The sequence below is a fragment of the Arcicella gelida genome (assembly GCF_034931025.1).
Lineage (GTDB): Bacteria > Bacteroidota > Bacteroidia > Cytophagales > Spirosomataceae > Arcicella > Arcicella gelida.
On sequence record NZ_JAYGIL010000005.1, the window covers coordinates 57,672 to 115,342 of the forward strand.

Genomic DNA, 57,671 nt, shown 5'->3' on the forward strand with positions numbered 1-57,671 from the left:
TAAAGGACTTAAAGACTAAAGGATTTTGGGTTTTGGAAAATTTACTCCTCACTCCGCACTCAAAGCTCCCAACTCAAAAATCATTCTGTTCTTAAACTTTTTACGGGATTTGCCAAGGATGCACGAACCGAACGGTAACCTACCGTAATGCTGGCAATGAGTATCGTTGTAGCAATAGAAAGTAAGAAAATCCCTGCCCCAATGCTGATTCTGTACTCGTAATTCTGTAACCAAGCGTTCATAATCCACCAAGCAGCAGGTGCAGCAATCACAAAAGCAATGATGATAAGTTGGGCAAACTCTTTCCCGAACATCATTAAAATATTGCCAATACTTGCTCCTAATACTTTTCTGATACCGATTTCTTTGGTTTTTTGTGCTGCCATAAACGACACCAAACCGTAAAGTCCCAAACAACCAATCAGAATGGCAACTAATGCAAAGAAGTTGATCAGCTTGCCCATCGTTTCTTCTTCTTGATAGGCTTGTTGAATGGCTTCATCCACAAATTGGTGGTTGAAATAACTTTCAGGATATACTTGATTGAAGCTTTTTTCTAAAGATTTAATTACTTTTTGAAAATTAGCCGAACGTAATTTAACATTCACATAATAATAATTGGTAGCTAAGGTTGTCATGTATAAAGGTTCAATCGTTTGGGCGAGTGACTGCTGGTGAAAGTCTTTTACTACGCCTACGATTTCTACATTTCTGCCTCTTGCTTCCATTTTCTTACCAATAATTTTTGCGGGATCTTTGAAGTTAAGTTTTTGGGCAAAAGCTTCATTGACAACTACTTCTCTGATAGAATCAGAAGGGAAAAGGTTTCTGCCTGCTACCAATTTGATACCATATAAATCTAAATAATTAGCGTCAATGCTTTTGATATGAGTACTCCATTTTTCGTCTTCTCCACGATTATCAAATCTTAAACTTGTGCTATTTACCCAACCAGATTGTGGTGGACCAGACATTGAAAAACTGATTTTTTCTACATCAGGAACAGCCGAAGCCAAATTCTTGAATGTATTCATTTTTACAACATCTTGCTTCGGCATAAAAGGAAGACTAATGGTTAGGATAGATTCTTTTTTGAATCCTAAATCTTTATTTTGAAAATACGATAATTGGCTTGTTACTACCGCCATGCCAATAATCAGCATTTGTGAAATGGCAAACTGAACTACAACCAAACTTCTTCTTACAGAAAAACCGCCTACTTGTTGTGTTGAAATTTTGCCTTTCAGTGCCATTACAGGCTGAAAACCTGCCAAAACCAAAGCTGGGTACGCTCCAGAAAGTACGATAACGGCAAGAATAATAAGCGTAACATAAAAGATAACAGAGGCATCGAAATAGAAAGTAAATTGGAACGCTCCGTTCAAGTACTCACGTGCGATTTTCTCTCCGAATTGGAATAATACAATTGAAATCAACAAAGAGGCAATCGTAATCATGGCTGTTTCTGCCATAAATTGCCAGAATAATTGAGCTTTAGAACTTCCCAAAACCTTGCGAACACCTACTTCTTTAGAACGTTTCAAAGCCTGAGCCGTTGCTAAATTGACGAAGTTGATACTGGCAGTGATAATCAAGAAAATACCAATGGCAAAGAGTGATAAAATTAGGTTTTTGTTGATGCCGCCGTAGTCTTCTGAAAAGTGAATTTCTTTCAATGGCTGCATCACATAGTGAATATATTTTGCTTCTTGTGGACGATATTTTTTTACAAAAGCAGGCATTAGTTTGTCCCAATTAGCTTTGGTAAATTTATCATTTAATGAAACTACACAACGAGTACTGCTATTCGTGCTTCCGAAATTATCGTTGATAGTACCATAATATTCTTTCAAACTGGCATAAGAAGGCATTACTTCGTAGGCAAAGTCGGTATTGTCTTTATAATCTTTGAAAACGCCAACAACTTTAAGGTTCAAGCGACCATCGTGTTTGATGATTTTTCCGATAACATCAGTAGAACCGAAGTATTTCAACGCATTTTTTTCGCTGATAACAACTGTATTAGGATTTTTTAACTCTTCAAAACCACCTTGAATCCATTCGTAGTCAAAGATTTTAAAGAATGAAGGCTCTACAAAAGCACCTTCGCCTGTTTCTTTAAATTTTTTGTCTTCTCCATTTTTAGAAAGAATTGCCTCAAAATAATTTTCTGCCAATTCAGTCATCGAGAGGTTTTCAATATTAGGATAATCCGTCAAAACGGCTTTTCCCAAAGGATAAGGAACACCCGGAGAATGAAAATTTTCACCACCTTCTCTCGAAACAAACTCACTTACGATTCTGTAAGTATTTTCATATTTACTGTGATGTTTATCAATATTAAAATGGTAGCGAACTAAAGCAAAAATCAACATGGCGCAGGTAAGCCCTAAAGACAAACCTGCTATGTTGATAAAAGCGTAACTTTTGTTCCTCAAAAGGTTACGAAAAGCTATTTTTATGTAATTGATTAGCATAGTTTTAAAGGTTTTAATGGTTGTTTAGCTGTGAGCTATGAGCTATCAGCCTTGAGATTTTAGCTTTTGCTGAAATTGAATTGTTCTTGGGCTAAATCAAAAAAAGCTCATAGCTTACCGCTCACAGCTAAAAGATTTTATCCCAAAATATTCTCCATCACCACTTTTCCATCCAATAAACGAATGATTCTGTGGGCGAAGCGTGCGTCGTGTTCAGAGTGTGTTACCATGATTACTGTCGTTCCTGCTTCATTCAATTCTGTCAATAACTGCATTACTTCGTTACCATTTGTAGAATCCAAATTACCTGTTGGCTCATCGGCTAAGATTAATTTTGGCGTGTTTACTACGGCACGAGCTACCGCACAACGTTGTTGTTGACCACCCGATAATTGTTGTGGAAAGTGGTTTCTACGGTGCATGATTTGTACTTTTTCTAAAACTGCTTCTACTCTTTGTTTGCGTTCGGTGGCATCTACGCCCAAGTACAATAATGGCAATTCTACATTTTCATACACCGTTAGTTCGTCAATCAAGTTGAAAGATTGGAACACAAAACCAATATTACGTTTGCGGAGGTCGGCACGGCGACGTTCATTGAAGTGGATAATCTCTTCACCATTGAACATAAAGCTACCTTTTTCGGCATCGTCCAACATTCCGATAATGTTCAATAAAGTAGATTTACCACAACCAGAAGGTCCCATGATGGCTACAAATTCACCTTTCTTTACTTCTAAAGAAAGTTTATTTAAAGCAACCGTTTCGATGTCTTCGGTACGGTAAATTTTTTCTAAGTCTGTTATTTTAAGCATGTTAAATACCCTAACCTCCGAGGAGAACGCAAGGGATGCGTTTGTTTATGAGTGAATATCTTTAGTTTAGATTTTAAAATATAGTTCTCCAATTTTCATCAATAGGGATGGACTTAAGTCCATCCCTATTGATGAAAATTGGATTTAGGGTGTTTTCTTAATCACCAACTCCTGCATATCTCCATAATTTTCATAGCTTGAAGTCACTACTTTATCGCCTGGTTTTAAGCCTTCTAATACTTCATAAAACTCAGGATTTTGGCGACCTAACTGAATGTCAACTTTATACGCCTTTTGTCCGTTTTCACCTACTTTGAAAATCCAGTTGCCGCCAGTTTGTTGATAAAAACCACCTTTTGCCAATAAAACCGCTTGTGTTTGGTCGCTTAATGAAAGACGAACTTGAAGTGTTTGTCCACGACGAATATCACTTGGTGGTGTTCCTACAAATTCCATATCTACTTGGAAGCGTCCGTTTGTTACTTGTGAGTAAACCTTTTTAACACGCAGTTTGTAAGTCTTATCCGAAATAGTAAATTCACCCATTAAGCCAATGAATACTCTGGCGATATAATGTTCATCAATATCAGCACGCACTTTAAAACCGCTGAGAACATCAATTTGTCCTAATCTTACGCCACGTACTTTGTTTTCACCGATTTCAGCATTTCTTGAAGTAAGCTGACCCGCCACTGGAGCTTTCACTACTAAATCAGAAGCCTTTTTACGCATCAATTTCAAGGTTTCTTGTGTGCGTGCAACGGTTTCTTTCATTTGTGTTAATTGTGTTGCCGTTGTGATTGAATCTTGTTTCAAGGTTTTTTCAATCAGCGATTTACGTCTAACGTTATAGTTATATAGGTTTAGAGATGATTTATAGTCTTGTTCAGAGATTACTTTTTCTTTATGCAAACGGTTATTTAATTCATAAACTCTTTTGGCTTCAACCAAAGCATTATCAATATCCGCTAAACTAGCTTGTTGACGAATGGTGTTTTCACGAGCCAAATTTTGCGTGTATTGCATTTGCGTAATCAACTGAAAAACAGAAGTTTCACGGTTTGCTAAGTCCAATTCAAGGTCGGTATTCGATAGTTTTAATAGCGGTTGTTCTTTCTTTACAATAGCACCATCTTCTACATATAATTCTTCAACTCTTCCGCCTTCAAGGGCATCTAAGTAAATGGTTTGGATAGGCATCACAATTCCGTTTACTGGAATAAATTCCTGAAAGCTTCCTTTGCTTACTTCCGAAATCATAATTTTATCTTCCTCCACATTCAGTTTGCTATTGCCTGTGGTATTGAAATAACTTGCTGCAATCAGTCCAATTACTGCTACGCCACCAACCCAAGGAAGAATGCGTTTCACTGACCATTTCTTTTTTTCGATTACTCTATCCATTGTATTGAAATTAATTTAATAAGATTAGATGTGTTTCATCAATTATCCATTCTGTTTTGCATGATTTATTAACAAGATAATGCCAAAAAGTTAAGTTGTTGATAATTAGATATTTGATTGAATTTTTCTTAAAGAAGTGTTCGGAAACGATACACTTTTTGTTCGGAAATGAACAAAGAATAATTGGTGTTTTTGGAAGAGATAGTAATGCAAAGGAAATGACAGGGAATAGATTAATCAATTGTATGGCAGCCCAACCCAATAGAAGCCTGATTATTGAAAGAGTGTTTTATTTCACTAATCGAATAATCTTAGTTAAAACCGCAATTTCCCGCAAAAAACAAGCATAATTGTCACTTGAAACAGGAACGTTGATACTTTGAAAAGCAAAATTGCCACCTAAAACCGCAATTATCCGAAGTTGAATAGAGAGTTTGTTACTTAATACCGCAATTTCCCGCAAAAAAGAAGGAATGTTGATACTTTAAGTACCAATTTTCTCAAAAAAAGGATAAAATTTTCCTCTTTTTACCCCAACTTTCCTAAAAAAGGAGGAAGATTTTATCCTTTTAATGCCTCGCTTAATTATTGAAAAATCATCCAAGATTAACTCTCTATCAAGATTCCTTCCTTTATTTCCATGCGGAGCTATGTTTAATATAAAATTTCTCTAAATTAGTGCAATTATCGTCAAACTAACATTCACTGATTTCAATGAAATATTCTAAAGCCATTGCCTCGCTTGCTTTCACTATTGCTTTATGTTATGCACTTAATAGAGGTTGGGGAACAGCTCCTGCCTTTGGGCGTTTTCTGAGTCCTTTTACTGGTTTTTGGGTTAATGCCGAAAAACCTTTGAGCGATAAACCTGTTCAGGGTTCTTTACAATTAGCAGGTTTGCAAGATGAAGTAACGATTGAATACGATGAACTAGGCATTCCGCATATTTTTGCCAATAACGACCATGATTTATACTTGGCTCAAGGATATGTTACGGCGAAAGACAGACTTTGGCAAATGGAATTTCAAACACATTATGCCGCAGGTAGATTGACGGAAATTGTGGGTGAAAAAGCCTTAGAATCTGACAAGTATAACCGAAGAATGGGGGCAGTATATGGTGCGGAGAAATCTTTGGCAGGCATGATGGAAGACCCGCAGTCGAAAGTAGCTTTAGAGGCTTATTCAGAAGGAGTGAATGCTTATATCGACCAGCTAAAAGTAAGGACATTACCCGTAGAATATAAATTGTTGGGTTATCAGCCAGAGCGTTGGACGCCTATTAAAAGTGCTTTGTTTCTGAAAAATATGTCTTTCGTATTAGCTTCTGGCACAGACGATTTACGCATGACGAATATCTTGAGAAAATATGGCAGAGAAGTAGCCGAAGAACTTTTTCCGAATTATCCTTTTGAAGAAAGCCCGATTATTCCAACTGGAACACCACAAGATTTTACGCCACTACCTATACCAAAAGCACCTGCTGACTTTGTAGGAATTGGAAGTATGAAAGCTAGTACCGAACGTGACAAAGGCATTGGTTCAAACAACTGGGCAGTTAGTGGAAGTAAATCTGCTTCGGGTTTACCACTTTTAGCAAACGACCCACATCTTACTTTAAGTCTTCCTTCTATTTGGTATCAAATGCAATTGGTTGGTCCAAATGTGAATGTTTATGGTGCTACCATGCCGGGTACTCCGAATGTAATTAGTGGTTTTAATAAGGACATCGCATGGGGAGTAACCAATGTTGGGGCGGATATTGTTGACTGGTATGAAGTAAAGTTTAAAGATGCCAAAATGAATGAGTATTGGCACGACGGACAATGGAAAAAGATTACTAAGCGTCCTGAAAGATATATTATGAAGAATGGAGATGTTGTGTTAGATACTGTTTTGTTTACGCATCATGGACCAATTGTATATTTAGATAATGAAAAACCATTCAAGAAAAATATTCCGACGGGTCATGCACTTAGATGGATTGCACATGATAAATCTCAAGAATTAACGACTTTCTATCAGCTAAATCGTGCTAAAAATTATGATGATTATGTAAAAGCTTTGAGCTTCTACGCTGCTCCAGCACAGAATTTTGTCTTTGCGAGTAATCAAGACGATATTGCACTTTGGGTAAATGGTAAATTCCCTTTGAAAGCGAAATTACAAGGAAAATACATTTTAGATGGCACTGATAAAATGGCAGATTGGCAAGGATTTATTCCTCATGCACAGAATCCGCATGTGAAAAATCCAGCGAGAGGTTTTGTGAGTTCAGCCAATCAGTCATCTACCGACCCAAGTTATCCATATTATATCAATTGGGAATTTGCGGCATCAGAACGTGGCAGACGCATCAATCAGCGTTTAGAAGGCATGAGTAAAATTACGGTTGATAGTTTAAGAGCTTTGCAAAATGATAATTATAACCTTAAAGCGGCTGGTATTTTAGATAAATTAATCAGCTTGATAAAAGCACCAACAGCCAAACAAGCCAAAGCCATAAAAGTGTTACAAACTTGGAACAAGCAAAATGATGTAGCCGAAATAGCACCAACGATTTTTGAAACATGGTCGAATTTATTGTATGAATCTATCTGGAAAGATGAATTTGCTTACGATGAAAATATTCCCATGAAGTATCCATCTTTGGATAAAACCATTCAATTAATCAAGCAAGAACCAACTGCAAAATGGTTTGATAATGTAAATACAAAAAACAAAGTAGAAACATTGGAAGAATTAGCGAGTACTTCCTTAATCGCTACTTTGGATAGTTTAACAAAATGGCAAAAAGCCGATATGGGCGATACTTGGGCTTGGGCAAATTATAAATCTACCGACATCAAACATTTAATTCCTGGTTTGGATGCTTTCAGTAAAATGAACGTGAACATTGGCGGAGGAACAGGGATTGTCAATGCTACAACCGAACGCACAGGACCATCTTGGAGAATGATTATACAATTAGGGAAAAATAATGCTGTGAAAGGGTACGGAGTAATTCCCGGCGGGCAATCGGGAAATCCGGGCAGTCCGCATTATGATGATATGGTTGAAACTTGGCGACAAGGAAAACTCAATGAGTTATTGTTCCTACAAAATAAAAACGAGAAGTCGGCAAGAATCAAAAAGACAATCAAGCTAACGAAGTAAGGACATAATTTTAAATTCAAATCAGACATCAAAATGACAAATAATATATCAACAACAAATAAAGAAAGTACTTTTTTAGGAAAATTAGTTTCAGCATTTTTTAGTCCACTTACCTCAATTATTATCATGTTGGCTTTCGTGAGCCAATACTTTTTCGATTGGTGGGTAATTGCATTAGCGTCTTTTACAGCCTGTTATTTACAGGCAAAATCTAGCGGAGAAGCCTTCCGAAAAGGAGCAGGAGGCATTGCAATGCTTTGGCTTTTGGTAACTTTATATTATCATATTGCTACAGATGGAATACTTTCTACCAAAATTGCAAGTATTTTACCTTTGAATGGAAACGCTGGTCTTTTAATCGTTATTACCGTATTGATTGGCGGTTTAGTAGGTGGTTTTGCAGGCATGAGTGGTTACTTAGTGAGAAGTTCACTCAATAAATAATTGGCACGAAGGCTTTGAAAATGAATGAAAGCACTTAAATTGTAACTTCTTAACAATTAAATAACTTATTGTTATAGGTACTTTTTGGTATTAACTATTTGATTTTCAGTATGATGTTCTGCTGAATACTTCATTTTCAAATTGCCACAAATTTAGTATATTTGTTAAATTTTTATCTTCTAAATACCCCAACCGAAGACAAACATAATTCAAAAATTATCCCTTGGGGCAGGGGCTTTAACTGAAATGAAAAAATTATCCCTAATCTTGTGCAGTGGCTTATTAGCAATTGGATGTTTCTCGTGTGATAAATCTGCCAACAAGGAAACCGCTGCTGCTAGTTCTTCAACATCAGCTGCTAGTGGCGAAAAGAAAACAGTTTATGTCAATACAGATTCATTATTGGCAAACTATCAATTTTATAAGGATGCTCAAAAAGAATTTGAAAATAAGGGCTACCGTTTACAAGTAGATTTAGGTCAACGTGAAAGAGGCTTACAAAGTGAATTACAAGCAATTCAACAAAGAGCTCAAACAATGACGCAAGCAGATTTACAAGCTGCTGACATGATGTTGAAGAAAAAAGGTTCTGAATTACAGCAGTACAGCCAACAAAAACAAGCAGCTTTAGCCGAAGAACAAGGCAAAAAAATGCAAGAATTGTATGCTAACATTCGTGAATACATCAAAAAGCATAATGCTGAAAACAAGTTTGAATTCGTTTTAGGTTATACTTTGAGTGGCGGTGGAATTCTTTTTGCTGACGATAGTGCTGACAGAACAAAAGAAATCATTGAAGGCTTAAACAAAGAATATGCTGAGAAAAAAGGACCTGAAAAGAAATAATTAGAATTATTCTTCAAAGTTTTTATAATTTTGTCAAAGAAAAAGCCGTACAGATTTACTGTATGGCTTTTTTTAGCAAGAATTCTCCCTACAATTTTCAAAAACAGCTTAAACTATATCAAGATGGCAAAGGAAAGTATTGAAAAAAATATAGAAATTAAAAACAGAAGGGCATCGTTCGAGTACTTTTTTATTGAAAAATTCTCGGCAGGAGTAATGTTGATGGGAACAGAAATTAAGTCGATTCGTCAAGGAAAAGTAAATTTGACGGATGCTTATTGCTTGTTCTTAAATGAGGAATTGTACATCCGACAAATGAATATTTCTAAGTACAACGAAGGAACACATTATAACCACGAGCCACTCAGAGACCGCAAATTATTATTGACCAAAAAAGAGATTAAGAAATTACAGAATAAATTGAAAGACCAAGGTTTAACCATTGTTCCAACAAGAATGTATATTTCTGATAGAGGTTTTGCGAAGATAGATATTGCTTTGGCAAAAGGTAAAAAACTATACGATAAGCGTGATTCTATCAAAGAAAAAGATGTAAAAAGAAGTATGGAACGTGAATAAAATCAGTGATTTAATACGTTCCATATTAAATCACTGATTCAATTTTTTATTCTAGTTCAATAGATTCTTTTTCACCTACTTGTTGTCTCCACATCGCATAATACAAACCTTTGTTGTCGAGTAGTTCAGTATGCGAGCCATTCTCTACAATTCTACCTTTCTCTAATACAAAAATCTTATCGGCGTGCATAATCGTTGAAAGCCTGTGGGCAATCACGATGGTAAGATGTGTATGTCCTTCTGATACTTCACGGATAGTTTCTGAAATTTCTTCTTCCGTTAAAGAATCCAAAGATGAAGTAGCTTCATCAAATACCAATAAATTTGGGTTACGCAATAAAGCTCTGGCGATACTTAAACGTTGTTTTTCACCACCTGATACTTTTACGCCACCTTCTCCAATAACACTGTCGAGTCCTTTGTCGGCACGTTCTAATAGCGTATTGCAAGCCGCTTTTTTTAGTACGTCCAAACATTGTTCATCCGTTGCTGATGGATTCACGAATAATAAATTCTCACGAATTGTTCCTGAAAACAGTTGAGTATCTTGCGTTACAAACCCAATACGTTCACGTAATTGGTCGAAATCAATTTCATTATAGTTATGTCCATTAAAAAGTATTTTACCTTCTTTCGGACTATATAAACCTACTAATAACTTCACTAAAGTAGATTTGCCTGAACCTGATGGACCAACAAAAGCAATGGTTTCACCTTTTTTAGCTTCAAAAGAAATCTTGCGAAGAGCATCTTTATTTGCAGATTGATGACGGAATTTAACGTCTTCAAATGCCAAAGAGTCAATGCTGATAACGGGATATGGATTTGTTGGTTTTACTTCTACAGGAATTTTAAAAATATCTTCAAAATTCTGTAATGAAACTTCTGCTTCACGATAAGTATTTACTACGTTTCCAATTTCTTGTAAAGGTCCAAAAAGGAAGAAAGAGTAAATATTTAATGAATAAAATTCACCGATGGTGATTTTGTTTTCGTAAATCAAATAGATTAGCACCAACACCATCAAAGCACGAATGAAGTTTACACAAGTGCCTTGCACAAAAGACATCGAACGAACATAACGTACTTTTTTGAGTTCGAGTGCTAAGATTTTTTGCGTGGTAGCATTGAGCTGTGCAATTTCTTGTTTGGCTAAACCTAATGATTTTACCAATTCTATATTGCGTAAAGATTCTGTCGTAGAACCTGCCAAACCTGTTGACTCTTTTACAATTTGAATTTGAATGGTTTTAATTTTTTTACTCAAAACCGAGCTAATCCAAGCAATGAGTGGTCCAGTTACTAAGAATAAAGGCAGAATCATCCAATGAACCGAAAAGGCATAAACCGAGATAAATATCAAAGCAATGACCGATTGGAAAAGAATATTGATTCCGACAGAAATTAGTTTTTCAACATCAACTCTTACTTTTTGTAATTTACCTAAAGTTTCACCAGAACGTTGATCTTCAAAAGATTCATAAGGTAATTCAAGCGAGTGACTAATGCCATCGGCATAAATTTGCGCTCCAACTCGTTGAGTAACAGTACTGATGAAATAATCTTGAAAATTTTTAGCGACTCTACTCACAAAAGCTACTCCGATTGAAGCACCAGAAAGTGGCAAAATGGCATAAAGAAATTCTTGAATGGTGTGATTATCAGAACGATAAACGGTTGCTACATCATCAATGATTTTTCGGAAAATGAAAGGGTCAAGTAATGAAAAGATTTGATTGATGGCAGCTAAGAGCAATGCTCCCAAAACAGTGGTTTGGTATTTTTTGAGGTAACGGTAAAGTATTTTCATGTGGATAATTTGCTGAATTAAAGACTACTTATTAACCCAAAGCTCAAAAAATAAGTTCTCAAGAATACAATAGGCTTAAAATGAAACAGCCACAAAACTCATTTAAAAGAATTCTGTGGCTGTTTTTGGTATATTATGTTTATTTAAAATCGCTTCAATGCCATTTCAGAAACAGTTTGTCCGATTGATAAAGACGACGTTGCCGCTGGCGAAGGAGCATTCAAAATATTGATTACTTTTTCATCTTCAATGATTGAGAAATCATCAAGTAAACCACCAGTACGGTCGCAAGCTTGTGCTCTTACACCTGCACCACCTTCAATTAAATCAGATTCTTGAATTTCTGGAATTAATTCTTGCAAAGCCTTTGTGAAAGCTGCTTTCGAGAAACTTCTGTACATTTCACCCAAACCCGTTTCCCAATATTTTGCGGCTACTTTCTGGAAACCACCCCAAGTAAGTGTATCCCACAACTCTTTTGGATCGATGTCTAATTTTTTATAACCTTCTTTTCTGAAAGCAAGTACAGCATTTGGACCAGCCTCAATTCCACCACGCATCATTCTTGTAAAATGTACTCCTAAAAATGGGAAATTTGGGTCAGGAACAGGATAAATTAGGTTTTTTACTAAATAATGTTTTTCAGGACGAATCTTAAAGTACTCTCCACGGAAAGGAACAATACGCACATCAATCGGTCTGTCTTGTGACATCTGTGCTATTTTATCTGAATACAAACCAGCACAATTAATAACCAATTTGGTTTCATAAGTATTTCTTTCTGTTTTGATGATTGATAAAGAATGTCCTTTGGTTACGCCAGTTACTTTTTCACCAAAGAGTAATTCAGCACCAAGTGTTCTTAATTTGTCCGCCATTTTTTGCGAAACGACTTTATAATCAACAATACCAGTTTGTGGAACCCACATTCCTTCTACACAAGTAACGTAAGGTTCATACTCTTTTACTTCCGAAGCTGAAATTTTACGTAAACCTTCCAAGCCATTTTGTTGACCACGTACATAAAGATTTTCAAGCTGTTGGCGTTGCTCTTGTTTGGTCGCTACAACTACTTTACCAGTCAATTCGTAAGGAATATTTTCTTGATTACAAAAATCAATGAGTTGATGATAGCCTCTAATACAGTTTGTTGCCTTCAAAGAACCTGGCTTATAATAAAGCCCAGAGTGAATTACACCAGAGTTATTACCTGTTTGATGAACGGCTACTTCACGTTCTTTTTCAAGAACCAAAATTTTCATTTCTGGTCGTTGTTCCTTGATTTTTAGAGCGGTAGCAAGCCCAACGATTCCTCCACCGATTACGATAATATCGTGCTGCATAATATATTAGGATTTTCTCGTGTAATGTTTCTGCAAAAACAGGCTGTAAAGATACAACAAAAAGACCTGTGACGATTTAAAACATCACAGGTCTTTTCAAGAAGTCTTTTATTTTACTTATATCGGCGATAGTTTATAAACAGTTACGATTTCAGTAACCGAAGCAGACGATACGCCTAAAAATGCTAAATTCATCGACCAAGTAGCCTCATCGGTGTTACTTTGTTTCAAAACAGCATGATATTCAATGACATCCTTATTGAAAGTAATAATGTCGTAAAGCTCTGCGGGCTGACTTTCGATAGCAAGTTCTAATTGCTTATCGTTATTGAGTAACTTCCATTTCCCTTTTTGTACAACTAAACCTTGTTGAAGGCTTGTTATAGTGCCATCGGGTTTGAAATTGATTTGAATTTTGGAAATCGTATTACTCAAGCCAATATTGTTTTGTCTTGAAAATAACATCTTGTTTTTGGTGCCAGCCAGCATATTAATCTCGCTGTATTGCCAAAAACCATTGACTAGCGTTTGCTTAACGCTAATAGTACTAATAGAAGTGCTTTTTACACTTGAAGGAACAACCTTTTCTAAAGGTGTTATGCTTTCATCGCAACTAGTCATCAGCCCGATACATAGTACCGAGATGATAAAGAATAAAGATTTTCTCATGAAATTTAATGGCGGTTAAATTCATTACAAATATATTAGTAAAAATGACATTGCCAAATGCTCAAAGTCATACTTGAATTTATACTTACTTTAAAAAGATAAATCCGTGTTTTTCGTTATAAATTTACGATAAGCGTAGTAATTACTTTTTTTAAAGCTGAAAATTCTACTCGAAATTCTGTCTCTGTCTTTTGTTTTCATCGAAAGCCATCAAAATGAAGTAGAAAAACGTCCGAATTAATGTATTTTTTAAACGAATCAAACAAATGAAAACGATTTACCTTCTGCTCTTTTTGATAAGCTTATCTTCTGCTTTTTCACAAAATACTGAATCAGTAAATAAGCAATACTTTCACCTAAAACTGAAAGTATTGGATGTTGAAAATCATAAAAGTTTAGAAGGTACTTCCTTGAAACTATATACGAAAAATAAACCTCAAGAGATTGACTCAAGTATTATTAAAAATGGTTACGCAATTTTTAAGCTTGAAAAAGGTAATGAATACGAACTTTTAGTTCAATTCGACGAGTACCTGACTCAGCGAGCTAACTTTAATGCAGCTTGTTATCTAAAAGATTCCAGTAAAGTATTTTGTGTTTCAGGAATTGATATTGAGCATATCAGTAAACTTTCTAAGCAAAGCAATTTGATAGAAGCTTCAATAAGTATGAAAAGGATTAATTTGAATGATGTTTTTGGTGTTGAACGTATTCATTATGATTTTGATAAATGGGAAATCAGAAAAGATGCTTGGGAAGGATTGAATAATTTAATTCAGTTGCTGAAAGATAACCCAAGTATCAAAGTAGAACTTGGTTCTCATACTGATAGCCGTTCGGATGAAGTTTACAACATGACTTTATCTCAAAAACGTGCTGACGCAGCCGTTAATTTCATCGTAAAGAAAGGTAAAATAGCCCAAGAACGAATTATTGCTAAAGGCTATGGCGAAAGCCAATTACTAAATCATTGTAAGGATGGTGTAAATTGTTCAGAGAATCAACATGCACTGAATAGAAGAACAGAAATCAAGGTTTTAGGTTACAAAACCAACAATAAATTATTAGAACAACAAAGAGGAACAGCCATTTCGGGAGCAAGAAATTGATAAACCAAAGATAATTCACTCTATCTTGCTGATTATCAAAAACTTTCTTGGTAACATTTTGTAATTACAAACAGAATGTGTAATTTTGCACTCCAATTTTTAAAACAACATTACATACTTATGGAATTACGTAATTATGAAACGGTATTCATCTTAACTCCCGTTTTGTCTGAACAGCAGACAAAGGATGCCGTTGAAAAGTTCAAAAAAATCCTAACGGATAACAATGCTGAAATCGTAAATGAAGAAGCATGGGGAATACGTAAGCTGGCGTATCCTATTCAAAACAAACAAACTGGTTACTATTACATCGTTGAATTCAAAGCAGAAGGAACGTTAGTAGCTAAATTGGAACTTGAATACAAGCGTGACGAAAAAGTGATTCGTTTCTTGACAACTGTTCTTGATAAGCACGCAGTTGCATATAACGAGCGTAAGCAAAAAGGTTTAGTAGGTAAGAAACCAGTTGCTGCAGAAGCTAAAGCAGAATAAGTAAGACATTCACGAAATTCAACATTTTGAAATCATGACATTAGTAAACGAACCAGTTGACAAAAGCGTAATCCGCAAAAAATATTGCCGTTTCAAAAAATCAGGCATTAAATATATCGACTACAAAAACCCTGACTTTTTATTGAAGTTAGTAAACGAACAAGGAAAAATTCTTCCTCGTCGTCTTACTGGTACTTCTTTGAAATTTCAACGTAAAGTAGCTGTAGCTATCAAACGTGCTAGACACTTGGCTTTAATGCCTTACGTGGCTGACGGATTGAAATAGTTATCATAAATAAGGTTTTAGATAATAGGTTTTAGGTAATAAAAGATAGGCTGAGAGTTTAACTGTCGCCTCGAAGTAAAGCCCTAATATCTTAATAAAATAAAAAAATGGAAATCATCTTAAAGACTGACATCGCAGGTCTCGGTTATAAAAATGACGTAGTTACCGTAAAACCAGGATACGGACGTAACTACTTGATTCCACAAGGTTTCGCAGTTCAAGCGACGGGATCAAACAAAAAAATTCTTGCTGAAAACATCAAGCAAGTAGCTCACAAAGCTGAAAAAGTGAAAATGGATGCAGTTGCTTTGGCTGAAGCTATCGGTGATATTACTTTAGCAATTGCTGCGAAAGTAGGTGAAAGCGGTAAAATCTTTGGTCGTGTTACTACTATCCAAATCTCTGAATCTTTGAAAGAAAAAGGATTTGATGTAGATAGAAAGAAAATTGCTTTGGATACAGAAGTGAAGTTTGTTGGTGATTTCACTGCAACACTTGATTTACACAAAGAAGTGAAACACAAAGTGAAATTCACTGTAGTAGCTGACTAATTTATTAAAAATGGTTTTATAATCCTTTTTGTAAATTTTATTATAATAAAGAAAGCATCTCATAATATGGGATGCTTTCTTTATTATGTACTTATGTCAGTTTTCTCAACAGTTTAATTGATAGTTGTACTAGAGATGTTTAAGCCATAGTGTGATGCTGATAATATTTTTACTTCGTTATTGTAAAAACTAAAGAGGTAAATGTCATACTTGGCATTTGGTAGGGTTGCGTAATGTATTTTTTCTTCAAAATTATTTTCAATTAAATCACCTTTCTTTAAGATATTTTTTATGGAAGAAGCTTTTTTACTTACAGGGAAAAGAATATTGTATTTTTCAGACCTAAATAAGACAAAAACATTTTCGTCAAAATCATGATATGAAAAACTTGTAGGATTTCGAACTATGAAAAAAGGGAATTCGAATAGTGCCTTTGGAGATTGACTATTTTTTTCAAATGGAGCCTCCACAAGCATTTTCTTTATTAAAGGATCAGTTTCTGGCGTAAATCGACAAACACCTTGCTTCAAAGATACAGCCATTACATCGTTGATAAACTTCATATCACCTTTTCTGAAGCCGTGCAATCCACTTGGAAATTTTATTGGAAGTTTCGAAAGCAATACTGGTTGCATTGTTTCATGATCATCAAATGTTCTTGTAGAGTCATTTCTGAAGAAAAAATACCTGTTATTCAATTCGAAATTCGCACTGAAAACCTGCATTTCCATTCTTTTATTAGCAAATTTTGAAAGAGAAATAGCATAAGTATAAGCCATAAAAACAAATGAAAAAGCTACTGAAACTCCTACAAATGTTTTTATTAGAATCGTATTTTTTGCCAAATCCTTGATTTTTGAAAAAAGATATAAATAAGTACAAGCCGTTAATAACAAAGGATAAATCATATACCTTGATTCCTGTTTCCCATTTCTTAAAAAGAAAGTTAATACGATAATTGCTAGACAAATTGATGTGATACCAAAAAGGAATAGTTTTGTCGTTTTTTCCTTTTTAAAGTAAGTCCTTAAAACTTCAATACCAAAAAATATATAACACGAGAAAATAAGAGCTCCAAAAGCATAATTAAGGGCTGTATTTACTTTTTGCTGAGAAAAAATAGGTTCAATTAACAAACTTGGCATCGCTATAATAGCTATTAATTCTTTGGGATGTTTTAGCCTTTCGAGAATTACACTTTTGTCTGGATAATAATCTGGTTGAGTATAATTAGCGTAGTAGAGAAATACAGCGATGATAGATACAATTAGCCAATAAAAAGCATTTTTGTTTTCTCGCTGCAATAAAAATAATACAAAACCGACAGGTGCTAGAATCATACTAGAAGCACTTGTACTAAGCGATAGTGCAAAAAATATAATACTCATATTTATTTTATTTTGTGTAATAGAATAAATAGCAAATACCATAAATAAGACTACCGTATAATTTTGTAAAGATGCCATTGCCCATAGTGCATTCTCATGTGTCAATGGTGAAAACAGCAAAATACTTATTGGTACTAAAGCCAAGTAATTCATGTCCGAAAACTGTTTTACAAGCAATTTTAGTAAAACCAATATTGACGATATTCCAATCAACATAAATACTTTATAGTTCAATGTTCCTGCAACGCTGTAGTATAAAAACATTATTAGCTTTGTGTAGGCTATTCGGTGTTCGTTATATTGCTGGAAAAATGAAAGCACTTTTTCTGTAAAGCTTAGCCTTTCGTGAAGTAAAAGAAAGTTGTTTAATACGATATCGTCGTTGAATGGGAAATTAACAGAGAAGGTAAAAAAGCAATAAAAAAATACAAGTATTGGGCATAAAAATAATAAAATACTAATTAGTTTAGATGGGCTTAATACTGAACTGGTTTTTAAAAACAGGTTCTCTTTCAAAGAATTCATTGGCTATTAATTTATTTAAGTAGTTAAAATTAAGTAAATTTTCGTGTGTACTGTTATGATTACTGAATTCCTATTCTTTAAAATTCAAAAGGGGCAGTAATTCAGTGGCTTTTCGCTTGGTTCGCATTATATAAATTTTCAAATAAAGTACAGAAAGCATCTCAGATTATGAGATGCTTTCTGTACTTTTGTAGGATTTTTCTACGATTGCACATCGATTTTTGATGATTAAAACAACGCTTTTTTGACTATTGCGTCTTGCACTTCACAAACAATTTTTATCTTTAAATTCAGTGAATATGTTTAATAGATTGCTACTGATATTTTTGCTCATCAGCATTCCGACATTATTGTTAGGTCAAATTACGATTACATCTCCAGTACTCAGACAGGTTTTTCAACGCAATTTGAAAAACGAAGCTATTGTAGCTGTAGCAGGGAGTTATTCACAACCCATTGATACGATACAAGTAAGAATGATTCCTGTAAAAGCTGGACAAGGTATTGCGATAGATTGGACATTATTAAAAGCTAACCCACTTGGCGGCTTATTCAAAGGTTCAATTACGGTAAAAGGCGGCTGGTATTCTATGGAAGTGAGAGGGCTTTTAAGAGGGAAAGTGGTTGGAACTGTTTCAAAGATAGAAAAAGTAGGTGTTGGCGAAGTATTTGTAATTGCTGGTCAATCAAATGCTGGTGGAAGTGGCTTGCGTTCTGCAAACGAAACTCCCGCTTCTGACGATAGAGTAAACTGTGCAGATTTTTTGAAAGATTTTGGAGATAACTTTTACAAAGCAGGATTTGATCCACAAAATACAAGTTATATTACTTATACAACTTCTAATTTTTCAATTATTCAATTTTCTCAATTAAGTAAAAAAGTTACGATTGGTCCACTTGGTCTTGGTCCATATTATTGGGGAAAAGTTGGGGATGCTTTAGCTTCAAAACTGAACGTACCTATAATGTTTTTTAATACGGGTTGGGGCGGTGCTTCAGTTAGGGCTTGGAGAGAAAGTGCAGAAAATCCCAATATGGCAGTACTCAACGATTTTCAAGATATAGATGTTCCTACTCGCTATTTACCTGTAGGATTTCCTTACGAAAACTTGAATGCTGTTTTACGATATTATGGTATCAATCTAGGTGTGAGAGCCGTACTTTGGATAGAAGGCGAAACGCAAAACTTACTTAATCTGGAGGCTATAGCACAAGGTAAGCCAGCTCCAGTAACGATTGAAAATTATTTAGATAATCTTCAACGTTTAATCAAAAAAAGTCGCCAAGATTTAGGAACCAATAAATTGGCATGGGTTGTAGCTCGTACTTCTTATTCAAGTCAACGAGGTTGCGATTCTATCATATCTCCACCCAAACCATCGCCTATTATCGTAAATGCACAAAATCAAGCAATTACGACTGATGCTCTCAGACCGATTTTTCCAGGACCTTTTACCGATAATATTCAAGTAGATTTTATTGGAGAAAGAGACCGTTGTGTACATTTTTTTGGAAAAGGCCTAGACGATGTTGCTGACGCATGGATAAAAACTTTGACGGTTGATAATAAAGATTTCTTTGAAACGGTTGAACCCATTTCTGCAGATACGATTCCAAGTATTAGCTTGGAATGTCTTTCAACTGATTTAGTAAGATTAAGCTTGCCAGCAGGTTATCAGCAGTATAAATGGGTTAATGAAGAAAACTATAAAGAATATACAAGTAGAACTGTGGATGTTCCCGCAGGAACTTATTTTGCGAGAGTCACTCGTGCAAATGGGAATATTATACAAATACCAAGTTTTACCGTAAAAGCAAATACTCCACCGAAAGCACCCGTAATTAAAGCGATAGATGATGTTAATTTTTGCATTGGAACAAGTGTTTCAATACAGAGTACAACAGAAGCCGAAAACCCGATTTATCAATGGATTGGTACTAATCCGAATATTACTCCAACTAATAATATTACCGTAAATACTGAAGGATCTTATAAATTGAGAGTAGTTGATAAAAATGCTTGTCAGTCACCCGTTTCAAATGAAATAAAATTGACGATAAAACCTCGCCCAGCAGCACCTACTATTTCATTCAATAGTTCAACGGAATTTTGTGATGAGCAAAGTGTTACTTTGGTGGCATCAAATGAAGGAGCTTCTGGCTATTTATGGAGTACTGGCGAAACTACCCAAAGTATTGTAGTTAAAAAAGCAGGTACATTTTCCGTTCAGACTCGTGGAGCTAATAATTGTTTATCGCCAATTTCTAAAGATAATATTACGACTTTCGTTAATCCTTTACCAAAACCACCGACTATTAGTGCTTTGAGTAGTGTGGCATTTTGTGATGGTGCTAGTGTTAATATCAATTTGACTGCTCCGGATTCCCAAAAATATACTTTTACATGGGAAAGAAATAATGTACTTACCAACAATAATCCATCTTTGATAAAAGTTACTGGCACGGAATTAGTTAGAGGTTTTGTAAGAGATGACAAAGGTTGTTTGTCAAAATCATCAAATGTGATTCAAACGACCAGAAAAGATAATCCAACATCGGTAAGTATTGTTCAAAAAGGTACTTACACGTTGGGCGTAAAAACAACAGTATTGCCAACTGAATTTATTTGGAAGTACGAAGGGAAAGTATTGAGTACTTCAGCAAAAGATACTCTCATCAGAGCAATCGAAGCTGGAAATTATACGGTTCAAGCTAGAAATATCTATCAAATTCAAGGAAGTGTAAATCCATTAACTTGTATTTCGGAAGTGAGTAATTATGATTTAGCTGCTTATAGCGATAAAGGACTGTCGATATATCCAAACCCATCGAATGGAAAATTCACTTTAGAAAGCAGATATGAATTAGAGAATACCACTATTACAATTTATAGTATAGATGGTAAACAGCTTTTACAAACAAAGATAGAGTTGTTAAACTCTCAGAAACTCTTGGATTTGAGTACTTTGGCTGAAGGGTCATATATTTTAAGAGCAACGAATAATAACTTTAAAATTTCTAAAATGATACAGATTAGTAGATAAGTTCGTTTTACACAAAATCTATACTTCTGAACTTTATTATGTATTTTTACTTATCATGGATTGCCTAAGCAAACTTTCTATGATAAAAACAATATTATCCTTACATAAGATAAATTCAAAACAATAATTCTGATGATGTTATCCAAAAGAATTCTTTTACTGATATTAATAACCAGTTTCCCAACTTTACTTTTTTGTCAGATAAAGATTACTTCACCGCAAAACAGAGCAGTATATCAGCGTAATCAAGAGGGTTTTTCTCAGATTACGGTTTCTGGTACTTATGCTACTCAAATCGATAAAATAGAAGCCCGTTTAATTCCTGTGGAAGCTGGACAAGGAGAAGCTGTTGATTGGACAGTGATAAAACTTTTGCCCCTCAATGGAAATTTTAATGCTGTCATGAGGGTTAAACAAGGATGGTATAGTTTAGAATTAAGAGGAAGTTTAAATGGAGCAAATATTGGTGGAACTTCACGAGTGGATAGAGTAGGAGTTGGGGAAGTATTTGTAATAGCTGGACAATCTAATGCCCAAGGAATGCCCCATATTGCGGGGATTGGGGCGACAAACGACAGAGTAAACTGTTTTGGTTCTGCAACTGATACCAATTTTGGAGGAGATTTCTATATTAATTTATCCCCTTTCTCAAAATTAGAAGCTGGAAGTAGAATTGCTCCAAGAGGAATGAATGGTTGGTGTTGGGGACGATTGGGCGATTTACTCGTAAGTAAATTGAATGTTCCAGTAATGTTTTTTAATGCTGCTTTCGAAGGTACTTCAAGTAGTACTTGGGCAACTACAGCGAATGGAAATATCGCACCGAATCCATATACTGGTGATACTTACAAAAATAAACTTCCTTATCAAGACCTCTCAGATGCCTTTCATTATTTTGTAGCACAATTAGGTGTACGTTCGGTTTTATGGTGTCAAGGTGAATCAGACAATTTTTTTATTAACCAAAAATTAGTGGTTGATAGTGAAAAATATCGTTCGAATCTTCAAACAGTTATCAATAAATCAAGAACTGATTCTGGTAAAGATATTACTTGGGTAGTTTCTCTAACATCTGGTGGTTCTTCAACACCTTGTAATTTTTGTAGTACACCAATCGTTACAGATGCGAATGTGATTAAAGGGCAACAAGCAGTCATTAATCAAGCTAATAATAATGTTTTTCAAGGACCTAATACAGACCTTATTCAAGTTACTGGCAGACAGGATGGAGTACATTTTAACGGTGTTGGTTTAGAACAACTGGCAAGTGCTTGGAATAATGCCTTAGACAATAATTTTTTTAGTAATTCTAAACCTCAACTACCAAACACAATTTCTGATTTAACTTTTAGTTGTGGCAATAATCAAGTAAACGTAAGTTTGCCAGATGGCTTTTCAAACTATCAATGGTCGAATAATGGATCTAATTTTGCCAATGGGGTATTTTCAACGCAACGTAACGCAACACTTGCTGTAGGTACTGATAAAACGTATTATGCACGTTATCGTGATAAGGTGGGAAATATTATTCAAGTTCCATATATTTCTTTTGTAGGTAGTGCTATTCCTTCTTCATCAATTACGGCTGGTGGTGATGTCAGTTTTTGTGATGGAAATAGCGTAGCCTTGAATGCAAATGATGCTTCTATTTATGAATGGAGTAATGGAAGTACATCAAAATCAATAACAGTTACTAATTCTGGAAGTTTTGCAGTTAGAACTGTCAATCAATTTGGCTGTCAGTCTGGGTTTTCAGCACCAGTAATTACTACAAACAAACCTTTACCTGCTAAACCTGTTATTACAGCAGGTGGTCCAACTACATTTTGTGCAGATACTGATGTTACTTTAAGCTCTTCGAGTTTGCAAGCTAATGGTTATGCTTGGAGTACGGGTAGCAATTCACAAAATATAAAGGTAAATACTTCTGGTACTTATACTGTACAGACAATAAATTCACAAGGTTGTTTTTCGCCAGCTTCAGATGGGGTAAAGATTTTAGTGAATCCATTACCACCCAAACCGAATATTGCGGCAAGTGGCCCATTAACATTTTGTGCAGATACTGATGTTACTTTAACGTCATCTTCTTTACAAGCCAATAGTTATTTGTGGAATACAGGAAGCAATACGCCGAATATAAAAACAAATACTTCTGGTAGTTATACTGTAAAGACGATAAGTACTGTAGGTTGTTTTTCTCCTGTTTCTGATGCAGTTCAGGTTTTAGCAAAACTCTTACCTCCTAAACCAATGATTACAGCTAATAGCCCAACTACTTTTTGTGCTGATACCAATGTGGTACTAACTTCATCTAATCTTCAAGCTGTTAGTTATTTATGGAGTACTGGAAGTAGTAGTCAAAATATAAAAATTAATGTTTCAGGAAACTATACTATCCGAACAATCAATAACCAAGGCTGTTATTCGCCAAGTTCGGATGGGATGAGAATCGTTGTAAACCCTTTGCCGCCAACACCAAGTATTTTACCTAATGGCCCAACTACTTTTTGTGCAGATACAAACGTTGTTTTAACTTCAACATCTCAAAATGCAGTTAAATACTTATGGAATACTGGTGCTACCAGCAATGCTATTAAAATCAATATGCAAGGGAATTATATCGTAAGAACAATTGATAACAATAATTGCTACTCGATTAACTCTCCTACAATGAGAATTACAGTCAATCAATTACCTATTACTCCTACAATTGTAACAAGTAAAGACAGCGTATTTTGTGATGGAGATAATACTATTTTGCAGATGAGTTTAGCTTCTGGGAATAAGCCAACATGGGTAGCTGCTCAGAATGGAACAGTAACAAGCTATGGAATTCAGAATTTGACAGTAACTAAGTCTGGGGCATTTCGTGCATTTCAAACAGATATTAATAATTGTAAATCTGTAATTTCTCCTAATGTTTATGTATCAGTTAAGCCAAACCCAGTTGTTGTTGATTCTATCGTTCGTTTAAGTCCATATACAGTTGCTGTAAATGCCGTTAAAGCAGACCAATATGTTTGGCAAGTAAATGGTGTGGTAAACAATACAATTTCAGGAAGTCCTATTAGGTTTACTGAAGAAGCAAATCTGAGTGTAATTGCTAAAAATGTGTATAAAACACTTTTCTATGGCGATAAATTTTGTTACTCTCCAGTCTCTAAAGAATATGTTTTTAGATATTATGATGACCGTGGAGTATCAATTTATCCGAACCCAAGTAATGGTGTTTTAAAAATTGAAGCTAGAAACGATTGGAATAACACAACTTATGAAGTCTATGATTTATTAGGAAGAATGGTGAGAAGAGGAACAATCGCTTCTTTGGATACAAGTAGAACATTAGACCTTACAATGTTGCCTGAAGGAGAATACATGTTGAGACTAAATACTGAATCTCTTTTGATTGCGAAAAGAATAATTATTAATCGTTAGTTTCTTCGATTGATAATCATAAAAAAAGCTCGATTTCAAATTTGAAATCGAGCTTTTTTTATGATTTATAATTTTGCTAAAGCTTCTTTTACTGCTTCGAAGTTTGGAACATCACCAGCGCTTTCAAGTACTTCTGCATATTGGATACTTCCATTTCCATCAATTACAAATGCTGAACGTTTTGAAACGCCTTTCATGCCTAAAACGAAGTTTTCATAAATACTTCCATAAGCCGTTGATACTTCTTTGTTGAAATCAGATAACAAATCAAACGGAAGGTTTTGTTCTGCCTTGAATTTATCTAAAGTAAAGAGAGAATCAACCGAGATTCCTATAATCTCAGCATTTAGCTTTGAATAAGTAGCGATGTTATCTCTCATTTCGCATAATTCAGCAGTACAAACACTTGTAAATGCTAAAGGAAAAAATAAAATAACAACGTTTTTACCTTTGTAATCTGAAAGGCTAATTTCTTTTTTATCAGTATTAAATAAAGTAAAATTCGGAGCTAATTCACCAATTTGTAAAGCCATTTTTTTAAAATTAAGATGTGAGTAAATATTATAGTACAGTTACTTCTTCAATTCCCAAAGCTTTACCAGCGGTTGGTGTTACTTGAAATTCAACGGCTGATTTTTTGCTATCTTTAAAAGCTTCACGAGGTTTGATACTCAAGATTTGGAATAGCTCTTGGTCATTTTTCACCGCTGGATTTGGTGTTGTTAATAACACATCTCCAGAGAAGATTGAGTTCGCACCCGCCATAAAACAAAGTGTTTGTCCTTCATAAGTCATATCCAAACGCCCTGCTGAAAGCCTAACCATTGATTTTGGCATCAAAATTCTTGCTGTAGCGATTGTTCTGACCATATCCCAGATAGAAGCTGGCTCTTGGTCGCCAAGTGGAGTACCTTTAATTGGAACAAGGTTGTTGATAGGCACAGAGTCTGGATGTTGAGGCATATTTGCCAATGTTTTTAACATTCCAATACGGTCGCCATCAGATTCCCCTAAACCAATAATTCCTCCTGAACAAACTGAAATTTTCGCTTTACGAACATTATCAATCGTATTCAAACGGTCAGCGAAAGTACGAGTAGAAATTACATCTTCGTAATGTTCTTCACTTGTATCAACATTGTGGTTGTATGCGTACAAACCAGCGTCTTTTAATTTTTCAGCTTGCGATTCTGTCAGCATTCCTAAAGTACAGCAAACTTCTAAACCCATAGAGTTTACGCCTTGTACCATTCCTAATACTTTATCAAAATCCTTGTTGTCACGTACTTCACGCCAAGCGGCTCCCATACAAAAACGTGAGCTTCCTGCATCTTTTGCTCTTTGTGCTGCTGATAATACTTCGTCAAGTTCCATTAATTTTTGAACTTTTACGTCGGTATGATAACGAGCAGCTTGTGAACAATAAGAACAATCTTCTGGACAGCCACCTGTTTTGATTGAAAGTAAAGTACTGATTTGTACCTCTTGTGGGTCATTGAATTGGCGATGCACAGTGGCTGCACGATACACTAATTCCATGAATGGGAGGTTATAAATTTCTTCGATTTCTTCTCTAGTCCAATTATTTTTTATCATGGTATCATCTTGGCGATTTTTATTCGCTTTATGTTAATTAATCAAAATTAAACATGGATTTCGGGTTTGACAAATTGATAAGCCTTTTTGTGTTTTGAAATTTATCTAAAAATTGGATTTTTTACGGATTTTACTTGATGACTATCTTTGAGATTATTTTTTTAACAATTTTTTCAAAGAAATAAATAATACACCAAAATTGGGAATGATTAGTTTTAAATTCTTTTAATAGAATATTGTATAGAATTTAATTCTATACATGGCTTGTATTTTGCTTTTTTTAGAATTTAATTCTAAAAGGGCGAATTTGTAAAATTTGTTTTTTCTATAATCAGGTGTTATTTTTGATTAAGAATCCTTCAAAAAACAAGAATCATGAGTCAGAAAATTTTAATATTCGATACAACCCTTCGTGATGGCGAACAAGTGCCAGGTTGTCAATTAAATACCGAAGAAAAATTGCAAGTTGCTGAACAACTGGAATTACTTGGGGTAGATATTATCGAAGCTGGTTTTCCGATTTCTTCTCCTGGCGATTTCCGTTCGGTTGAAGAAATAGCTAAATTAGTGAAAAACGCTACTGTTTGTGGACTGACTCGTGCTAAAAAAGAAGATATTGATGCGGCAGCAGCAGCATTGAAACACGCAAAATATCCAAGAATTCACACAGGTATTGGTTCATCTGATACACACATTAAATATAAGTTCAACTCTACTCGTGAAGAAATTCTAGCTAAAGGTGTTTGGGCGGTTAAATACGCAAAATCTTTTGTAGAAGATGTTGAATTTTTCGCTGAAGATGCTGGTCGTGCAGATTTAGTTTTCTTAGCACAATTAACAGAAGCGGTAATTGATGCAGGTGCAACAGTAGTGAACTTGCCAGATACTACTGGCTATTTGTTACCTCAACAAATGTTCCAACGTATCAACTATTTGTTTGAAAACGTTCCGAATATTCATAAAGCAGTAATTTCAATGCACAACCACAACGATTTAGGTTTAGCAACTGCCAATACTATTGCGGGTATTCAGGCTGGTGCAAGACAAGTTGAAGTAACAATCAATGGAATTGGTGAACGTGCTGGAAATACTTCGTTAGAAGAAGTAGCAATGATTTTGAATACACATAAAGATTTGGGCTACCATACAGGAATCAATTCTAAACATTTGTATCCATTCTCTCAGTTTGTTTCTAATTTGATGGGAATGCCAGTGCAAGCAAATAAAGCAATTGTTGGAGCAAACGCTTTTGCACACTCTTCAGGCATTCACCAAGATGGTTTCTTGAAGCATACTCAGAATTATGAAATCATGAATCCAGAAGATGTTGGCGTACCTTCATCAGCGATTGTATTGACGTCTCGTTCTGGACGTGCTGCCCTTCGTCATCGTTTGCAATTATTAGGTTTTGAGTTTGAAAAACCAGATTTGGACAAAATTTATACTCGCTTCTTGTTGATGGCTGATGCTCGTAAGCAATTGAACGATGAAGATTTGAAAGAATTAGTTGGATAATTTGAGTGATGAGTTTTGAGTGCAGCATGAGGAGTGGTGAGTATTTTATTCTTCACTTTGCACTCAAAACTCATCACTCTTTAAGCTTTTGCCAAATACTTTATTCCATCTAAAAGTCTATCCAAATCTTGTAAACTTGTATAAACGTGTGGAGTAACTCTTACGCCATCTAATTTTTCCCATTTTACAGGCGAAGTATGAATTTTATATTTTGCGAATAACTCTGCTTCAACTTTACCAGCTTCCATGCCTTCTATGCTAAAATGTGCCAAAGCACCCGAATATTCGGGTTTGATGGGCGTATTGAGTTTAAATTTGGGTATTTTACTTGCTTCTTTTGCCCAATAACTTTTCAAGAAATGTAAACGTGCTTCTTTTCTGGCATTGCCAATGGCTAATTGAAAATTCAGTGCTTGTCCAATAGCTTGTTCAATCATAAATGGACGAGTACCTAAGTTTTCAAATTTTCTGATATTGTCTGAATTTGGTTTGTCATTAGGAATCAGCGGAAAAATTTTACTAATTTTCTCCTTTTTCACCCAAAGCATTCCTGAGCCGATTGGTGCCGAAAGCCATTTGTGTAAACTTGTTCCGAAGTAATCTCCACCCAAATCAGGAATTTTATATTCAAGGTGAGCAAATGAATGCGCTCCGTCAATTACTACTTCAATACCACGTTTATGTGCTTCTTCAGCAATGCGTTTAGCAGGTAAAATTTGTCCGTTCCAATTAACAATATGCGTAATATGAACAACTTTTGTTCGAGTAGTCATTTGTTCTACATATTTCTGGACAATCAAATCGTTATCTTCTAATGGTAAATCAATATTCACATAATTGATTTTTAAACCTTCTCGTAGCTCTCTTTGTCGCCAAGCGTGAAGCATGTTTGGATAGTCATATTTACTCATAACGATTTCGTCGCCACGGGTTAAAGGTAAACCTAAAATTACAGTATCTAAAGCTTCAGTCGCATTACGATTGATAGCGATTTCTTCTGGAGAAACGCCTGAAAATTTGGCTAGATTTTCTCGCAATGGTTCACGTCCTTGGTCAAGAATTCTCCACATAAAATAGCTTGGAGCTTCATTGGCAAATTTTCCGTATCGTTCCACCGCATTTTGAACCACTGTTGGTGCTGGACTAACGCCACCATTATTCAAATTGATGATTTGTGGAGAAACGGTATAAGCCTGTTGAATTTGATACCAATAGTCTTCATCGGAAGCCATTAGTAGTGCAGATTTTTCTGGAGAGAAACTACTAATCGTTTGTAAGTCGTTGGATGATAAACCTTTAAAAGTTGGAAGTAAGGAAGCGCCAGCAAGCGCTGAAACTTGATTGATGAAATGTCGTCTTGTTGTCATATTTAGTTTGTTTTACATAAATATACAAAAGAATCTTCAACGAAGCGAAACCAAAGTACACAAAAAAACCAGTCAAAACATTCCTGACTGGCTTTTTCATAAACCCTAAACCAAACTATTATAATGACTATTTTTTGTCTTTTTTAACTTCTTTTTTGTTAACCAATTCACCGTCTTTCAATTTTTTTGAAACGGTTAAATATGGACCAGAAATAATGGTTTCGCCATCTGTTAAACCTGAAAGGATTTCAATATTTTCAAAATCAGAGATACCTGTTTTTACTTCTTTCATTTTTGCTTTGTTGTCTTTACCCAATACAAAAACTACTTCTTTTACTTTCTCTTTTTTGATAACTTTTTCTTCTTCCTTGTTCTCTTCTGGAGCATCCTCCTTCTTCTCTTCTCCTTCTTTAGCATTCGGGTCACGAGTGGTTACAGAAGCCAACGGAACAGATAAAACACCGTTTTTGCGGTCGGTGATAATTTCAACTGATGCCGTCATTCCTGGTTTTAATGGATAAGAATGTTTACCCACAATTAAATCTTCATAAGATTTGCGTAACACTCTAATTTTTACTTCAAATTCAGTTACTGCATCAGTTGAAACTGTAGTAGCAGAAGTTCCTAAACCATTTGCTGAACTCGCAATTTCATAAACTACTCCTTTGAATTTTCTGCCAGAAGCACTGTATGAGTCAACGTCGATAATAACGGTATCATTCATTGAAACACGTGTAATGTCGTTTTCGTTCACATTTACACGTACTTCCATTTTATTCAAATTGGCAATTCTAAGTAATTCAGTTCCAGCCATTTGAGAAGTACCTACAACACGTTCGCCCAATTCAACATTCAATTTAGAAATCGTTCCACTTTGTGGAGCGTAAATCGTAGTTTTTGTTAAATTCGCTCTTGCTTCTTTCAAAGCAGCTTCCGAACTTTTCACATTGAATGAAGCTGCCAAAACACTTGCTTTTGTTGACTCTACATCTTGTTTTGCCACCAAGTATTGTGAGTTGAATTGGTCGAAATCTGCATCAGAAATTACTTTATCATCATGTAATTTCTTGTTGCGATCATAATCAATTTTAGCTTTCAACAAACGTGACTCTGCTTGAGATTGCATTGCTTTTGATTGCTCAACTGATGCTTTCGATGAATTTACTTGTGCCTCTGCCCGAGCCAATAAAGATTCATAGTTATCAGGACGAATTTTCAAAAGTAACTGACCAGCTATTACAGAGTCACCTTCGCTTACGTACAATCCTACAATTTCTCCTGAAACATCTGGCGAAAGTTTTACTTCAATTTCAGGCTGAATTTTTCCTGAAGCTGATACTCTTTCGATAATATCTGCTTTTTTAGCTTTGGTGAATTCTACTTCTGTTGATGGTTCTTTGCCTATCAGACCTTGTTGTTTTGCAACAAACAATGCAATGCCTAATGCTACGATGATTCCACCTAATATCCACCAGATTTTATTTGAAGATTTCTTTGCCATAATGTTGGTTAAATTGTGTGACTGTTAGTGAGAGATTAAAATCACTTCATCACAAGTTAAAAGGTAAGTGGTTTATTTTGATAATAATCTAAGATTTTTGTTCTAAAAATAAAGTCATATTTTGCCTGAATTTGATTGCCACGAGCTTTATCAAGATTGGTTTTTTGTAAACTGTAGTTCACAAAATCAATAGCACCAGCACCAAATCTACTTTCAGCAGCTCTGAATGATTCTTCCAAAGCGGTTACTTGTATTGTAAGAGCATCAAAACGTTTGGCGGCATTATTCATGTTTGTATAAGCCTGTTCGATATTCTGGCGTAATGTTTGGCGAGCTTGAAGGGCGGTCAAGTCGGCATTACTTTTCTGAATTTTTGCTTGTGCTACTCTGTTTTTATTTGTGAATCGGCTAAAAATTGGGATTGAAGCATTAAAGCCAAAACCGTAATTGGCGGTATTTTTTAGTTGTTGAAAATAAGCTACTGTTCCATCTTCAACAAATCTTGCTTGAGTTACAACTAAAGGATAGTCAACTCCGCTTACATTTACAGTTCCTAAGTTAGAGCTTGTTGTACCATCTTGGCGGTAAAGTTTTTGTGCATTAGACTGGTTAGCTCCAAAGTTTGCTCCAGCTGTGATTATTGGTAAAAAGCCTGCTCGGGCAATATCAATGCCTTTTATTGCTCCTTCTATTCTTAAATCAGCGGCTTTGATAGTAGGTTGACTTTTCTCGGCAATTTCAAATATTTTAGTAGCATTAGCATCGTATCCTTGAGAAGTAGCAGGTACTGGTAATGATACTCTTTCAACACCTACATCGGTAATATTTTTATCATTCAATAATTGAATCAATGAAAGTTTAGCTAAATCTAAAGTACTTTGATTGTTGATAACCGTTGTTTCTTCGGTTGCTAACTGTGCTTTTAAGTCTAATAAATTAGATTGTGGTAAAGACCCAGCCTGAACTAATTTATCGGTACGTTGAATTTGTAAAGCAGTAATTTGTGTTTGACTCTGAGAAATAACAAGAATATCTTGAGCATTCAGAATATTGAGGTAAGCTAAAACTACTTGCAAAGAAATGTTTTCTTTCATCGCTTGTAAGTCTAATTCAGTAGCTTTCAACAATAAATCGTTTTGAAGAATGGTATTTCTCAATAAAAAACCATTGAAAATCGTTACGTTAGCATTAACACTCAAGCTATTGTAATTAATGTTTTTTTCAATATAGGTGTTAGTGAAAGGGTCAAGGCTTCGACCAAAATTGAAAGATTCGTTGATTGAACCTGTTGCATTTGGCAATCTATTATCTTTTGATTGCTTCAATTGCAAATTGCTCAATAGCATTTGATTTTCACTTTGCTTGACTGAAATGTTGTTTTTCAAGGCAATATTTACTGCTTCTTGCAACGATAACTTTGTTTCATTTCCGCTTGCTTGAATAGCGTTTTGAGCTTTTCCTTGAAAAGTCAATAAAGTAATGCCTGTTAGGATTAGTAATGAGAATTTCATAATTCTTATAATTTATGGTTCAATGTTACGAATGATTTTTGGGGCTTTAAAAATTTTTAGGATAAACGGCTACGATGCTATGATAAAAGGGAAATTGATAATATTCCATAGAATTCGCATCCTATTTAAGCTTATGCCTAAAATGTTCTGTTCTTAAAATCATCAAGTAATATGCCATCGATTATAAATGATTGTTTTACAAGTATTTATAAATGTTTGTAAACTAAAAAAGTGTCCGAAAACGAACACTTTTTGCTAAAATCGAACGGTTGATTGTATTTTTATCAAAGCTTTATTCAATAATCTGGTAAATCTGTTTGGCTTCTCTTCTCGAAACAGCATTAAAATGCCACCATTCGTAGTCAATAGGCATAAAACCAACGGCTTCCATGACGCTCCTCAGCAAAATTCTGTTAGCTACTTGCTGTTTTGTCAGTTTTCTTTGAGCTAAAAAGTAATCTTCTTTTACAGGATAAGCCAATTCCCCGAAATAATCATATTTCGTTCCCATATCCAAGGCTTTTCCATCGGCTGTAGCAATGGTCAAATCTACTGCACTTCCATAGTTGTGAATAGAGCCTTCGGCTGGATTTGCCACATATTTTGCACGTTCTTTAGGCGAATATTGACTAAGAGTATTCCAAAGTATTTTTTGAATACTTAATGGACGACCGCCGTCATACACCAAAAGTCTGTAATTAGGATTTTTTTGTTGGAGTAAAGCATTCGCTTTTTTTAACATTTGTGCTGGACGTTTCTGCATAAAACAATTGATAATACAACCATAAACGTCTTTGCCAACAAAATTATCAGTCGTTGAATATTTCAATTCAACGAGAATAGAAGAATCAATTTCTTTGACATTGACTAATCCTTGTTGAATCATTTTCTTTTCGTATTCACAAGTCGATGTCGTTTGTAGCTTTGAAGATTTCTTATTTTCTTCGTTTTTAAAGCTTTTATGCTTGGCTATAAAACTGGATGCAGCCAGTGACAAAAGTAAGAGACTAAAAATATGTTTTCTCATATTGTTGATGTTCATTGGAGAATAAAATATAAATTTAAGGGTGAATTATTTTGAATAATGTAAATAAAGCCATTTTTTGCTTTTGATACTGCTATTTTTAAATTCTAGAAACTCATTTTCAAAATTGAGATTATCAAACCAATTAACACATGGCCTTAAATTACCTCTGGATTGCCTTCTTTATTGTTGCTTTTGTCGTTGCTTTAATCAAACTCATTTTTACGGGTGATACCGAAATTTTCAAATTAATCATTGATGGAATGTTTGATTCTTCCGAAGTAGCGGTAATGAAAATTGCATTGCCTTTGGCTGGCGTGATGACTTTCTTCATGGGTTTGTTAAACATTGGCGAGCGTGCTGGAGCAATCAATTTTTTGGCTCGTTTAGTTGGTCCATTTTTCAATCGTTTATTTCCTGAAATTCCTAAAAATCACCCAGCGAATGGACAGATGATTATGAATTTCTCAGCCAATATGTTGGGTTTAGATAATGCTGCTACACCTTTTGGACTAAAAGCGATGCAGAGTTTGCAGGAATTGAACCCGAGTAAAGATGTTGCCTCTAATGCACAAATCATGTTTATGGTTTTGCACAGTGCTGGGCCAGTGTTAATTCCCCTCAGTATTATGGCACAGCGTTCGATTTATGGGGCGGCTGATGCTTCAGATATTTTTATTCCATGTCTGATTGCCACTTATGTGGCTACGGTTACGGGCTTGCTTTTTGTCGCAATTCGTCAGAAAATCAATTTGTTTGATAAAGTAATTATTTCATGGTTAGGTGGCATTTCATTGTTTATTGGCTTGATACTTTGGTATTTTTCAAGTATTCCGAAAGAGCAAATTGAAGTAGTGTCAAAAGTGGCATCCAACCTTATTTTATTTACGTTTATTATTTCATTTTTATTGGGAGCTGTACGCAAAAAAGTAGATGTTTTTAGTGCTTTTATTGAAGGAGCAAAAGGTGGTTTTGAGACTTCGGTCAAAATAATTCCTTATTTGGTGGCAATGTTGGTGGCGATTGGAGCTTTACGAAATTCTGGTGCTTTAACTTGGGTTGTTGACGGAATGAAATTTGCTTTTTCTTTAACGGGAATGAACACCGATTTTACGGACGCTTTGCCAACGGCTTTGATGCACCCTTTGAGCGGTGGAGGCTCAAGAGCAATGATGATTGATACCATGAAAACCTTCGGTGCAGATTCTTTTGCGGGACGCTTGTCATGTGTTTTTCAAGGTTCTTCGGATACCATTTTTTATGTTTTAGCCTTGTACTTTGGCTCAGTGAATATCAGAAATACACGCTACACACTTTGGGCAGGTTTAACAGCCGATTTAGTCAGTGTGATTACTGCCATTTGGGTGAGCTATATTTTCTTTCATTAGGCTGTTGTTGGCTTTCAGAAGTCGGCTATCGGATGTTGGATTTGTGTTGCTTTAAGGTTTAGAAACGCCAATTTTAATTGAACAACAAGCGAAAAAATGATAAAACTGATTTTAAAACTAAACGAGTAGCGGCAATCCCTTGCGGTTGCCTCTCTCGAAACGGCAACCGCAAGGGATTGCCGCTACTTCAGTTATTGATTACCAACTGAATCTTTTGTGCTGTATTTCAAAAATCAGTTTTTTGAAATACAGCATCTTGCGTCTAAAATCTTGTATCTTGTTTCTTATGTCCTAAAGTCTTCAAATCTATGAAAACAAAACTCTACTTCTACACAATTCTACATTTGCATCCGAAGCAAATATTTTATCAATTGTATTATCGAACAAAACGTTTGGTTAGAAAAATACTTCGCTGGCAATATCCCAAAATGATTGAAGCAAAAAGTTTTAGATTACATTTACAGCCTTCAATTCCTACTAAAAAGACTTATTTCCCAACCGAAAATCGTTTTGTCTTTCTGAATCAATCCAAGTATTTTAATCAAACAATCGACTGGAATGATGAAAAATCTTTCGGAAAGTTATGGACATATCAGCTCAATTATTTTGACTTTCTGCATCAAAATGACTTATCCAAAGAAGAAGGTTTAGCTTTGATAAATACTTATATCAATACTTCAAGCATCAGCACAGGTTTAGAGCCTTATCCGATTTCTTTGAGAGGCATCAATTGGATAAAATTTTTGACTTATCATCAAATTCAAGAACCAAAAATTGATGCCTTTTTGATGGCTCATTATCGTATTTTGAGTAACAATCTTGAATACCACATTTTAGGAAATCACTTATTGGAAAATGCCTTTTCCTTACTTTTCGCCGCTTATTATTTTAGAGATAAGTACTTTTTGAAAATTGCTACCAAGCTTTTAAAACACGAACTAAAAGAACAGATTTTAGCTGACGGTGGACATTTTGAATTATCGCCCATGTATCATCAAATCGTACTGTTTCGTTTGCTCGACTGTCTGAATTTGGTGAAAAATAATCCTGATTTTGGCGAGTACTCCATAAATGAATTGTTGAGGACTATTGCTCAAAAAATGGTAGATTTTCTAAATGAAATTACTTTCAGAAATGGCGATATTCCATTAGTAAATGATTCCGCACAAAATTTTGCTCCCAATACTGCTGAACTTTTAGCGTTCGCCAAAAGCTTAGGTTTATCGCCCAAACCGACGAAAATCAAAGAAAGTGGTTATCGAAAATTTATGAAAACTTCCTTTGAATTGTTTGTCGATGTGGCTGAAATTTCTCCCAAATACTTATCTGCACACGCTCATTCCGACACTTTTAATTTCATCCTGTACATTCGTGGAAAGCCTTTTATTGTGGACACTGGTACTTCTACCTATCAGTTTGCTGAAAGGCGACAGCAGGAACGTTCGACTGCGGCACATAATACCGTTCAAATTGGGGATTTTGAACAATCGGAAATTTGGAGTATTTTTAGAGTAGCGAGGCGAGCGAAACCAAAGATTTTATCAGAATCAGCCAATCATATTTCGGCTTCGCACAACGGCTATCAGCGTTTGGGAATTGTTCATCAAAGAGATTTTTATTCAGAAGAAAATCAAATTATTATTCGTGATAGAATACTTGGGAACGAAAATTTTCCAGCAAAAGCATTTTTACACTTTTGCCCCAACATCGAAATCACCGTTACCGAGAATACCATTCAAACCGATTTTGCCACAATTACTTTTTCAGAAAAGGTAGAAATTTCGCTGAATGAATACTTATTAGCCGAAGAATTTAACCTGCTAAAACCGTCCAAATTTGTACTTATTTACTTTCAAAGTGAATTAACAACTACAATTAAACTACTTGAAGCTTATGAAAATCCTCGTCCTAAGTTTTAACTTTCAGCCAGATTTATGTGCAGGTTCGTTCCGAAGTACTGCTTTGGTGAAAGCTCTTCAAGCAAAAATTACTTCTACGGATTCGATAGAAGTACTTACCACAACACCAAATCGCTATCACAGTTTTAGCAATCAAGCCCCAGTTTTTGAGCAAAAGAATAATCTAATCATTCGCAGAATTCCTTTGCCAGCACATAAAAACAGTATTTTCGGGCAAATTTTTGCCTTTATATTTTACGCCAAATCAGTACTGAGATACACCCAAAAATATGAATATACTTTGATTTACGCTTCTTCATCTCGACTTTTTACGGCATTCCTCGGTGCGATAATTGCTCGCCGAAAACCAACTTTACTTTTTCTGGATATAAGGGATATTTTTGCAGAAGCAGTTTTAGAAGCTTTTCAAAATCCTGTTCTCAAGTTTTTTATGAAAGTATTTCTTGTACCAATCTTGAAAATAATTGAAAAATTTAGCGTCAATACTGCCCAACATCTCAATCTTGTTTCAGAGGCTTTTGCGGATAATTTTAAATACTTCAAGGGAAATGTTAGCTATTTTACGAATGGAATAGATGAAGTATTTTTAGCACATAATTTTGAACATATTCCTCAAAATCAGCCCCAAATAATTACTTATGCAGGAAATATTGGAAATGGACAAGGTTTGGAGAAAATTATTCCAGCAACAGCAAAAGCGTTGGAAGGAGATTACATTTTCAACATCATCGGCGATGGAAATACCAAAACTTTGTTAGCAGAAAAATTAAGGCTACTGAATGTAAAAAATGTCAATTTGTTTAAGCCAGTCAGTCAGGAAAAGTTGATTGAATTTTATCAGAAAAGCGATTTCTTGTTTTTGCACTTGAATGACGCCAAAGCTTTTGAAAAAGTATTGCCATCAAAGATTTTTGAATATGGTGCAAGTAACAAAACCATTATTGCCGGTGTAAATGGTTTTGCGAGAAATTTTATCGAAAAAAATGTTGCAAACGTTATTCTTTTCAAGCCTTGCGATTCGGAAAATTTGGTTAGAAAATTAGAAAATTATCGTTCTGAAGAAGTAAATCGAAGCGATTTTATCGAAAAATTTAGCCGAAAAATACTAATGGACGAAATGGCAAAAATCATTTTAGCAATGATTCATTCACCTAACATTGAAAAAAATGTAGTATAAGCTTACCTTTATGTTTTAATTCAAAAAATTATTAATTCTAAATGAAGAATTAATGAAATTGACGATAGCATTTTTTAAAATTGACGCTCATTTTGGATATACAATCAACAAAAATCGCAATTATTGGCCTTGGTTATGTAGGCTTACCTTTAGCAGTAGAATTTGGAAAAAAGTACCAAGTTTTGGGTTTCGATATTAATCAAACAAGAGTAAACGAGTTAAATGCTGGTCACGACCGAACGCATGAAGTGGAATCCTCGCAATTGAAAGCTTCTGAAAAGCTTACTTTTTCGGCTTCTCCTGAGATGTTGAGTACTTGTAATGTGTTTATCGTGACAGTACCAACGCCAATTGATAAATACAAAAAACCAGATTTAATTCCTTTGCTTTCGGCAAGTAAAACAGTCGGAAAAGTGTTGAAAAAAAACGACATCGTGATTTACGAATCTACGGTTTATCCGGGTTGTACAGAAGAAGACTGTGTACCTGTTTTGGAAAGAGAAAGTGGGCTGAAATTTAATGAAGATTTCTTCTGTGGTTATTCGCCAGAGCGTATCAATCCGGGCGATAAAATCAATACTTTAACTAAAATCAGAAAAGTAACTTCTGGCTCAACAGAAGAAATTGCTGAGTTTGTTGACCAACTTTATGGCTCAATCATCGAAGCAGGTACTTATAAAGCTTCGTCGTTGAAAGTTGCGGAAGCCAGCAAAGCCATTGAAAATGCTCAACGTGATGTAAATATTTCGTTCGTCAATGAATTGTCATTGATTTTTGATAAAATGGGCATTGATACTTCCGAAGTATTAGAAGCTGCTGGTACAAAATGGAATTTCTTGAAATTTAAACCCGGTTTAGTAGGCGGACACTGTATCGGCGTTGACCCTTATTATTTGCTACATAAATCGGAAAGTTTGGGATATTATCCACAAGTAATTCTTTCTGGAAGACGAGTAAACGATAATATGGGCATTTTTGTAGGCGGAAAACTTATTAAATTATTGATTAAAAAAGGACATAAAATCGAAGGAAGTAAAGTATTAATTTTAGGAATTACTTTCAAAGAGAATTGTCCTGACATTCGTAATTCAAGAGTAATTGATGTGTATCAAGAGCTAAAAGAATTTGGGGTACAAATTGACGTGCATGACCCTTGGGCTGACAAAAAAGAAGTACACGAGGAGTATGGCATTACGCTTTTGGATACAATCACAGAAAAGTACGATGGAATTTTATTAGCAGTTTCGCACGATGAATACAAAAATTTGGATTTGGAACAATTGAAAAACCCAGATGCAGTAGTTTATGACATTAAATCTTTATGGCAAAAAGATTTAGTGGATGCAAGACTGTAATTTTTGTTTTGCAGTTTATGATTCAATTCAAATAAGTATAAAAAAGAGATAAGCAATTTGTTTGTCTCTTTTTTTGTGTCTAATTATTAAGTAGTTATAAAAAAAATATAGCTCTTTTTTAAAATCGTTTTTATTTTTTTACTACTTTAGAATATTAATAAACCTACGTTTTACTGCCTAATCTACCCTTAGCATGAGAAAGATTCTTATCACAGGAGGAGCAGGTTTTATACCAAGCTCTTTGGCCGACAGGCTTTTACAGGATGAGCAAAATTTTATAATTGCTCTCGATAATTTTTCTACAGGGAATGAGCGAAATCTTCCCCAAAAACCGCCTTCTAATTACCAATTTCTGAAATGCGATGTCAATGACTATGGAAGTCTTTCAGAGATAATGAATCAATTTGACTTTGATTATATTTTCCATTATGCTGCTATTGTTGGCGTTCAAAGAACGCTTGAAAATCCTTTGAGAGTTTTGGGAGATATTGAAGGAACTAAGAATATTCTGAGGTTAGCGAAAGATAAAAATGTAAAGCGTATTTTTTTCGCTTCTTCGTCCGAAGTATATGGCGAATCTAAAGAGTATCCCCAACATGAGGAATTAACCCCCTTGAATGGGAAATTGCCTTATGCGGCCGTCAAGAGAGTTGGAGAAACGATTATTGAGTCTTTCAAATTTACTTTTGATTTAGATTATACCATTTTTAGATTTTTCAATACTTATGGTGCTAAACAGAATCATGATTTTGTGATTTCAAGATTTTTGAATTTAGCCTTAAAAAACGAACCGATTACAATTTATGGAGATGGTTCTCAGACTCGAACTTTTTGTTATATCGAAGATAATATTGAAGTAACGTACAAAATATTCAATGAAAATCTAGCATTAAATCAGGTAATTAACCTTGGCTCTGAAATAGAAATCAGTATTTTATCCTTGGCAGAAAAGATTATTATGCTTACTGGCTCACATTCATCTATCGTACATTTGCCTGCTCTCGAAAAAGGCGATATGGCTAGAAGAAAACCTGATAATACTAAAATGAAACAAATTTTAGGAAGAGAATTAATCTCTTTAGAAGAAGGTCTCAAACGTATTATAAATCCATACCTCTAAAATTTACCTCTATGAACACTAGCTACGAACCTTTGATTGTTTTAGGAGTCTTTTTCCTAATTTTTTCATTAGTACTGAATAATACTTTGTTGAAATATCTTAAATTTCAAGCCCCTAAAAAATCAAAACTTCAAACCCGCTGGAATATTTCCAAGAAACCAACACTTGGTGGAATTTCATTTTACATTGTGTTTTTGATTGTATTTGTGTACACAAGCCATCCGATGTTTTCACTTTTACTTCCACTGAGTATTGCCTTTGGTTTTGGCTTGATTGATGATTATTTTTTTCTTTCGCCCTTCTTAAAATTGCTAGGACAATCCTCTGTCGCTTTATTAATTGGCAATGAACATACTATTCATTTGGTTGAAAGTAATATTGTGAATACTGTTTTTACTTTTTTCTGGATAATTGGTCTGATGAACGCCATTAATATGCTTGATAATATGGATGGTATTTTGGCTTCAACGGTTTTGATAATATTGTTAATTGCTCTAATCATAAGATCTGAAGAATCAAGTTTAGAGCTAAATTTTTACATAGCTTCTATCATAGGTGCGTTGATTAGCTTTTTATTCTTCAATTGGCAACCTGCTAAAATGTACATGGGCGATTCTGGAAGTCAGTTTTTAGGAGCATTTTTGGCTTGGATAAGTATTCAATACTTTTGGAATTTTAGAGAACTAGGCGTAGAAGGTTTTCAAGGAAGACAGTTTTTAATACCAGTTTTGTCTTTTATAATTCCTTTGATTGATACTTCAACCGTTATTTTTTTCAGAATGAAAAGAGGTATTTCTCCCTTTATTGGTGGTAAAGACCATCTTACGCATCATTTGGTTTATGCGGGTTTTTCAGAACGACAAACTGTTTTATTTTTAAGTATAATTTCTTTACTTTCTGGAATGATTATCTTTTTTATTGAGGATATTCTTGCTACTAATCAATGGGTATCACAATGTTCTTGGATAATTGCCGTGTACGTTGGGCTTGTTTGGATGATGTTACAAATCTTTTACGAAAAGGGTATTAAATCCTGAATCGATTCATTTCATTACTCGTAAAATTATCAAGAAGACATTGTTTGACAATCTTTTGAAGGTCAAATAGCTTTTAGGATTTGTCTTAGTGAAATAAAAATTAACGAAATAATTTCCTCTTACATAAATTTAAAGTTGTAGGTTAAAGATGGAATAGCAGAACCAAAAATAGTTAATTGATAAGCTCTTAGTCCATTTTCAGCCTTTAAATATACAGAGTAAGCGTTCGCTCGTGCATAAAGATTATAAACGGTAAAAGTCCAAGATCCTTCCCAGCGTTTTTTGTTTAAAGTTGGGTTGTGTATTGTCCAAGAGAAGTCGAGACGGTGATAATCTTTAATTCTATCATTATTTCTATCTTTATAAAAAGGATATTTTACATTATTGAATAGTACAAAACCATCAGGAATCGTAAATGGTCGTCCTGTATTATAGACAAAAGTAAATCCGAATTCGTGGTGTTTTCCTTGGGCAATACTAATGGTTGCATTAAGACTGTGCGGTCTATCAAAATTGGTTGCATACCATTTTCCGTTATTTATTTGTTCTTCAAATCGTTCGCCTACCTTTATTTGGTTTAAAGCCCTTGAATAAGTATAATTTATCCAACCAGTGGCAGCACCTTTTTTCTTACTCAACATCAACTCAATACCGTAAGCATTGCCTTTTCCTTGTAATGTTTGAGTTTCAATATAGGGTTGAAACAAGAAATCAGCTCCGGGTTTAAAATCTATGATATTTTCGGTAGTTCGATGATATGCCTCTATTGAAAATTCGTAAACATTATCTTTAGAATTTTTGAAGTAGCCTACAGATAGTAATTGACTTACTTGCGGTTTAATATATTTATTACTTGTTGCCCAGCGTGAAGTAGGTAAGGGCGTTGTTGTGTTAGACACTACTTGTAAATATTGTCTCATTAAACTATAGCCCAATTTAATAGAACTTATTTCATTAATAGCGTATTTCAAAGCAAGACGTGGTTCAAAGCCTCCATAGTTTGCTGAAGATTGTCCTGATTGGTAAACGGTAGAATCAATCACACTAAAGTCTGATTTTGGCAATGAAGGATCGTAATCTCTGACGGTCGATGGTCCCATTGCCCAGTATTTTGAGTAACGAAGTCCTAAAGATAAATTGAAACGTTTATTGAGCATATATTCATCTTCTATATGAACACTAGACTCTATACTTTTTTCTTCTGGAGCAGATTTAAAATTAACACTTTTTGAAGTACCCGGATTTAAAGTACCCGGATTAATATTGTATAGAATCGTTCCAATACCCATTTCTATTCTATGCTCGCCAATACTATAACTTAAACTGGATTTTAGCTGATGATAGCGAATTCCAGATGCGATGGATACTTTATTATTGCTATTGAGTTCTGGCAGTAAAGTTTGAGGCTGATAATGAGTATAAACAGCAACTGTTTGGAGATTGAGTTTTGTATTGAAAGCGTGAAACCATTTCATGGAAGTATTAAAAGTACGATAATCATATTGTGTGGCTGATGCATTAACGTTTGCTATCGTTCCCAATAAATCTGTTTGAAAAAAATCTTTACTTAAATACCCCGATAATGATAAAGTATTTTTGGTATTAATCTTATAATAAACCTTCGTAGCAAGGTCATAAAAATTAGCTTTAATATTCTCTAATCTAGGAGGACCCAGTTTAAATAAAAAATCATTGAAAGATGCTCTCCCAGACACCATAATGCCCAATTTATCTTTTACCAAAGGTTGTTCTATCGTCAATCTGTTAGAAACCAAACTAACACCTCCAGTCATTTTAAATTTTTCTAAGGAAGGATTAATCATATAAATATCAATCACCGATGATGCTCTTCCTCCAAATCTGGCAGGAATTCCCCCTTTGTATAAGTCTAAACCAGCAACAGCATCAGGTGGAAAAATAGAGAATAATCCAAAAAGATGAGTAGGGTTGAAAATAGGAGTATCGTCTAAAAGAATAAGGTTCTGATCGGTTGTTCCGCCTCTAATATTAACGCCATTGGCGGCTTCTCCAACAGAAGTAACTCCTGGAAGCATTTGTAAGCTTCTCAGAATATCAGTTTCTCCCATCATTGCAGGAATTCTCTTAATCATTTTCATACTCAGAGGGTTTACTCCTAATAATGGTCTGGCTACATTATTATTACCTCCTTGGCTATTCACAACAACTTCATCTAATTCTCTAGCTACATTTACTAAGCCAACATTCAAGTTTATGTTTTTGTTGTTTACCAATAATTTTAGATTAAAAGTTCTATATCCTAAATGCGTTATAGAAAGTGCATAATTACCTTTTCGTAGAAATAAAGTATGAATCCCTGAACTGTCTGAAGAAGAATGAACTTTTTGAAAATCAACTTTTATAATAGCATCTTTCAAAAGACTGTTATCACTAGAGTCTCTAATCATTACTTTAATCGTTAAAAAATGTTGCTTATTAGCTTCCTGTGCAAAACTGTTGAAGTGCAACAATGATAGGATTGGTATTAATAGTAAAAATATTGTTTTCATCGGTTGAGAGATTATTGCCATCCTTCAGGTTTAAAAGGAGTACGAATTGCACTTTTTTTGCAAGTAGCTAATGGCGCCATCGGGTTGGGATCACGCACAATTACATGTCCTAAAATATCGGTTCGCTCTCCTTTAGCAGTTGCTCTATCTATCCAATGGCGTTTTTTTTCAATATTAACAACGTTAAAAAAACCTATTACTTTTTCATCTGGATTGGTGATATTACTAATATTACCTACGATTGCTATTGGTGGGGTATCAGCAAGCCCACCACTGGTTTGCGTCTGAGATTCAAGATTTTTATAAAAGGTATAAGCATCGGGAGAAATGCTCATTTGTTGAATTTCAATCAAACAACCAGAGGCATAATAATAGGGAATTTGTGCCACACGACGCCCAGTTACTAAGCGACCATCTGATGCCAAATCTGAGAATACATTTATCTTTTTACTTTTTATAATAGCATAACAGGTGTTTCGACAGTTGTAATCATAATAAACAACACCTGGAACATATATGCAGCTTTCTGTATAAAAATTATAAACACTGTAATTGCAGGTTTCACAAACTTCAAGTTTTTCATAGTGAGTATATCGCCACAAGTAATAATTTTTTTGTGAAGCAGGATCTTGAAAATCTATAAAAACATCATTGGCAGATATAAACTTTTTGCCATCTTCAGATACCTGACTCTGAGCGTTAAAACTATCATAAACATTTAGTATTGGTGAAGTAGGAGATATTTGTTGTGGAGTTGATTGATATGTTTGTACTCCTTTTTCATTATCATATGTTGAGAAATTTAGCGTGTATTTTTCAGAAGAATCGATATTAAAACCAACGGGAGGTACAAAAGAACTTACTTCTGTTTCTACCAGTTTTATTTTTTGTTTTGAATTAAGTAAATAAAAATAAACATCAAAAGTAGAGGCGTGTTCTGTCCTAATGTTTCCGTTTTGATAAATTGAGTACTTAATTTTGATAGTATCTGGATTTTCGACGTCATTTGTAAGCATTCCTTCTACAATCAATACTTTATTTTCTTGATTAAAAGAAACCATATATGGATCAATGCAAGCATATAGTCCGAATATGATTACAGAGAAAATAACGAAGCGACTCATTCGTGTTAAGGAATTTTTATTCATGTATTTGTTCAGAGAAATAAAGGATTCGGGTTAAATAAATTTGAAGGCAATCGTTTATAAAAGCAATCAATGATGATTTATAGGGCGTATATTTCTATCAAAGTATGCTATACGAAATAGCTATATGAATTTAATCTTATTTTATATGATTTAAGTAAAAAATATAATAATTTTTATAAAATACAGGATGTTTTGTTCTGTATTGCTGTGAGATAGCCAACAGAAGTAAGTTATCTGTAAAACATGGGCATAAAAAAACAGTAGAAAACCTGAGTTCACTACTGTTTTTTTATGATAGCAAGTGGGAAGCAGAATACTAAACCACCGTACGAATTTTCAATTCATCCATTTGTTTTTGGTCGATTGTTGAAGGAGAATCAATCATAATATCACGTCCAGAATTGTTTTTCGGGAAGGCAATGAAATCACGGATTGAATCTGAACCACCGAATAATGAACAAAGACGGTCGAAACCGAATGCTAAACCTCCGTGTGGTGGCGCTCCGTATTCAAAAGCATCCATCAAGAAACCAAATTGATGTTTTGCTTCTTCGTCAGAGAATCCAAGTACTTCAAACATTTTAGCTTGTAGTTCTTTTTGGAAAATACGAATTGAACCACCACCAACTTCAACACCGTTGATAACTAAGTCGTAAGCGTTCGCACGAATTTTCCCTAATTCTCCTGTTTCCAAATATTTCAAATCTTCTGGTTTCGGACTTGTGAATGGGTGGTGCATCGCAAACCAACGGTTTTCTTCTTCGCCGTATTCCAATAAAGGGAAGTCGATAACCCAGTGTGCTGCATATTTTTTAGGGTCACGCAAGCCTAAACGATTACCCATTTCAAGGCGTAATTCGTTCAGTTGTTTACGTACTTTATCGCCTGTTCCCGGAAGAATCAAGATTAAATCTCCTTTTTCTGCACCGAAAGCCTCTGCCCATTTCTTCAAATCTTCTTCTGAATAGAATTTATCTACCGAAGATTTTAAAGTACCGTCGGCATTGTAACGAAGGTAAATCAAACCTTTTGCACCAATTTGTGGACGTTTCACAAAATCAGTCAATTCGTCAACTTGCTTACGAGTATATTCAGCACAACCTTTGGCATTGATACCCACAACGGTATCTACTGAATCAAAAACAACGAAGTCTTTTCCAGAAGTTAAATCAACTTCTTCGCTCTTCAATTCTACAAACTTCATGTCAAAACGAATATCTGGTTTGTCAGAACCGTAATATTTCATGGCGTGTGCGTAAGTCATGCGTGATACTTCGCCCAATTCCATATTTTTTACGTTCAAGAATAAATGACGAATCAAACCTTCAAACATATTCAATACGTCTTCTTGTTCGATAAACGACATTTCGCAGTCAATCTGAGTAAATTCAGGCTGACGGTCGGCACGTAAATCTTCGTCACGGAAACATTTTACAATTTGATAGTAACGGTCGAAACCCGAAACCATCAATAATTGTTTGAATGTTTGTGGTGATTGTGGCAAAGCGTAAAATTCGCCCGGATTCATTCTTGAAGGAACGACAAAATCTCTTGCTCCTTCAGGCGTTGATTTAATCAACACTGGCGTTTCTACTTCTATAAAATCTTGTCTGTCAAGGTAATCTCTTGTAAAACGAGCAACTTGATGACGTAACTGTAAATTGGCTCTTACAGGATTACGACGTAAGTCTAAGTAACGATACTTCATACGAATATCATCGCCGCCGTCGGTATCGTCTTCTATCAAGAATGGAGGTAATTTTGCTGGATTCAGTACTTCTAAAGAAGTAACTTTTACCTCAACATCTCCAGTAGGAATTTTATCATTTTTAGAAAGACGTTCAACTACTGTACCCGTCGCTGCAATTACATATTCACGACCGAAAGTACGAGCTAAATCCAATACTTCTTTCGGCGTTTTGCCTTCTTCAAGCATCAACTGCGTAATTCCGTAGCGGTCACGGAGATCAATCCAAATCATGCCGCCTTTGTCACGTGTTTTTTGTACCCATCCACAGAGGGTAACCGTTTGGTTTACATTAGTGAGGCGGAGTTCGCCATTATTGTGTGTTCTGAGCATAAAGAATTATATCCTGCCACAGGCTTTTGTTGCGAAAATCAATAGGAATTTTCCAATTCCAGAAAGGCAGAAACTTGTGGTAAGTTTTTATTTTTTGCAAAATTACAGAAATTAGACGTTTTGAAAACTATTTGACTGGTTTAAAGATTGGTAATTATATAAAGATTAGTAAAATTGATTGAAGAAAATAAATATTTATAGGCACGATTTGGAAAATCGTGGCACAGATTTATGAAAAAAGTAGCAATCATCGGTGCAGGTATTGGAGGAATTTCAACAGCCATTCGTTTGGCTCAGAAGGGTTTTGAAGTATCAGTTTTTGAGGCAAATTCCTACGCTGGAGGCAAATTAAGCAGTTTTGACTTAAACGGTTATCGCTTTGACGCTGGACCTTCACTGTTTACTTTACCCAATTTAGTGGAGGAACTTTTTGAATTAGTGGACAAAAATCCCAAAGAATATTTTGAGTACATAAAGTTGCCAGATATTTGTCATTATTTTTGGGAAGATGCTACAAAACTCACCGCTTGGGCTGAAAATGAACGCTTTGCCAAAGAAGTAGAAGACGTTACGGGCGAGCCAGCTCAGAAAATCCTTGATTTTTTGAAAGATAGTGCTTTTAAATATGAAGTACTCGACGGACTTTTTTTACAAGATTCTTTGCATAAATTTTCTACTTGGACATCCGCCAAAGCGCTAAAAGGCTATTTGAATTTACCCAGACTTGGTATTTTCGGAACGATGAACGAAGCGAACGAAAAGCTATTTAAAAACCCGAAAATCGTTCAACTCTTCAATCGTTACGCTACTTATAATGGTTCAGACCCTTACCAAACGCCTGCTACCTTGAATATCATTCCGCATTTGGAGTATAATATCGGTGCATTTTTCCCGAAAAAAGGCATGGTTTCTATCACCAATTCTTTGGTGAAATTGGCGGAAGATTTGGGCGTACAGTTTTTCTATGAAAGTAAAGTAGAAGAAATTTTGGTAGAAAAAGACAAAGTTACGGGTATTCGTTACAGTAATATTTCGGAGAAAAGTATCGAAAAAGCATTTGATGTGGTGGTTTCCAACATGGATGTAACGCCCACTTATCGGAAATTGATGCCCCATCAAAAACATCCAGACCGTTTGCTAAATCAACCTAAAAGTAGTTCAGGCGTAATTTTTTATTGGGGAATCAAAAAACAATTTGCTGAATTGGGTTTGCATAATATTTTTTTTAGTGATGATTATCAGCAAGAATTCAACACGATGTTTCAAGAAAAAACTATCTGCAAAGACCCAACGGTTTACATTAACATTACTTCAAAACTAAAACCAGATGATGCTCCAGAAGGTTGTGAAAACTGGTTTGTACTCATCAACGCACCCGCAAATGAAGGACAAAATTGGGATAAAATTATTGCGGATACTCGCCAAAATGTAATTCAGAAAGTATCAAGAATTTTAGGTGAAAATATTGGTGATTTGATAGAATGCGAAGAAATCCTCGACCCACGCACGATTGAAACTAAAACTTCGTCGGCACAAGGAGCTTTGTACGGCAATTCATCGAATAATCGTTATGCTGCATTTTTGCGTCATGCCAATTTTTCGTCTAAAATTAAAAACTTATACTTCGTAGGCGGAAGCGTACATCCGGGCGGAGGAATCCCTTTGGCGATTTCTTCGGCAAAAATTGCTTGTAAATATATCGAAGGGTAAATAATAAGACGAAACTTTAGGGGTTTTGAAGCAATGGCTTGTCTAGCTAAAAACTAAATATTACAACCATGAAACAACTAATCACACTATTGTTTTTTTCGATTACTTTAGGGAAAGTCGCTGCCCAGAATGTATTTACTAAAGTGCCAACTTTAGCACATACGCATGAAGTAGATATTTTTTTCTTGCATGAATTGCCCATTAAAGAGCCATATTTCAAAACCCAAATGATTGAAACCGATGGGAATGATTATAACGATGCCATTGTGCAAATCAAGCAAAAAGCCCAATTGGTTGGTGCAGATGTGGTGATTATCATGAATTATGACAGAGGACATTTGATAGGAATAGGAGCGAAGTACAAGAAAAATATGACTACTTTGGATTCTACAGTGGCTTTTTTAAAGACCATTCGTATCATTCCAATCAACAATAATAAAGGCAGTGGCGATGTACAATTTGACATTGATGGTACTTTAAAACCCAATCAAAATAGAGAATTAGTTACTTATTTTGAAGATAATATACTGAATTACGATTTTGATTTTTTGATACAAGATAAATCAGCTCGTTGGCAAGAAAGTCCAGATATTTATAACCGCATTGAAAGACGCAAATTAAAGAATACCAATGGAGTAACGGTTAAAAAAATATTTCTCAGCTATGCGACTGATTCGGATAAAATTCCACAGTTTTTAGAAGTGGATGATATTAATAAAAGCTCAGCTTCGTCATCAATGTGGCATACCGAAAAGTTATTTCCCATTTATAACAGTGCAGGAAAATTGACAGAACTTAAAGTTTTTTGGAAAAATGCTTTGGTGCGTCGCCAACAATTATTTTATGATGCTAAAAATCGTTTAATCATGTCTGATTGGGTGAAATTTGAAAATCAAAAGCCTATTCCTTTTCTTAGAGTAGAGTATGAATATTATAAAAATGCGGATTTGAAATTGTAATCTTGCTTACTTTCGTAAAGTTTTAGAACTTTGCCTTATTAAATTTAAAATTTTACGAATTACATACAGAGATGCTTCAAAGAATTCAAACTTTATTATTACTTGTGGTTGCAGTGGCAATGGCAGCGGTATCAGCTTCTTTACCTATTTGGGAAAAAAGTAGTGCTAGTTTAAACGAAAAAGTACGTCTTACAGCTTTTAACTTAGAACATTTAAAAGGAGATGCAGCAGTAAGTAATAACAGTACTGCTGTTATTGGTATTTTAGCAATTATTGCTGTTTGTATTGCGATTTTTTCAATTACACAATACAAAAAAAGAGTTTTACAGATGACTTTAGGGCTCGTCAATTCAGTATTGATTGCGACAAGTTTAGGTATTTGTTTTTATCAAGTATTCAAAGTGGGCGTACCCATGTTTGAACCAGAAGTACAAGGGAATTATGGTGCAGGATTTGCCGCCGCAGTTGTAGCGATGTTAGCCAACATGATTGCCAATCGTTTTATCCGTAGAGATGAAATGCTGGTAAAATCTTCTGACAGAATGAGATAGAAATATGTAGAAGAGGAATTAGACATTAAAAAAGGCTTACAAAGGAATAAATCTTTTGCAAGCCTTTTTTCTTTTTATCATTAGGCTATTTCGACGATTAATACTTTATCTTAAATAAGTCTTTGTACAGTTTTGTGAAAATACGGTTGAAGAGCTTTGTGTCGTAAAATGGAATGAACTTCCAATAACCTTTATAATTCACTGCCCAACGTAAGAAACCTTTTAGGTCTTTATTTTTCATACAACGTCTAATATCTCTATCAAAAATAGCAATTTCAATTCTTTCTTTTAGTGGAGTTGTTTCTGGAAAATCGCCAATAATTTTTCCACTCATGATTTGTTTTATGCCTTCAGACATATCCTTTTTCATGAATTTAGAGTAAGGCATCCATGAATTAGAGCGTAAATCGGTTTCTATCAAATAAAATAAATTTCGTTCTTTATGATAAATATACTGGATACTCCCAAAGCCACTTATCCCGAAAGATTCTCCCAGCTTTTTCAATTCTTTTGCCAAAGCTGCATCTTGATAATAGGTTCTACGGGTGGTAAATGAAAATTTTCCACCCATATAAGATAGGATAGTAGCACAATTATAACTTACTAATTGTCCTTCATAAAAAAGAGCTTCAACACCAATATCCTCTCCTTCAATAAATTCTTGTAGAACAAGGTTTTTTCTATTTAGTACTTTATCCAAACACGATTGGAATTCATTAATATTTGCACAATACTGAATTCCTAGGCCAGAAAAACTAAAATCTTCCTTTAATAAAATTGGGAAATGAAGGTTTTCGGCAATATAATCCAAGTTAATGTCTTCTGTATAATTGATAAATCTTGGAGTAGTAATGTTATACCTTGAACAAGCTTTAGACATACCAATTTTTGAAGAAAGTACTTCTCTGTTTTCAATTTTGGTAATAGGTAAAAGCTTTTCAAAAAGGAATGGATCGTCTCCAATAAAGTTATTCATCAACTTCAAGGTAAATTCATCAAGGAGTAGAATCCAATTATATTTATCTGAATTTTTTTTAACATAATCTGCTAATTCATATTTAAAACTCTCTTCTTCTTCGGAGGCTTCAATCCAATTATCATGAAACTTATTACTTTTGAGCCAAGATTTTTCTGAACAAAAAATATCTACAGTGCAACCAGCTCTTTTGAAAATAGAAGGAATCTCCGCTGTTGAGTCGAAAAAATGTCCAACCGAAACAAGAAGTACTTTATACATAAAAATAATTTAGGTTAGTATAGGGATTATAAGTTATTAAGCTATTTTGTTGTTTCCATGTACTGATAAATGTAATAAACCAGAATTAAACATCAAAATATAGCTTTGGATTAAGCAGTATTTAAGAATCATATTACTTAATCGTTTCGAATTTTTTATGATTTCATTAATTATGCTCATATAATCTTTATAAGGCATAATTTTAAAGATAGTAATATCAAAAATTGAAAACCCAATTATTTAGTGGAACAAATGGATATTGATTTTTAGTAGTATTTCTATTTTAAATAACAATACATTTATTTTCTGAAGAAAATTTAGAACAAATCCTATCCTGAAAAATACGAATATGTTTTCTTTAGGATAGGACTTGTTCTAAATTAGAATTACTTGATAATAGCAATTTTATGGTTTTCTACTTTTCCATCTTTCAAACTAATAGAAAGTAAATAACTTCCAGAAGGAAGATTTTTAATGTTAATTCCACTCGTAGAAACAGAATTTGTTTCAAGTACTGTAATACCACTGATGCTTTGTAGTTTTAAACTACTAATATTATTCAAATTTCTCGCTGAAATGTATAGAAAATCAGGTGTTGGATTAGGATAAATTACTGTTGAATATCTATTTTCATCGGTCTTATTGTTATCCGTAACTATATCATCTTTAGAAAAAGGAATACTATTACTATGTATAGTACTAAGTATACCAATTTGATTTTGGTTATTAGAAGCAGCTATTGTTTGCCCTGGAATAATAAATATTGGAGTCTCTGATACAGCTATGTTAAAAGAACTTGTGCTATCAGTGGTGATAAGGCTATCCATTTTTTCACTTCCTGCTTTAGGATAGTATATCTTAATATCTAAAACATTTTCTAAGTTTAATGTATAATTTCCTGTTCTACCTACTTCATCAGGAATCATCATGGCATAAGCCGATTTGCCGTTTAATTCATATCTATCAACCAGTGGGTCTTGTGATATTGTTTCTTTGTAAATATAATCTCCAATTAGATTTTTGGTTTGATATAAATAATCAGCAATCGGACGGCGTTGTCTTAGTGAATCTATTAAACCAGAAGATGCAAATTGAGTAGAATTATAAAGGTCAGAATCATACAACATGTAAAAGAAGCTCTTTTCTACTCCTAAACGGTTATACATTAGTGCAGAGCGTAAACCCCAATCAGCTTGTGTCATTTCAACAGATTTGTTACCAATAGGAATTGCTTTTAACGGACTACCTTGGTTTAAATCGAAACCTAACTCTGTAATCCATACGGGCATGTCATAAGCTTGATCATGTGCCAATTGTACAAATTCTTTGGCAATATTTAAAGCTGCTGAAACCTCAGGAGCGGCAGCTCTTGAAGAAGAACCACTTTGTGAAGAATTTGCATTATCTGAGTATAAGTGATAGTTGATAACATCCCAACACAAATCAACCTTGCCATCAGGTTTATACCCTCTGAATTCCTTACACCAATCAATCATTCCTCTTACATAGTCGGGGTCAGCAGAAGCTAAACCCGCCATTACCACCTTTACGTTAGGGTCAGCATTTTTAGCACCTATACCTGCACCCATTGTATTTTTATGCCCATCATAAAAAGCAGATAGATTGGCAGCATATTCACGAGCAGTCTGATAGCCTTTTCTACCCTTCCACCATTTATCTCTTTCGTTTCCACACTCTATATACTTAATGACGTTCATTCCAACTTTCAATTCATTTGGGCTATCGTTAGTCCAGCGTGGTTGATCAAAAACACTGAGTAATGTTGTATCAACATTTGCATTACTTCCATATCTAGCAACATATTGAAAAGCCATTTGAGCTTGGTCTCTATAAGCATTCGGGTCAGAATATGCGTATCCATATCTAGCAGGTACAATTTGACTATCATGATATGCAGAATCAGGATAAGTATTATAAAACCATTCAGGAACACCCTGTAAACATGGAAGAACTTCTATTCCTTCAACCTTACAGCGTTCATAGATTGCATCATAGTTCCATCCTCCATTAAAACATGGATTATAAGTATAAACATTTTCAAAGTGTTCAACCTTTTCCCAATCCATGTACTGACGAAAGCCAGTAAAAGGTTTGAATGTCTGAACTTTATTTTCATCAATCAACGAAGCATCTCCAGCCTTTAAGAAATCCCATTCAAATGAATTGATACCAAAAGCATCTTTCATTTTTATATTTTTCAGAGGGGGGCTTGTTTGAGTTATAGTACTTGCTGTATAAGTACCATACAATTCCATTTCTCTTGGATAGCCATCATTACAATTGATAAGTAAATATTTAAAATTGGCTGTTGGTGGATTTGAAAGTACGAAATTATTTACATCATTTGGGTTCGGTCCAACCCATTGGTTATAAGATGTTCCTGTAAATGTTGCAATGAGTATTCGTTCCCATTGATCTGTAATGCCATATAACTTAAATGGTGTACTTTCCATAGTGCCAGCACCATCATAGAATTTTATACTCTGGATATTAATTACTTCCCCTTCTTTTAGGGGATAATATGAGTCATAATTACTTAACATTTTACCCCATCCTGTAAAAACCTCATTTTCTATATTTCCATCAAATAAAGCATCTAATCCATTTCCTACATGATTTAGTTGATACCATCTTTTAGGAGTAATTGGAATTTTGGTGCCAACTATTGCAGGCTCTGTTGGTGTGTTTGGATTTGTTGTTGGACTTGATGCAGTTGCTTTGGCAGCCCCGTTAACAGGATTTCCAAAAATGTTAACTTTTTGGGGAATATTATTTCCGTATTTATGAATGATAATCGCATCAGCAATAATAGGGTTCGTTAAATTCAAGTCAACAAATGAATTAAATGATGAGCCATCAAATAAGCCCAAATATGTTTTTGTTGTATCGTTTAAAGCATAAATTGAGACTGGTTTATCTGTAAAAACACCTGTGTGGTCAAAAAATGAAAGTTTTGAAATAGTACTTTTAAATTCAAGAGTCAATTTTACATCAACCCAAGTATGATTATTCCCCCAAGCACTTCCTACTAATACATCTAAACTATCTGAAAACCATGGAGTATAATCTTGACCTGTGTTCTCACTAGGTGTAATTGCAAAAAACCTTAATCTGTTTAGACTATCACTATTAGGAATTGTATTACCAAATACCTTGATTTTTTGAGGAATATTATTGCCATATTTTCTTACAACAATTGCATCAGCAATGGTTGGAGTTGCTAAGTTTAAATCAACGAAAGACTCGTAAGATGTACCATCAAATAATCCTAAGAAAGTTAGCGTGGTATCTTTCAAAGCATAAATAGAAGCAGGATTGTCAGTAAAGTTACCTGTGTAGTCATAAAATGAAAGTTTTGAAATAGTACTTCGATGTTCAAAGGTTAATCTGACGTCCACCCATGTGTGATTATCTCCCCAAGCACTTTCAACTAGCGTATCTAAATTATCAGTAAGCCATGGAGAATAGTTTTGCCCAGTATTTTTACTGGGATTAATAGAAATGATTTTTACACGATTTAAACTATCAATAGTTGGGGTTGTGTTACCAAAAACCTTAATTTTTTGAGGAATATTATTGCCATATTTTCTTACAACAATTGCATCAGCAATGGTTGGAATTGCTAAATCTAAATCAACAAAAGACTCGTAAGATGTACCATCAAATAATCCTAAGAAAGTTAACGTTGTATCTTTCAAAGCATAAATGGAAGCAGGTTTATCCGTAAAAACACCCGTATAATCATAGAACGAAAGTTTTGAAATAGTACTTCGATGTTCAAATGTTAATTTAATATCTACCCATCTGTGATTATCCCCCCAAACACTTTCTACTAAAGTATCTAAATTATCAGTAAGCCAAGGGGAGTAGTCTTGTCCAGTATTTTCGCTAGGTATGATTGAGGTGATTTTTATACGATTAGTGCTTTGTGCTAATCCAGAATAGACAGCACAGATTAATGTGAAACAGAGTAATAGAGTTTTTTTCATTTTGAATAGAATATTATAAAAGCGTGAAAGTGTAAATTGTTGTGTATTGGGTCAAATATAATGTATTTATCATTCATCACTTTTATTATGCTTGAGGAATTAATATTTATTTGTTCGGCAAATTGTTGAGTGCGGAAAAATCTATTTGTTTTAATTAAATAAGTTAGATTGAAATGATACTTGGAAGGTCCTTTTTTGTCCTTTTATTAATAGCAGTGAGCTACTCCTACAAATAACTTGACTTATAGAGAGGAAAGCATAAATTTAGCAAAGGCACTTTAGAAAATTGTACTTGATGTAGAACCCTCTAGCCGATACAATTTGATGTTCAGCTTAGAGGATACAAGATTTTAGAAATTTGTAATGATGAGAAAATGTTATTGAGGATTTATAACTGTTGACTAAATATTTGTTTTATCCTAAACCAAACCCTCCTTCAATAAATCATGGATATGTACAAAACCTAGTGCTTTGCCGTCTTCTACCACAACTAATTGTGTAATACTTTTTTCTTGCATTAATTGTAATGCTTCTACAGCAAAAGCGTCGGGGTGTATTGATTTGGGCGAAGCCGTCATAATGTCTTTTGCAGTTAATCCCGTCAAATTATCATGGACGTTTAACATCCTTCGTACATCACCATCAGTGATAATGCCAATTACTTGGTTATTTTGATTCACTACTGCTGTAGCTCCTAATCGCTTAGAACTGATTTCTAAAAAGGCATCTTTAATACTTGCGTCTTCAAAAACTAACGGTAATTCGTGATTTGGATAAATATCTGATACCTTTAAGTATAATTTTTTCCCTAAAGCTCCACCGGGATGATACTTGGCAAAGTCTTGACTATTAAATCCTCTGCACTCTAACAAACATACCGCAAGGGCATCGCCCAGTGCCAAAGCGACTGTGGTACTCGTTGTTGGAGCAAGGTTTAGAATATCGGCTTCTTTTTCAGCTAGTGCGTGTAAAATAAAATCTGCATTTTTACCTAGATAAGAACTTGTATTTGAAACCATTGCGATTAATTTTACACCAGTACGCTTAATAAGAGGTACTAAAATCTTAATTTCGGGGGTATCACCAGATTTTGAAATGCACATTACGGTGTCGTCTGCTTGAATCATTCCTAGGTCGCCATGAATAGCATCGGCAGCGTGCATGAACAAAGCAGGAGTTCCTGTTGAATTAAGAGTAGCCACAATTTTCTGTGCGATAATTGCTGATTTGCCAATGCCAGTAATCACAAAGCGCCCTTTGGCGTTAAGTAGGTGATTTACACATGATTCAAAGGATGAATCAATTGTTGATACGATTTTCAGGATTGCATTTGCTTCTTCCTGTAAAACTTTTTTTGCAGTTGATTGGATATTTTTTACTAATTTCAATGTTAGAAACAGTTTTTCAAGACTGATTTTGTGTTAAATTTATTACAAAGATAAAGGATTATTAACCACCATATTAATCAAAAAACCTTTTACAAGTTTCAAAAACAATGAGTATCACACAAGAAACCACCGACTTTTTAAAAGAGAAACTCAAAGAGACTTTTGGATTTTCCCAGTTCCGTGGTGAACAAGAAGATATTATAAAAAACACTCTCTCTGGCGAGAATACTTTTGTAATCATGCCAACGGGTGCAGGGAAATCATTATGTTATCAAATGCCTGCCATTGCAATGGAAGGTACTGCTATTGTTATTTCGCCATTGATTGCCCTGATGAAAAATCAGGTTGATCAAATGAACGCTTTCGGAATCAATGCACAATTCTTGAATTCATCATTGAATCGTGCTGAAATGACGAAAGTTAAAAATGCGGTTATCAGCGGAGATGTAAAGTTACTTTATATTGCTCCTGAATCTTTAACGAAAGAAGATAACTTAGCATTTTTAAAACAAGCAAAAATCTCTTTTGTAGCTATCGACGAAGCACATTGTATCTCTGAATGGGGGCATGACTTCCGTCCAGAATATCGCCGTATCCGTTCAATCGTTGAGAGTATTAACATTAAATTGCCAATTATTGCCCTTACAGCAACGGCTACTCCAAAAGTTCAGCAGGACATCCAGAAGAACTTGAACATGGACGATGCCCGTTTGTTTAAATCTTCTTTCAATCGTAAAAATCTTTATTATGAAATCCGTGCTAAGCGTGATGATGTTGATAAACAAATTATCAAGTACATCAAGGCTAATCATGGAAAGTCAGGAATTATCTACTGTTTAAGCCGTAAGAAAGTAGAAGAAATCGCTAATTTATTAAACGTAAATGGCGTAAGAGCTTTGCCTTATCATGCTGGTTTAGATGGCGATGTTCGTATGGCTAATCAAGAAGCTTTCTTGAACGAAGAAACAGACGTAATGGTTGCCACTATCGCTTTCGGTATGGGAATCGATAAACCAGATGTTCGTTTTGTGATTCACTATGATGCACCAAAATCATTGGAAGGTTATTACCAAGAAACGGGTAGAGCTGGGCGTGATGGTTTGGATGGTACTTGTATCATGTTTTATGCGAAAGAAGATATCAATAAATTAGATAAATTCAACAAGGATAAAAC

Annotated in this window: 40 protein-coding genes (1 of these 40 only partly in view); 21 read left to right on the forward strand and 19 right to left on the reverse strand. The window is 34.7% G+C overall.

What is annotated here, in order from left to right; translation table 11 throughout:
• Positions 1 to 80: 80 nt before the first annotated feature.
• The 3 genes from VB776_RS05350 to VB776_RS05360 form a co-directional block, all read right to left on the reverse strand.
• Entirely contained in the window at positions 81 to 2,477 is a 2,397-nt protein-coding gene (locus VB776_RS05350) for an ABC transporter permease (protein WP_323326758.1), read from the reverse strand.
• A 137-nt stretch (positions 2,478 to 2,614) separates the two neighbouring features.
• Positions 2,615 to 3,292 (reverse strand): ABC transporter ATP-binding protein, encoded by a 678-nt coding sequence (locus tag VB776_RS05355; RefSeq protein ID WP_323326760.1) that lies wholly within the window; start codon positions 3,290 to 3,292, stop codon positions 2,615 to 2,617.
• A gap of 144 nt (positions 3,293 to 3,436) precedes the next feature.
• Positions 3,437 to 4,696 (reverse strand): efflux RND transporter periplasmic adaptor subunit, encoded by a 1,260-nt coding sequence (locus VB776_RS05360; RefSeq protein WP_323326761.1) that lies wholly within the window; start codon positions 4,694 to 4,696, stop codon positions 3,437 to 3,439.
• Between the two features lie 714 nt (positions 4,697 to 5,410).
• Here VB776_RS05360 and VB776_RS05365 point away from each other — a divergent pair.
• The 4 genes from VB776_RS05365 to smpB all read left to right on the forward strand — a co-directional run bounded on the left by VB776_RS05365 (position 5,411) and on the right by smpB (position 9,721).
• A complete protein-coding gene (locus VB776_RS05365; RefSeq protein WP_323326763.1) occupies positions 5,411 to 7,852 on the forward strand; it encodes a penicillin acylase family protein in 2,442 nt (813 codons plus the stop codon).
• A 33-nt stretch (positions 7,853 to 7,885) separates the two neighbouring features.
• Positions 7,886 to 8,296, forward strand: coding sequence for a hypothetical protein (locus VB776_RS05370; RefSeq protein WP_323326765.1), 411 nt, complete (start codon positions 7,886 to 7,888; stop codon positions 8,294 to 8,296).
• A gap of 246 nt (positions 8,297 to 8,542) precedes the next feature.
• A complete protein-coding gene (locus VB776_RS05375) occupies positions 8,543 to 9,142 on the forward strand; it encodes an OmpH family outer membrane protein (protein ID WP_323326767.1) in 600 nt (199 codons plus the stop codon).
• A 123-nt stretch (positions 9,143 to 9,265) separates the two neighbouring features.
• Positions 9,266 to 9,721, forward strand: coding sequence for an SsrA-binding protein SmpB (gene smpB / locus VB776_RS05380; RefSeq protein ID WP_184137047.1), 456 nt, complete (start codon positions 9,266 to 9,268; stop codon positions 9,719 to 9,721).
• A 46-nt stretch (positions 9,722 to 9,767) separates the two neighbouring features.
• On the opposite strand, the gene VB776_RS05385 is transcribed toward smpB, so the two are convergent.
• From VB776_RS05385 to VB776_RS05395, 3 genes are all read right to left on the reverse strand, one after another.
• On the reverse strand, positions 9,768 to 11,531 hold the full coding sequence (locus VB776_RS05385; RefSeq protein ID WP_323326769.1) for an ABC transporter ATP-binding protein: 1,764 nt from the start codon (positions 11,529 to 11,531) through the stop codon (positions 9,768 to 9,770).
• A gap of 143 nt (positions 11,532 to 11,674) precedes the next feature.
• Entirely contained in the window at positions 11,675 to 12,874 is a 1,200-nt protein-coding gene (lhgO, locus tag VB776_RS05390; protein ID WP_323326771.1) for an L-2-hydroxyglutarate oxidase, read from the reverse strand.
• Positions 12,875 to 12,991: 117 nt separating this feature from the next.
• Positions 12,992 to 13,543, reverse strand: a complete 552-nt coding sequence (locus VB776_RS05395) for a hypothetical protein (RefSeq protein ID WP_323326773.1) — start codon at positions 13,541 to 13,543, stop codon at positions 12,992 to 12,994.
• Positions 13,544 to 13,809: 266 nt separating this feature from the next.
• On the opposite strand from VB776_RS05395, the gene VB776_RS05400 reads away from it, so the two are divergent.
• The 4 genes from VB776_RS05400 to rplI all read left to right on the forward strand — a co-directional run bounded on the left by VB776_RS05400 (position 13,810) and on the right by rplI (position 15,981).
• The gene (locus tag VB776_RS05400) at positions 13,810 to 14,652 is read left to right on the forward strand and encodes an OmpA family protein (RefSeq protein ID WP_323326774.1); all 843 of its coding nucleotides are present in this window, start codon (positions 13,810 to 13,812) and stop codon (positions 14,650 to 14,652) included.
• Positions 14,653 to 14,772: 120 nt separating this feature from the next.
• Positions 14,773 to 15,144 (forward strand): 30S ribosomal protein S6, encoded by a 372-nt coding sequence (rpsF, locus tag VB776_RS05405; RefSeq protein ID WP_323258580.1) that lies wholly within the window; start codon positions 14,773 to 14,775, stop codon positions 15,142 to 15,144.
• 34 nt (positions 15,145 to 15,178) lie between these two features.
• Positions 15,179 to 15,430 carry a 30S ribosomal protein S18 gene (gene rpsR / locus VB776_RS05410; RefSeq protein WP_184137058.1) on the forward strand — a complete coding sequence of 84 codons (252 nt, stop codon included), beginning with the start codon at positions 15,179 to 15,181 and terminating at the stop codon, positions 15,428 to 15,430.
• Positions 15,431 to 15,537: 107 nt separating this feature from the next.
• On the forward strand, positions 15,538 to 15,981 hold the full coding sequence (gene rplI, locus VB776_RS05415; RefSeq protein ID WP_323326777.1) for a 50S ribosomal protein L9: 444 nt from the start codon (positions 15,538 to 15,540) through the stop codon (positions 15,979 to 15,981).
• A 113-nt stretch (positions 15,982 to 16,094) separates the two neighbouring features.
• On the opposite strand, the gene VB776_RS05420 is transcribed toward rplI, so the two are convergent.
• A complete protein-coding gene (locus tag VB776_RS05420; RefSeq protein ID WP_323326779.1) occupies positions 16,095 to 17,513 on the reverse strand; it encodes a hypothetical protein in 1,419 nt (472 codons plus the stop codon).
• A gap of 680 nt (positions 17,514 to 18,193) precedes the next feature.
• On the opposite strand from VB776_RS05420, the gene VB776_RS05425 reads away from it, so the two are divergent.
• The gene (locus VB776_RS05425; RefSeq protein WP_323326781.1) at positions 18,194 to 20,938 is read left to right on the forward strand and encodes a T9SS type A sorting domain-containing protein; all 2,745 of its coding nucleotides are present in this window, start codon (positions 18,194 to 18,196) and stop codon (positions 20,936 to 20,938) included.
• A 132-nt stretch (positions 20,939 to 21,070) separates the two neighbouring features.
• The gene (locus VB776_RS05430; protein WP_323326783.1) at positions 21,071 to 24,376 is read left to right on the forward strand and encodes a T9SS type A sorting domain-containing protein; all 3,306 of its coding nucleotides are present in this window, start codon (positions 21,071 to 21,073) and stop codon (positions 24,374 to 24,376) included.
• Between the two features lie 65 nt (positions 24,377 to 24,441).
• Here the strand turns inward: VB776_RS05430 and VB776_RS05435 are convergent, their stop codons facing one another.
• Positions 24,442 to 24,909, reverse strand: coding sequence for a peroxiredoxin (locus VB776_RS05435; protein ID WP_323326785.1), 468 nt, complete (start codon positions 24,907 to 24,909; stop codon positions 24,442 to 24,444).
• A gap of 28 nt (positions 24,910 to 24,937) precedes the next feature.
• On the reverse strand, positions 24,938 to 25,972 hold the full coding sequence (gene bioB, locus VB776_RS05440; RefSeq protein WP_323326787.1) for a biotin synthase BioB: 1,035 nt from the start codon (positions 25,970 to 25,972) through the stop codon (positions 24,938 to 24,940).
• A gap of 375 nt (positions 25,973 to 26,347) precedes the next feature.
• On the opposite strand from bioB, the gene VB776_RS05445 reads away from it, so the two are divergent.
• Positions 26,348 to 27,487: a 2-isopropylmalate synthase gene (locus VB776_RS05445; RefSeq protein WP_323326789.1), complete on the forward strand. Its 1,140-nt coding sequence runs from the start codon at positions 26,348 to 26,350 to the stop codon at positions 27,485 to 27,487.
• An 80-nt stretch (positions 27,488 to 27,567) separates the two neighbouring features.
• On the opposite strand, the gene VB776_RS05450 is transcribed toward VB776_RS05445, so the two are convergent.
• From VB776_RS05450 to VB776_RS05465, 4 genes are all read right to left on the reverse strand, one after another.
• On the reverse strand, positions 27,568 to 28,854 hold the full coding sequence (locus VB776_RS05450; protein ID WP_323326791.1) for an aminotransferase class V-fold PLP-dependent enzyme: 1,287 nt from the start codon (positions 28,852 to 28,854) through the stop codon (positions 27,568 to 27,570).
• 127 nt (positions 28,855 to 28,981) lie between these two features.
• On the reverse strand, positions 28,982 to 30,355 hold the full coding sequence (locus tag VB776_RS05455) for an efflux RND transporter periplasmic adaptor subunit (RefSeq protein ID WP_323326793.1): 1,374 nt from the start codon (positions 30,353 to 30,355) through the stop codon (positions 28,982 to 28,984).
• A gap of 56 nt (positions 30,356 to 30,411) precedes the next feature.
• Positions 30,412 to 31,866, reverse strand: coding sequence for a TolC family protein (locus VB776_RS05460; protein WP_323326795.1), 1,455 nt, complete (start codon positions 31,864 to 31,866; stop codon positions 30,412 to 30,414).
• Positions 31,867 to 32,158: 292 nt separating this feature from the next.
• Positions 32,159 to 32,893, reverse strand: a complete 735-nt coding sequence (locus VB776_RS05465) for a M15 family metallopeptidase (protein WP_323326797.1) — start codon at positions 32,891 to 32,893, stop codon at positions 32,159 to 32,161.
• A gap of 149 nt (positions 32,894 to 33,042) precedes the next feature.
• On the opposite strand from VB776_RS05465, the gene VB776_RS05470 reads away from it, so the two are divergent.
• The 6 genes from VB776_RS05470 (at position 33,043) to VB776_RS05495 (ending at position 40,886) form a co-directional block, all read left to right on the forward strand.
• Complete coding sequence (locus tag VB776_RS05470) at positions 33,043 to 34,278, forward strand: nucleoside recognition domain-containing protein (RefSeq protein ID WP_323326799.1); 1,236 nt, start codon at positions 33,043 to 33,045, stop codon at positions 34,276 to 34,278.
• Between the two features lie 308 nt (positions 34,279 to 34,586).
• Complete coding sequence (locus tag VB776_RS05475; protein WP_323326801.1) at positions 34,587 to 36,197, forward strand: alginate lyase family protein; 1,611 nt, start codon at positions 34,587 to 34,589, stop codon at positions 36,195 to 36,197.
• Positions 36,172 to 37,374: a glycosyltransferase family 4 protein gene (locus VB776_RS05480; RefSeq protein ID WP_323326802.1), complete on the forward strand. Its 1,203-nt coding sequence runs from the start codon at positions 36,172 to 36,174 to the stop codon at positions 37,372 to 37,374. Before VB776_RS05475 ends, VB776_RS05480 begins: the two co-directional genes overlap by 26 nt.
• An 89-nt stretch (positions 37,375 to 37,463) precedes the next feature.
• Positions 37,464 to 38,729, forward strand: a complete 1,266-nt coding sequence (locus VB776_RS05485; RefSeq protein ID WP_323327084.1) for a nucleotide sugar dehydrogenase — start codon at positions 37,464 to 37,466, stop codon at positions 38,727 to 38,729.
• Between the two features lie 193 nt (positions 38,730 to 38,922).
• Positions 38,923 to 39,849 (forward strand): NAD-dependent epimerase/dehydratase family protein, encoded by a 927-nt coding sequence (locus VB776_RS05490; RefSeq protein ID WP_323326804.1) that lies wholly within the window; start codon positions 38,923 to 38,925, stop codon positions 39,847 to 39,849.
• Positions 39,850 to 39,860: 11 nt separating this feature from the next.
• Complete coding sequence (locus VB776_RS05495; protein WP_323326807.1) at positions 39,861 to 40,886, forward strand: glycosyltransferase family 4 protein; 1,026 nt, start codon at positions 39,861 to 39,863, stop codon at positions 40,884 to 40,886.
• A gap of 119 nt (positions 40,887 to 41,005) precedes the next feature.
• On the opposite strand, the gene VB776_RS05500 is transcribed toward VB776_RS05495, so the two are convergent.
• From VB776_RS05500 to aspS, 3 genes are all read right to left on the reverse strand, one after another.
• Entirely contained in the window at positions 41,006 to 43,414 is a 2,409-nt protein-coding gene (locus tag VB776_RS05500) for a TonB-dependent receptor (RefSeq protein ID WP_323326810.1), read from the reverse strand.
• An 11-nt stretch (positions 43,415 to 43,425) separates the two neighbouring features.
• Positions 43,426 to 44,562, reverse strand: a complete 1,137-nt coding sequence (locus tag VB776_RS05505; protein WP_323326812.1) for a DUF4249 family protein — start codon at positions 44,560 to 44,562, stop codon at positions 43,426 to 43,428.
• A 316-nt stretch (positions 44,563 to 44,878) separates the two neighbouring features.
• Positions 44,879 to 46,642, reverse strand: a complete 1,764-nt coding sequence (aspS, locus tag VB776_RS05510) for an aspartate--tRNA ligase (protein WP_323326813.1) — start codon at positions 46,640 to 46,642, stop codon at positions 44,879 to 44,881.
• A gap of 231 nt (positions 46,643 to 46,873) precedes the next feature.
• Between aspS and crtD the strand changes: the two genes are divergently transcribed.
• The 3 genes from crtD to VB776_RS05525 all read left to right on the forward strand — a co-directional run bounded on the left by crtD (position 46,874) and on the right by VB776_RS05525 (position 49,862).
• On the forward strand, positions 46,874 to 48,352 hold the full coding sequence (gene crtD, locus VB776_RS05515) for a 1-hydroxycarotenoid 3,4-desaturase CrtD (protein ID WP_323326815.1): 1,479 nt from the start codon (positions 46,874 to 46,876) through the stop codon (positions 48,350 to 48,352).
• A gap of 68 nt (positions 48,353 to 48,420) precedes the next feature.
• Complete coding sequence (locus tag VB776_RS05520; protein ID WP_323326817.1) at positions 48,421 to 49,311, forward strand: hypothetical protein; 891 nt, start codon at positions 48,421 to 48,423, stop codon at positions 49,309 to 49,311.
• 71 nt (positions 49,312 to 49,382) lie between these two features.
• On the forward strand, positions 49,383 to 49,862 hold the full coding sequence (locus tag VB776_RS05525) for a DUF4293 domain-containing protein (RefSeq protein ID WP_323326819.1): 480 nt from the start codon (positions 49,383 to 49,385) through the stop codon (positions 49,860 to 49,862).
• A gap of 97 nt (positions 49,863 to 49,959) precedes the next feature.
• Here VB776_RS05525 and VB776_RS05530 read toward each other — a convergent pair whose 3' ends face one another.
• From VB776_RS05530 to VB776_RS05540, 3 genes are all read right to left on the reverse strand, one after another.
• Entirely contained in the window at positions 49,960 to 51,099 is a 1,140-nt protein-coding gene (locus tag VB776_RS05530; RefSeq protein ID WP_323326821.1) for a hypothetical protein, read from the reverse strand.
• 386 nt (positions 51,100 to 51,485) lie between these two features.
• Positions 51,486 to 55,109, reverse strand: a complete 3,624-nt coding sequence (locus VB776_RS05535; RefSeq protein ID WP_323326823.1) for a T9SS type A sorting domain-containing protein — start codon at positions 55,107 to 55,109, stop codon at positions 51,486 to 51,488.
• 419 nt (positions 55,110 to 55,528) lie between these two features.
• A complete protein-coding gene (locus tag VB776_RS05540; RefSeq protein ID WP_323326826.1) occupies positions 55,529 to 56,497 on the reverse strand; it encodes a KpsF/GutQ family sugar-phosphate isomerase in 969 nt (322 codons plus the stop codon).
• A 107-nt stretch (positions 56,498 to 56,604) separates the two neighbouring features.
• Between VB776_RS05540 and VB776_RS05545 the strand changes: the two genes are divergently transcribed.
• Positions 56,605 to 57,671 carry the 5' portion of a RecQ family ATP-dependent DNA helicase gene (locus VB776_RS05545; RefSeq protein WP_323326828.1) on the forward strand. The gene runs 1,288 nt beyond the window's last position, so 1,067 of the gene's 2,355 nt are visible here — the first part of the coding sequence; it begins with the start codon at positions 56,605 to 56,607; its stop codon lies beyond the right edge, outside the window.

Coding starts and splice junctions, on each gene's coding strand:
- VB776_RS05360 (WP_323326761.1), bottom strand. CDS start 4,696: ATGGATAGAGTAATCGAAAAAAAGAAATGGTCAGTGAAACGCATTCTT.
- VB776_RS05520 (WP_323326817.1), top strand. CDS start 48,421: ATGAAACAACTAATCACACTATTGTTTTTTTCGATTACTTTAGGGAAA.
- VB776_RS05435 (WP_323326785.1), bottom strand. CDS start 24,909: ATGGCTTTACAAATTGGTGAATTAGCTCCGAATTTTACTTTATTTAAT.
- VB776_RS05450 (WP_323326791.1), bottom strand. CDS start 28,854: ATGACAACAAGACGACATTTCATCAATCAAGTTTCAGCGCTTGCTGGC.
- VB776_RS05370 (WP_323326765.1), top strand. CDS start 7,886: ATGACAAATAATATATCAACAACAAATAAAGAAAGTACTTTTTTAGGA.
- VB776_RS05460 (WP_323326795.1), bottom strand. CDS start 31,866: ATGAAATTCTCATTACTAATCCTAACAGGCATTACTTTATTGACTTTT.
- VB776_RS05425 (WP_323326781.1), top strand. CDS start 18,194: ATGTTTAATAGATTGCTACTGATATTTTTGCTCATCAGCATTCCGACA.
- VB776_RS05530 (WP_323326821.1), bottom strand. CDS start 51,099: ATGTATAAAGTACTTCTTGTTTCGGTTGGACATTTTTTCGACTCAACA.
- VB776_RS05495 (WP_323326807.1), top strand. CDS start 39,861: ATGAACACTAGCTACGAACCTTTGATTGTTTTAGGAGTCTTTTTCCTA.
- VB776_RS05465 (WP_323326797.1), bottom strand. CDS start 32,893: ATGAGAAAACATATTTTTAGTCTCTTACTTTTGTCACTGGCTGCATCC.
- VB776_RS05350 (WP_323326758.1), bottom strand. CDS start 2,477: ATGCTAATCAATTACATAAAAATAGCTTTTCGTAACCTTTTGAGGAAC.
- aspS (WP_323326813.1), bottom strand. CDS start 46,642: ATGCTCAGAACACACAATAATGGCGAACTCCGCCTCACTAATGTAAAC.
- rplI (WP_323326777.1), top strand. CDS start 15,538: ATGGAAATCATCTTAAAGACTGACATCGCAGGTCTCGGTTATAAAAAT.
- VB776_RS05445 (WP_323326789.1), top strand. CDS start 26,348: ATGAGTCAGAAAATTTTAATATTCGATACAACCCTTCGTGATGGCGAA.
- smpB (WP_184137047.1), top strand. CDS start 9,266: ATGGCAAAGGAAAGTATTGAAAAAAATATAGAAATTAAAAACAGAAGG.
- rpsF (WP_323258580.1), top strand. CDS start 14,773: ATGGAATTACGTAATTATGAAACGGTATTCATCTTAACTCCCGTTTTG.
- crtD (WP_323326815.1), top strand. CDS start 46,874: ATGAAAAAAGTAGCAATCATCGGTGCAGGTATTGGAGGAATTTCAACA.
- VB776_RS05395 (WP_323326773.1), bottom strand. CDS start 13,543: ATGAGAAAATCTTTATTCTTTATCATCTCGGTACTATGTATCGGGCTG.
- VB776_RS05400 (WP_323326774.1), top strand. CDS start 13,810: ATGAAAACGATTTACCTTCTGCTCTTTTTGATAAGCTTATCTTCTGCT.
- lhgO (WP_323326771.1), bottom strand. CDS start 12,874: ATGCAGCACGATATTATCGTAATCGGTGGAGGAATCGTTGGGCTTGCT.
- VB776_RS05470 (WP_323326799.1), top strand. CDS start 33,043: ATGGCCTTAAATTACCTCTGGATTGCCTTCTTTATTGTTGCTTTTGTC.
- VB776_RS05355 (WP_323326760.1), bottom strand. CDS start 3,292: ATGCTTAAAATAACAGACTTAGAAAAAATTTACCGTACCGAAGACATC.
- VB776_RS05535 (WP_323326823.1), bottom strand. CDS start 55,109: ATGAAAAAAACTCTATTACTCTGTTTCACATTAATCTGTGCTGTCTAT.
- VB776_RS05500 (WP_323326810.1), bottom strand. CDS start 43,414: ATGAAAACAATATTTTTACTATTAATACCAATCCTATCATTGTTGCAC.
- VB776_RS05430 (WP_323326783.1), top strand. CDS start 21,071: ATGATGTTATCCAAAAGAATTCTTTTACTGATATTAATAACCAGTTTC.
- VB776_RS05480 (WP_323326802.1), top strand. CDS start 36,172: ATGAAAATCCTCGTCCTAAGTTTTAACTTTCAGCCAGATTTATGTGCA.
- VB776_RS05505 (WP_323326812.1), bottom strand. CDS start 44,562: ATGAATAAAAATTCCTTAACACGAATGAGTCGCTTCGTTATTTTCTCT.
- bioB (WP_323326787.1), bottom strand. CDS start 25,972: ATGATAAAAAATAATTGGACTAGAGAAGAAATCGAAGAAATTTATAAC.
- VB776_RS05525 (WP_323326819.1), top strand. CDS start 49,383: ATGCTTCAAAGAATTCAAACTTTATTATTACTTGTGGTTGCAGTGGCA.
- rpsR (WP_184137058.1), top strand. CDS start 15,179: ATGACATTAGTAAACGAACCAGTTGACAAAAGCGTAATCCGCAAAAAA.
- VB776_RS05455 (WP_323326793.1), bottom strand. CDS start 30,355: ATGGCAAAGAAATCTTCAAATAAAATCTGGTGGATATTAGGTGGAATC.
- VB776_RS05385 (WP_323326769.1), bottom strand. CDS start 11,531: ATGAAAATACTTTACCGTTACCTCAAAAAATACCAAACCACTGTTTTG.
- VB776_RS05490 (WP_323326804.1), top strand. CDS start 38,923: ATGAGAAAGATTCTTATCACAGGAGGAGCAGGTTTTATACCAAGCTCT.
- VB776_RS05365 (WP_323326763.1), top strand. CDS start 5,411: ATGAAATATTCTAAAGCCATTGCCTCGCTTGCTTTCACTATTGCTTTA.
- VB776_RS05375 (WP_323326767.1), top strand. CDS start 8,543: ATGAAAAAATTATCCCTAATCTTGTGCAGTGGCTTATTAGCAATTGGA.
- VB776_RS05475 (WP_323326801.1), top strand. CDS start 34,587: ATGAAAACAAAACTCTACTTCTACACAATTCTACATTTGCATCCGAAG.